Below are 56050 nucleotides of genomic sequence, written 5' to 3' on the forward strand. Positions count from 1 at the left end.
TGTATCGAGTTAAACAGTTGCTAGGAGGGAAACTGAGCTTAAGAAATTACAATGCCCAGGTGGGTGAAACTTACGCGATGATAAAAGCGTTGAACAAGCTTACTGGGTTAGGTATGCCTGAAACTTGTCGTATTGACTAAGAAATACGCGAAATGGGTTGGCTCTATCTCTAAATTCAATTACGCAACAAAGCCCCACCAGTATCCAATTCAACTTTGCGTATTGGAGCGACCAATATCATCAAAATGGCTTTACCGAATCACGAATAGGCATGTTGCTGTTTACACTGATGCAAGTCATCCACACCCGCTTAACTGGCGTTCCGGTGTCTGAGCCTATCGCTGAGACCATTGAATCGACTCGCGCCGGCATCGTGCCTACTTTCGGGTACAACCTTAAGCGCTTAAAGCAACATAGAACCGACCAACAACAGTTTGCTCACTGCGCCAATGAGCTTGCTGCCCTTGCACAAGAGCTCATCAACCAAGAGCAAGAGAGCGATAGCTCGGCTACGCCAACGGTTGAAGAAGACATAAAAATCCTTGCGCAGCTTGCCCTTATCGTTGATGGAGACATTCAAGATCAAGACGTCGATACTGACATCACGGGCAGTAGCAAGGTATTCGAGTTGTCGGGTGCGAATTATCAGGTCTTTAATTCAGAATTTGATCAAATTGTCGCCGCAGATAAACTCGTCAGGCGCGCCCTATTACTCGAACTGAGGCAGAAACTCACCGATGACATCATGGCGAGACAAGTAAACACTCGCCGTTTAGCCGCGATGCTTACTAGCTTTGTTGCCACACCACAGAGGAACCGACGTCAGGACCATTTAGAAGAAGGCATTGTTAACGCCCCCACCATCACCAAGCTCATCACGTCGCCATTGGATCGCACTGTCTTTTATCAACCTGATATCGGTGCATCTCATCAATGTGCTATCACGTTTTTGATGGACTCCTCAGGCTCAATGCAAAAGCACAGTCACAAGCTAAGTCTGCTGATGGACACCATTCTCAAATCCGTAGGATTGGCTGATATCCCATTTGAGATCATTGGCTTCACTACCAACAACTGGAACGGTGGCAAGGTTTATCGGCAGTGGCTTAAACAAGGCCAACCAAAACACCCAGGCCGCTTGAACGAAGTTCGGCACATCGTGTTTAAGGGTTTTGATACGCATTGGAGACGATCTCGCCTTGGCATTGCGAGTCTTCGTAAAGCAGACGTCTTTAAAGAGGGGATTGATGGCGAAGCGGTGCAGTTCGCTAGCCAGCGGTTGCAACAGCACACTGCTCAAAGAAAGGTTTTGATCGTGTTCTCAGACGGCTGCCCAATGGATACCGCCACCAGCACTGCCAACGATCAGTTCTATTTGGATAACCACCTCAAACAAGTCATTGAACGTGAGTCGACCAAAAACGGAATTGAGATTCATGGCGTGGGGATGGGAGTGGATTTGAGCCCGTACTACCGCAACAACATTACCTTGGACGTACAAGAGAGCTGCTTGTTCGGGCTATGTAGGAACATCTTTGAGATGCTAAAGCGCTGACGTGTCAGTGAGGAGGGTGTCGTCAAGCATTAAACGAGAATCAAGCCCTCCTCCTTCAAAGATAATTTTGATAAAGAAAACGTTCTAAGCCAAAAACAACGACCATGCAGAGACCGCCATCAAGTACCCACCAATCAACATCAACACAATAAACACTAACTTTCTGAGTTGATCATTAGACAACGGCGGTGGGAAACGTCGAGCAAACATCGTGACAAGCGCCACCAAGGGAACAGCAATAGCAGATAACCACAGTATGCTCTGTTCCATGTCGCCTGCAGCGTAGACATTGACAGTACGCGACATCGACGTACAAGCGAAAACCATCAGCAGTGTGCTTCGCACCAGATCGAGCGTAAAAGGCTGCCGATAAAGATGATAAACAATCGGTGGACCTGCCATCCCAAACAACCCACCCGCTAAGCCAGAACTAAAACCAGACAACAAAAACGATACAGTTGCCGAACGATCCTTTCTGGTTTTAGGTTTGAACATAAAACTCAAACCTGCGAATAGCACCATGGCACCCAATAGTCCTCGGAGAATATGCGTGGCCGAATCGCTTAACTCGTCCAGCAAGTACACCCCCATCGAAACGCCGGGAATAATACCGATGACCAACACCACCAGAATCTTGAGTTCCCCAAGCAGTGGCTTACCCATCAATGCGACCAAGCAATTGAACAAGGTCACAATACTGACCACAGCGGCTATAACGGGTAAGGAAACCAGATTAAGGCTAACCGTTAAACCAATCACGATGATACCGAGGCCAAATCCGGTGACAGTTTGAAAATAGGTACCCACCGCGATGGTGGCAAGAATAGCGAGTAAAACAGGTAACTCCATCAGCAGTCCTAGTTAGGTTGTTTTTGGGGGTTGATTTGAATGTGAGTATCAGCTTCAGGAGCTAGATTTTAGTATCTAAAATCAAATGTCGATTCATCTCTTTTTTCAGAATCAGCCGCCACGTCAGTCTTTGAATTTGCTGTTTTTCCTTGCTGTGCTTGTACCGCGGTCACCGCGATCACATTAAAGATGTCTTGTGCGTTACACCCTCTTGATAAGTCATTCGCAGGTTGATTCAACCCTTGTAATAGTGGACCAATCGCAACTGCCCCACCTAACCTTTCCGCAAGCTTATAACCAATATTACCGGCTTCTAAATTGGGAAATATCAACACGTTCGATTGACCTTTCACCTCTGAATCTGGCAGCTTTTTCGCGGCAATCTCAGTCACAATCGCGGCATCGAGTTGAACATCCTGATCGACGGCGATTCCGGGACAACGTTGTTTCACTAACTGAGCCGCGTTACGAACCTTATCGACCGATTCATGCTTGGCACTACCGTTGGTCGAAAACGACAGCATTGCGACTTTAGGTTCTTCCATCAGTAGCGTTTGAGCACTGTTTGATGCGGCCACTGCAATCGATGCTAGCTCGGTTTCATTAGGGTTAATCACCAACCCACAGTCACTGAAAATCATGCCGCCTTTAAGATTATGGAAAGGCTCACACAACATCATCAGAAAAAAACTGGACACCAATTCACTGTCTGGCGCGGGGCCGATAATCTGAAGCGCAGCTCGCACCACATCAGACGTGGTATAAACCGCACCATTAACTGTGCCATCCACCAGCCCCTCTCTGACCATCAAATTGGCAAAAACGAGTGGGTCTAGAACCAGCTCTAGCGCATCATCGTAAGTCATACCTTTCGCTTTTCTTAATGTATACAACCGCTCAGCGAGGACTTCTTTGAGTGATGACGCTTGTGGGGAAACAATGTGAATGCCTACAAGATCAATGTGATGTAATTCTGCAGCAGCGATGATCGCTGGTTCATCCCCTACTAGGGTGATGTGAGCGAGCTGTTTGTCTATCGCCATTCTTGCGGCTGCTAGTACTCGCGGGTCCTCAGCTTCACTCAAAACCACTCGCTTACGATCTAAGTGAGCCTTATCAATAATCCGTTCAATCGCCTTCATCTTAAATTCCATTTATTGAGATTAATTGTTCCATAATTTATATTTATATTATTGGAATAATAAAAAAGGTCAAATTTTATTCAGATAATTGAAGAATAATGATTTGGTATGTACACTCTTAGGCATAGACATATCGCAAGGATGGATCATTATATGCAAACAGAAACACCACCAGTTCAAGGGGATACACCGACTCTCCGACTTTTTGCACTATTAGAGGTGATAGCGCAAAAAGACGAGTTTATTTCTCTTCAAGGATTAGTCGAAGAAACTGGACTGCCAAAACCTACGCTGCACCGAATGCTTCAGCAGTTAGAAGCGGCAGGCATCATTCAAAGAGACGGCGATGAGAAGCACTACAGCTCAGGTATTCGACTCAGAAAGCTTGCCGAAAACCTATTGTTGAATAGCACCATGCACAGTGCCCGACGCACTATTCTTGAAAACCTGAGAGCAGAAGTTGGCGAAAGCTGTAACCTAACGGCGCTATCAAGTGGCGAGATCATCTATCTTGATCGTGCAGAAACTGAAGCACCCCTTCGTTTTCATCTACACCCAGGTTCTCGCGTCCCAGTACATTGCTCAGCAAGCGGAAAACTGTTTTTGGCGCACATGTCTAAGTCACAGCGCAGACGATTAATTGAAAATGTGCCACTGACTCAGTACACAGTGAACACTATTACAGACTATTCGATGTTAGAGAAAGACATCGAAGAAGCGAAAATCCAAGGCTTTGCGATTGATGACGAAGAGTTTTTGCCGGGCTTAGTCTGTATCGCGGTACTGATCCCGTCATCTACGGGTCAATCAAACCTCGGCCTAGCGATACAAGCGCCTGTAATTCGAGTCAAACCTGATGAAGCGATCAAGTACCTACCCGCTCTTCAAAAAGCAGCAAAAGCGCTCGCTAAGATAGAGTCTGATAATTGGAGTCAACAATAGGTCATTTTCTTAGACCGCTTCGAGTGGCTATCGCTTCGAAAGCAACAACTTAAGCACGGACGAACTAACGAGCTAACGAGCTAACGAGCTAACGAGCTAACGACCACTATCTTCGACCAATCAACGGTTGGTCGAAGTCATTTGAACACTCGCCAACCCGCATATAAGCAACACGTCTAAAGTAATCACAACAAAGGAATCACGATGCTAAACATTAAGAACCAGCACTTACTCTCTTTTATGGTGACAGAAGCGAACAACGCAGTTGCAGTCACAAATCCAGCGACAGGTGAACTCGTCGGACACGCACCTATTTCATCACAAGCAGAGTTAGCAAACGCGATTGAACGTGCTCATGTTGCACAGAAAGAGTGGGCCAAGGTTCCAGCTAAATCTCGTGCTGCATCACTGCACCGTTGGCACCAACTGATCCTTGAAAACAAAGAAGATCTGGCTCGAATCATGACGATTGAGCAGGGTAAACCGTTAGCAGAAGCGACAGGCGAAGTCGTGTATGGCGCGAGCTTTATTGAGTGGTTTGCAGAAGAAGCCAAACGTACTTATGGTGATTCTATTCCTAGCACAGTCGCTGGCAAACGCTTGGTGACCATCAAGCAGCCTATTGGAGTCGCGTGTGCAATTACGCCATGGAACTTTCCGATTGCGATGATCACTCGTAAGGCCGCTCCTGCCCTTGCTGCTGGCTGTAGTTTTATTGTGAAGCCCTCAGATGAAACGCCGCTTTCTGCATTTGCTGTGGTTGAATTGGCTTACCAAGCGGGCATTCCTAAAGATCTACTCCAAGTCGTACTTGGCGACAGCCCTGAACAGATTGGCGAGCTTTTCACATCACACCCACTGATCAAAAAGATCTCTTTTACTGGTTCGACTCGAGTCGGCAGTATCTTGATGGCTCAAGCGGCAAAAGGCATTAAGCGTACCTCAATGGAACTGGGTGGCAATGCACCGTTTATCGTGTTTGACGATGCGGATATCGACGCTGCAGTTCAAGGCGCAATGGCGTCGAAATTCCGTAATGCGGGACAAACATGTGTCTGTGCAAACCGTTTCTATGTTCACAGTAAAGTATACGATGAGTTCGTGGCTAAATTCGATCAAGCGGTTCAACAGCTTAAGATTGGTAACGGCTTAGATGAAGGTGTCACCATTGGTCCTGTTGTCAGTCAGAATGCGAAGAACAACATCCAAGCATTATTAGACAGAGCGGTAGAACAAGGCGCGACACCTGTGACGCCAACTCAAGAGCTTGATGGGCTTTTCCTTCAGCCTGTCATACTTAAAAATGTGAAACACAGCATGGACATTGTTCAGCAAGAGATCTTTGGTCCTGTCGCTCCTGTGATGCAATTCGAGACAGACGAAGAGCTTATTGAGATGGCCAACGATACCATTTATGGATTAGCGTCGTACTTCTACAGTCAGAACATTCATCGAGTATGGAACATCGCAGAGGCACTTGAGTACGGTATGGTCGGTATTAATGATGGTCTCATCTCAACCGAGGTCGCGCCGTTCGGCGGTGTTAAGCAATCAGGTATTGGCCGTGAAGGCGCAAAAGAAGGCATCGATGAATACATGGACATTAAGTATCTTTGCTTTGGCGGAAAATAAGGTTGGTAGTAACTAGGTTTCGGCAGTGATTAGGGCTCGGAAATAATTAAGTCTTAGTGATCACTAACCTGCCCCATTCTCTCCCCTTCCCACACAAAAAAAGCCGCGCTAATTTAGCGCGGCACCTTGGGCTCGGTTCAAATAGGGGTACTACTTTTTTTATTATTTATTGTGCGGTTCCTTTCAGCTTCAGTCGCATCGCATGCAACACTGGCTCGGTATAACCACTAGGTTGAGCACAGCCTTCGAATACCAGCTGACAAGCCGCTGAGAAAGCGATGCTATTTTCAAAATCTGGCGCCATATTGCGGTAGCTAGAATCACCTGCATTTTGCTCATCAACCACTGCGGCCATGCGCTTCATGGTTTTCATTACTTGGGCTTCATTACAAATCCCATGACGTAACCAGTTCGCAATGTGTTGGCTCGAAATACGCAGCGTAGCGCGGTCTTCCATCAAACCTACATCGTTAATATCTGGCACCTTAGAACACCCGACGCCTTGGTCAATCCAACGCACTACATAACCAAGAATACCTTGCGTATTGTTGTCCAATTCGTTTTGGATATCTTGAGCTGTCAGCTTTTGATCACCTAATAGCGGAATAGTCAGAATATCATCAACGTTCGCTCTCACTCGCTCACGAAGCTCTTTCTGACGACTTGGTACACTCACCTTGTGATAGTGCAAAGCATGCAGAGTCGCCGCAGTTGGAGAAGGAACCCAAGCGGTATTCGCGCCAGCTTGTGGGTGTCCGATTTTCGCATCCATCATCTTGGCCATGTTATCTGGCTCTGGCCACATACCTTTACCAATCTGGGCTTTACCTTGCAGGCCACAAGCTAAGCCAAGATCAACGTTCTGATCTTCGTATGCGCCAATCCAAGTCATGGTTTTCAGCTGTGTTTTAGGCGCGAATGGTCCCGCTTCCATACTGGTGTGAATTTCATCACCGGTTCGATCTAGGAAACCAGTGTTGATGAACACAACACGATCTTTAGCCGCGCGGATACACTCTTTAAGATTGACTGAAGTACGACGTTCTTCGTCCATGATGCCGACTTTGATCGTGAATCGATCTAGGCCTAATGCATCTTCAATACGGCCAAACAGTTCATTGGTAAACGCCACTTCTTCAGGACCATGCATCTTAGGTTTAACAATATTAATGCTGTTCGCGGTCGAGTTTTGGTACGCACTGTTGCCTTTTAAATCATGCATCGCGATTAGTGAAGTGATCATGCCATCCATAATGCCTTCAGGCACTTCATTACCTTGAGCATCAATAATCGCAGGGTTAGTCATTAAGTGGCCGACATTACGGATGAACAACATGCTGCGGCCTTTTAGTGAAATCTCACCACCCGTCACGCTGGTGTATTGGCGATCTGGGTTAAGGTTACGAACAATGGTTTTGCCGTTTTTCTCTAGTGATTCTTGTAGATCACCTTTCATCAAGCCTAACCAGTTACGGTAAGCCAATGCTTTGTCTTCACCATCAACCGCAGCAACCGAGTCTTCGCAATCCATAATGGTTGTTAGGGCGGCTTCGACCAACACATCTTTAATACCTGCCACATCAACGCTACCAATCGGTGCGCTTGGGTCAATTTGAATTTCGATGTGCAGATTATTGTGTTTAAGAAGAATGCACGAAGGGGAACTTGCATCACCTTGATAGCCAATGAACTGGTCGCTATCAATGAGAGTGACTTCTTCGCCATTATCGAGTGTCGCTATGAGTTTATTGCCGATGCTAGCGTTACTGATGCTGTATTTGGTGACGTCTTTATGAGATACACCGTTTAATGGCGCTGCGTCATCAAGGAACTCACGAGCATAAGTCACTACTTTAGCGCCACGAGCAGGGTTAAAGCTTCCGCCCTTTTCCGCGCCATCACTTTCACTGATCACGTCTGTTCCGTAGAGCGCATCATATAGGCTGCCCCAACGCGCGTTGGCTGCGTTAAGTGCAAAGCGTGCGTTCATGATTGGCACCACAAGCTGCGGCCCTGCTTGTGTTGCGATCTCAGGTTCTACGCTAGCTGTCGTCACTTGAAAGTCATCGCCTTCAGGAACCAAATAACCGATCTGCTGTAAGAACTGTTTGTACTCTACAGGATCTAGCGTTTGCCCGGCACGCTCTTGGTGCCAAACGTCAATTTGATGTTGAAGATCTTCACGCTTGATAAGCAATGCGCGATTTTTTGGCGCCAAATCTTCAAGAATGGTTGCAAATGATTGCCAAAAGTCTTCAGCGACAATGCCTGTTCCAGGAATCACCTGCTCATTAATTAATTGGTAGAGGGTGCTATCAATGTTCAAGCTTCCCTGTTGAATACGACTGCTCATAAAATCTCTCTCAAACTAATTGATGGCTACTCAATAAATTTTCGTGACTAGCTCAAATTTACTTTACTGATTTAAACTTACTTAACGGACATGAATTTAGCTAATTTATGCCGGTTATATTGGATATTCATATAAAAAATACCCTACAAACTGTGTTATTCCGTCACTCCACTCTCGATTTCGTTAGCGACACTTTTAATCAAACGACGCATCCACTGATGGTCTGGATTGGTTTGTAACAATGGACTCCACGCCATCTTCACCTCAAAGGGTTCAATAGCAAATGGCGCAGGCTTGATCAACAATCTAGGATTATTGCGCTGCAGTTGAGCGGCTTTGGTAGGAATAGTCAGGATAAGATTCTTCTGCTGAGCGAAGAGAATCGCCGACAAATAGTGTCGAGTAAACACCGTGATGTTACGGGTTTTACCAATGCGCATTAATGCCTCATCTATCCAACCGAGCTTTTGAGCTTCACTTGGGTTGATCCCCACTCCCGTTCCCATACCTGTCTTACTTACCCAAATATGTTGCGCCTTTAGATAAGACAAAATATCGAAATTGTCGGCGATCGGGTTGTCACAACTAAATAGGCAAGAAAACCCGTCGTGCCAAAGGCTCATCTGGTGAAACGACTGAGGAATATCGTCAAATCGGTTGATAATTATATCAACGGTACCTTGCTCTACATCCTGATAACTCACGTCACTTGGCGTCATGATATCCAGTCGTATTTTCGGTGCGATCTCACTTAGCCTTTTCAGAAGAGGTTGAATAATGGTCGACTCTGCATAGTCACTCGCCATGATACGAAACACGCGTTCACTGTCTTCTGCATTAAACTCTGTGGTCGGCTGTAGTGTCTTCTCTACATTCGCCAAGATGTTTCGAATCAGTGGCTGCAACTTATGCGCGCGTTCAGTAGGTATCATCCCTTCACTTGTTCTTACTAATAGCGGGTCTTCAAACAGATCACGCAATCGGCGAAGGCCATTACTCATGGCTGGCTGAGTGATTCCTAACTGATTTGCTGCTCGTGTTACGTTTCTTTCACGTAGCAACATGTCTAAATACACAAGTAAATTAAGGTCTATACGAGCAATATTCATAAGAAAAATACCGAATATAATAACTATAAATTAACAAAATTATCACATACATGGTTATTCTTTGTCCATGGTTAGATTTAATCCAAATCAAATGACCTCGCCAAATTGGCCAACATGTCCACGTGAAACTAAGGAATAGTTATGTCGCAAATTACACAAGATATCGAAAAGATTGAAGTTGCAAAAAGCGCTGCTGGTGCTCCATGGGATGCAATCAACCCTGAATCTGCAGCTCGTATGCGAGCTCAAAACAAATTCAAAACAGGTCTGGATATTGCGCAATACACGGCAGATATTATGCGTGCAGACATGGCGGCTTACGACGAAGACAGCTCTCAATACACTCAGTCTCTGGGTTGCTGGCACGGTTTCATCGGCCAACAAAAGCTGATTTCTATTAAGAAGCACTTTGATGGCAAGACAGACCGTCGTTACCTATACCTTTCAGGTTGGATGGTAGCAGCACTTCGCTCTGACTTTGGTCCACTTCCAGACCAATCTATGCATGAGAAAACATCCGTTGCTGGCCTAGTAGAAGAGCTATACACCTTCCTACGCCAAGCCGATGCTCGTGAGCTAGGTGGTTTATTCCGTGAATTGGATGCAGCTCGTGAAGCAGGCGATGTGAATCTACAAGACCGAATCCAAGACAAAATCGACAACCACGTAACACACGTAGTACCAATCATTGCGGATATCGATGCAGGTTTCGGTAACGCAGAAGCGACTTACCTAATGGCTAAGCAGATGATTGAAGCGGGTGCATGTTGTCTACAAATCGAAAACCAAGTAGCCGATGAGAAGCAATGTGGTCACCAAGACGGCAAAGTAACGGTTCCTCATGCTGATTTCCACGCAAAACTTCGCGCACTTCGTTACGCTTTCCTTGAACTAGGCATCGACAACGGCATCATCGTTGCTCGTACCGATTCACAAGGTGCTGGCCTAACAAAAGAAATCGCGGTAGTGAAAGAGCCAGGCGACCAAGGTGACATCTACAACTCTTACCTAGATGTTGAAGAGATTGATGTTGCAGATATGGCTGAAGGTGATGTTTGCTTCAACCGTGACGGCAAGCTAGTTCGTCCTAAGCGTCTGCCTTCAGGCTTATACCAATTCCGCGAAGGTACAGGTGAAGACCGCTGTGTATTCGACTGTATTGAAGCAATCAACGCGGGTGCTGACCTTCTTTGGATTGAGACTGAGAAACCACACATCGGTCAAATCAAAGAGATGATGGACGGCGTACGTGAAGTACACCCTAATGCGAAACTGGTTTACAACAACTCTCCATCATTCAACTGGACATTAAACTTCCGCCAACAAGCATACGATGCAATGGCAGCAGAAGGTAAAGATGTATCAGCTTACGACCGTGCAAGCCTAATGAGTGCGGAATACGATGAAACTGAACTGTCTGCAAGCGCTGACGAGAAGATTCGTACATTCCAAGCGGACGCATCTCGCGAAGCGGGTATCTTCCACCACTTGATTACTCTGCCGACTTACCACACAGCAGCACTGTCTACCGACAACCTTGCAAAAGAATACTTCGGTGACCAAGGCATGTTGGGCTACGTTGCTAATGTTCAACGTAAAGAGATTCGCCAAGGTATCGCATGTGTTAAACACCAAAATATGTCTGGTTCAGACATGGGTGACGACCACAAAGAATACTTTGCTGGTGAAAATGCACTAAAAGCAGCGGGTGAAGCGAATACGTCTAATCAATTTGATTAGTCGCTAACGCTCTTGATTAATCGTTAACGCTAAAGCCTCCCCCGCCCTTCTCTCTTACTTAGGTAAGATCCGGGGGAAGGCTTTGAGATAAAGCTTGTACTGCCAGCTTTATCTCAAAGCCTCAGATTTGTGTTCCACACCACGGTTAACCGAACAACTTCTGTTTAAGCTAACCACATTGTTATTTTTTGAGATTCTTATTTGTTGAGAGTGCCTATGACTTCAATACCTACACACCTACAAGATGCAAAAACACTGTTATCAGAGAATGGTTTCGCGACGGGTGATACTTGGTATCACGGCACATCTTCAGCTTTATTGGCTTCTATTCAAGGCCAAGGCCTAAAACGCTCTGGTGACAAAGCGCTCAACGAAGCAGCTTCAAAAACCATGGCGACCATCGGCAACAACTATACCGAATCGGTTGAGCCAGTGTTTCTCACTCAGAGTAAAGAACTGGCGTATTACTGGGCTCAACAAACCGTTCGTGAGCGAGGTGTTCGCTTCGAAGGTGAAGAACAGCCTATCGTGTTAGCGGTAAACCTATCGGAAAAGCAACGTGCCAAAGTAAGGCCGGACGTGGGCGCAATGAGCCTATTGATGATGAGTGTGGGTGAGCAATTCATGTCTCACCTCACTGAAATTTATCAAACCAACAACATTGCAGGCCCCGACATCGAGCTTCGCACTGCGGATCGTATGGACTATCTGAATAAACTTGGGATGGCCTACATTGATGAAGACATCAGCCGAGCTTGTGTTCAAGAGTTATCGGAACCCGCATTGGCAAACTAATAACGTTTAAAAACGCCTCTAAGTAGAATAAAAATGGCTCCTAATTAGGAGCCATTTTTTATGTGCGAAGTTATTTACATGCTAGTTAATCAATATACCAGTAAATTTATGGACCAGTTGATCTATGGACACAGACGACCTTGCTGTGCAGGTTGCGTCATTTCAATGTCACCTTGTAGTGAGCGATACACAACGGTATTCCACACTTCACCATTATCCATTTCAAACTCAATAGCGTAATTCAAACCCGCGACAACCTGAGTTCGCACACTCAGAATCTGCTTTAGCTCAGCTGAAGTGTTCATTTGGCCAAGAACTGCATTTAAAGCTTGCTTAGCTTGTGGTGTGATAGCGCTTTGCGACCAACCACCTGTCAGGTTTTTAGTGCTACAGATCGGATTCGTATTCTCTTGTGATTGAACTGGAACCTCAGATTTCTGACTGCATCCTGCTAACACAGCGACACTAAACAAGGTTGCTACTCCAAGTAATGATGTTAATCGTACTTTCTTCATAAATTCTCTCTACCTCTGTCATTCACGAGGCGTTACCCGCAATGATGTTTCATATGCAGACAAGCTTAAACCTCGAATGTCATCACTTCATCAGAAATTATGTTGTAACTAATCTGTAAATACAGAGCACTGTCAGAAAACCAAAGCCGGACAATAAGCAGACAAGTAAGTATTTGAGAATACACTAATTTAGGGGTTCATGAATTGATTGAAAAATGGCGAAACCATGTTGTTTAGGATTAGTACAAGTAGTAAACTCCCACTTTAAATGCAGCTTGTTTTTGAGAAACTAAACGCACAAAAAGCTAGGACAACTTTATAAAGTAACTACTCTCAAACATCAGCCATAGATACATCTCTCATAAACGGGTACAAGTCACATAAAAATAATTAGATAAACTTAGGCGGTTCACTACATGGAATTAATGTCGTCTTTAGGTTCACTGTTGGCTAGCAGCCTGCCTATCGAAAAAAAACAACACGCACTGGTTGAACTCGTACTCCACACTTATCAACCACAACAGCGCACAGCTCTTTTCAAAACCGTGACAGAATATCGTCGAAACCAATTAGAATTGCTTTTCCCTGAACATCAAGCAAAAAGCGACTCAGTAATGTTTGAAGTGATGGACTACCGCGATCTGATTCAGCGCTATCCAAATACCTTATCCACAGAGGTTGCTCTCTTAGAGGAAGCTGTAGGGCAATGCTATATACATTGGTTGGACTTTTGGTGTGAATGTGAAATTTCCGCAATCAAAGCAAAATTACCATTAAGCCCCCATGCCCTTTATCCTATGGATCTACCCATTAAAGATAGTGCTTACTATGGTGTGATCATTGACCAAATAGAAAATAGTCAACTCATAGTACAAACGCCAACTCGCCCTCAAGGACTACCAATCAGCGATGCTATTGCTTTAAGCAACCTTGAGGTTTTTATTAAAGGTGAGAAGTGGTATGAGATGCTACCTTTACTCCACTTATCACAAACAGGTAAGCACTTTATTCTACTCAAACACCCAACAGATGAAGCCTTTCCAACCCTAGTCTCTTCAGCCCTAATTCAAGATTGGTCAAAATATGAAACTTGGCTAAGCTACGCCCCCCCTTTCTGTAACGACAAATGGAAGTACAGTTTATCCAGACGTGGCTATGAAGGACTTGCAGAGCTACATATTTTTACTCCGCCGGCCCTATCAAAGTGTGACTCTATTCCAGAGTTCGATAATAAGTTCCAATTACAATTAGCCGAAATGCAAGCTGTATGTGAAATTCTACGCCTAACCGTGAGTGGAAATATTCAACAAAAAGTCTACTTCCTTTATCTTGCTCAAAAAGAGATGCTCAACTTGTTACATCAAGCGGGCTATAAAATTGGTTTCACCATTATAGATCAACCTTTGATACTCGATTTTTACAAGGCTATCGAACCACAAGCATACTTGCCGCTAGGGTCTTGTGACTTGAACGAAACGAACTTACTGACTTACCGCGGGTTATGGAATATTGAACTGATGTTGAAGGCATTCAATCATGTCAACTTTCGAGACTATAGACGGTGCCTCCGTGAAAATAAAAATACAGCGTGGCAAATAATATGAAGACGTTTGATCTTGGGCTAGAGGCGATATTCTATGCTAAAGCCATCACTCTGCTTGCAACGGTCGCTGTTGTTGTAATGTGGCTGTTCTACTATTGTTATCGCCTTAAACAAAAGAACGAAGCGATAGTGGGGACACACCATGTACCTTACATCGCATATTCCATCTGTATTATTACGTGGATCAGCAGTAATGCCTACTTCCACACTGGCTTGTTGCCAGGACTTGGCACCACAGCAGCCATATTCGCAGCAAAGTTGGCCAACCTCAGCTCTTTCCTTGCTTTTGCCTTTGCGTATTACTTCTCGTGTCAGCTCGCAGCCGAAAACCGCAGTGGTAAAATCCATAGGTGGCAACAAACTATTCTCGCGAGCATGACGGGCTACTCTTTCTATATCAATTTGACCCCAGGGTTAACGGTAGAAGATGTCACCATTACGGCTCCAAGCCAATTCGTGATCGAGTTTGGCCCGCATACACCCTACTTTTTCATTGGGGTTATCAGCTTGATTGCCCTTACACTGACTAATCTAGTGACCATGCGTGCCAATAGCAGCAAACTAACATTAGCCAAAACCAACTACATGATTACAGGTATCTTGGTATTCATGCTATCTACAGCAACGATTCACATTGGCGTTGCCTATTTCCTACGTGATTTCTCGCTCACCTGGCTCCCCCCAGCGTTGTCGCTCAGTGAGATGTTGTTTGTAGGCTATGCTCTGCTGACCTCTCGCTTCTACAGTTTTAAATACCTTACATACATAAGCCTTAATGTGCTGCTGGTGTGTGCAATTTTAGTGATACCTTTTTGTACGGTATTTATTCCCCTAACCGACGGTAACCAATGGCTATTAGCGATACCCATCTGCGCGATTATCGGCATTACATGGAGTCCAATCTACAAACGTGTAAGTCCTTACTCCTCATTGCTTGTCTATAGAAACAAAAAGACACCGGTACAACAGATACTCGCATTAGAAGAAGGCTTTAAGTTGTCGATTGACGATGCCATGCGTCGTTTAGGTCGCCAACTGCAAATCCCAGAAGATAAGCTTCGACTAGTTAACAGTAATTACAACGAAACCTTCTACGAAGATTACCTATCTAGCAAAGAGTCCGTTCTAGTGTTCGATGAGCTTTCTGAAGAGCTAGATGATACTGCGCTCGCTAAACGGTCGCTAAAAGCACTTTATGACAAGATGAGTTCGAACAACACCGCGTTGGTAATGCCACTATTCGGACACAAAAAATCAGTCACACACTTGCTAGTATCATCGCACAAAAGCAACAATCGTATGTTCTCTAATGAAGAAATCTCTGCACTGCAAACCTTGTTAACGCGTGTACAAAGCACCATCGAAGCCGATAGACGAATTCGCCAAAGTCGTGCTCTTGCTAACTCGATCGCTCATGAGATGCGTAACCCACTCGCTCAAGTGCAACTGCATTTTGAGGTGTTAAAGCAGCACATTGATAATCAAGCACCAACTCAACAAATCTTGACTGACATTGAGAATGGCCAAGCAGCGATTCAACGCGGGCGGCAACTGATTGATATCATCTTACGAGAAGTCAGTGACAGCTCGCCTGAGCATGGACCAATCACCATGACATCTATCCACAAGGCCGTGGACCAAGCCGTCAGCCACTATGGCTTTGAGAACGAGAAGATCATTGAGCGAATTCGTTTACCACAACACGCTGATTTTGTGGCAAAACTAAATGAAACTCTATTCAACTTCGTCATTTTCAATCTGATACGCAATGCAATCTATTACTTTGATTCTTACCCAGACAGCCAAATTGAGATCAGCACCAAAACAGGATCTTACGAGAACGTTCTCACATTTCGTGATACCGGCCCCGGCATTGACGAAGCCATTGTTCATAAGGTCTTTGATGACTTTTTCTCTTTCCAAAAAAGCGGTGGTAGCGGCTTAGGACTGGGTTATTGCCAACGAGTGATGCGCTCATTTGGTGGCAGAGTGGAATGCCATTCCAAACTTGGTGAATTTACTGAGTTTCACCTGTACTTCCCTATTGTACCCAATGCTCCAAAAGCGGAGACGCTGCGTACGCCTTATTTCAACGGTTGGAAACACAACCAATCGACGGAAGATAAAGCCGAAGCTGATGTAAAACCAGAGAGCCAAACTCCAAGCGGTGATATAGAACCTGAACCGGCAAGTACGCTAACAGAAAGTAAGCAAACAGAACGCACGCAAGCAGAAAATCAACCAGCATCAAGCCATCTTGCACCGACGGTACTTATTGTTGATGACAAAGAAGTGCAACGCACGCTTGTTCAGATGTACCTGAGCCGACTTGGCGTAAATAGCTTGCAAGCTAAAAACGGGGAAAATGCTGTCGAGCTGTTCAGATCACACAAAGTTGATTTGATCTTAATGGATGTACAAATGCCGATAATGAATGGCTTTGACGCAAGCCAGATCATCAAGGCGCGCTCACCTCAAACACCAATTATTGCTTTGTCTGGTGAATCAGGACAACGAGAGCTAGACATGATCAGAAAACTGATGGACGGTCGCCTAGAGAAGCCAACCTCTTTGAACGCACTGCAACACCTACTGGACAACTGGCTAGAGAAAGGCTGGGCGCCAAACGCTTCTAAAGAAACAGAAAATGAATAGCTGACTACGGTTAAGTGAATCAATTAAAAAAAACGATTAGAACTCACTGATGGTTGGCCTCAATCATCGCCGTTTCGATCAAATCCAGTAACCACTTGTATTTGGCAGAATGTTGGTTTTTCTTATGAAGATAGGCAAATACCTCCATTTTCTCTGCATCTTCTTCTAATCCTTCAATCACAATCGAGCGCAATACTCCCTTGTGCTGTTCGATCACCGGAGGCATGCAGGGTGCGATCATGTTGGAATGCTTAATCGTTTCTATTAACCCAACAACTGACGTCGTTCGAAGCGCCATATTAATCGATTTACCTTGGCTTAAAACTTCTTCTTCCAATCGCGAGTGTTTGTTTTGATCGAAGTAAGCAAGGTCAACATGCGCAAATGGAAAGGACAACAAATCATCAATCTGTGCTACATCCTCTTTAAAAGGATGGTCGACTCTTACTGCCAATACAAATTTTAGGGTCACGAGAGGCACAGCAATGATCTCGGCGGGCAGGTTTTCAGCTTCAAAGTGAATAACAAAATCAATCTCGTCACTCTTAAGTCTTTCCAGTGAATCTTGGGAGCTAGTATGACTAATCAACCTCGAAAGTGGACTTTCATCTGAGAGTTGATGAAACAGAGAGGGTGTTAACCAAGGCAAAAGGTGCGGGTTCGCCTCTATCTTAAAATCTTCGCTTAGTTCGGCAGGAGTAAACTGTTTACCCTCTTCTATCGCCGTGACCAACCCGTCCAATAGTGGAAATACACGTCGATACAGTTCATCAGAATAAGGCGTCGGGAGAAACTGCTTATTGGACAAAACAAATAGCTCTTCACCTAATGATTCCTTAAGCTTTTTGACGCTTTGGCTTACCGCTGGTGTCGAGACAAACAGCTTTTCAGCTGCTTTGCGCAAGCTTTTTTCCTGATACACCACCACAAACACTTTCAATAAGTTCAAATCGACGTTATTCAGTTTCACACCCAAACCATAAACCAATACTTAACGAATGGTTAAGTTTATATGAATTAACTTAACGATGTCCACTTTGTATAGTTACCTCACCTTCACGCAGTACACGGATGTAGTGAGATAAATTTATGAGGCATCTATGTTATTACAACGTTCAATCCTTTCTCTAACTCCTTTGTTTCTGGCAAGTGTCGCGTTCGCGGAAGAAGCCGAAATTCAAGATATGTCAGATCCGTTAGCCGTCTATACACAAGGTGGCTTCGGTTACACAGACAAAGGCTTAAACCTGAAAATCGGGCAAACCTATGACACTGGTAGCGATACGACCATGGGTATGAATGTCTTCGAAGTCAAAGGCATCGCTGGTGAAGCCATTGGTTGGAATAACCGAGGCGCAGATGACACTATCGATTCGATTCGTTTCAGAAACTTCGGCGTAGACTTAACCAATGGTCGAGGCACACAAGTCGATATGTCTTGGGATTTCGATAGTAATCAAGGTAGTGCGTCATACAGCTTTATACAGGCTCTTCCACAAATGGGCATGTTTAATTTCTATCCGCTTGCAGGTGTCGGTGTTGCTGCAGGTGAAGAGTTGGTTGAAGGCTCTGGAGGCAACCTCGACGCGGATCAACTTCGTGATCGCTACAACATGCACGGTACTTTCTACGTGGCGGGTATGTACGCAAAAATGCAACTTACCGACAAGATTTGGTTGAACTATAACCCTATGTATTTAGGCACGATGTCTGGTTCATCAACGTTCAAAGATTATGGATTCGAGGGCAGTGATTCTGTACTCGCACATGAGTTTGCTGCGAGCTACCAGATTAACCCAAGGACGAACGTTCGTTATTTTGCAAATTGGACAGAAAACACCAGTATCGAAGACGGTGATCACCGCATCGAATTTAACTATCAGTTTTAAGCAGTCACTTTCTGCTTGGATGAGCTCTTTCAGTTTGAACCAATGATTTCTGTTCGACGAGCCATTCCCGTTTTGACGAATAATTTTGAGTTTTGAGGACACATTATGAATATGATATCTAAAGCCTTTGTTGGTAGTTTCACTTGCCCATTACGCTCAGCTGCCATGCTAGTTTCTGTAACAGCCTTGTTTTCAGCCACAGCGATAGCAGGCAACGGTGATGCGACAGAAACGATCCAAACGCGTGCAGGTGACTTTACTTTCGAAACCGACTTTCTTCATGGCATTCCAACACAAGAAAGCTCTGCAAAACTGTTTGAACTGATGGACTATCAACGCGCGTCACAAGCTTACATTTGGTCCGTGCCTTTGGTGTCAAACTACGCATGGAAACAAGCCTATGCCGACATGGGGGCAGAGGATGGTCAAATTACTTATGTTGAGTCTCATGAATCTAAGCTAGGAGGTTTAACTTACAATACCTCTACGCCTTACGCGATTACTTGGTTTAACGTAGAGAAAGAGCCCGTTGTTATAGAAATACCCACAAATGAACTGCGTGGCGCGGTACACACCATGTGGCAAATCGGTATTTCTCAAATGACTGAGCCGGGCGTCTACGTGGTAAAAGCGAAAGGTTCTGAAACGCCGAGTAACCTGCCAAAAGGCGCAAAAGTATTTGAGTCTGATACCAATAATGTTTTCTTGGGTGTTCGCTTAATGGCTAAGTCAGATCAGCAACGTATGAAAGACTTAGAAGCATTAAAAATTACTGACCTTAACGGCAAGCCGCTCAGTAGCAAAGGCGTGAACTTCCCTGAACGTGGTGACGATGCTAAGCACCCACGTGGTATGGCATTTTGGGAGGCCTTGAATGAAGCGATCCAAGCCGAACCTGTAGCAGAGCGCGACCGCATGATGCACGACATGTTACGCCCACTAGGTATTGAAAAAGGCAAAGCATTTACTCCATCAGCTCAGCAGCGTGACATCTTAGAACAAGCTGTAATCATGGGTGAAGCTATGGTTAAAAACATCGATTTCAACAAGACTGAACGTCTACCACACGCGGCTTATGGCAAAGAAGGGAATTCGTGGGAAATCGCAACGGCTTCAACACCAAACCAAGACCGTCACTATGGTATGGACCTCGATGGACGTGCAGCTTGGTTTTATGAAGCCGTCACTAACGACATTGCAATGCATGGATTTGAGAACGGCGGTTGGGGACAGATCTACCTAGACAACTACCGTGACGACAATGGCAAAGGGCTAAATGGCAGTAACCACTATACTTTGACGCTAGATGGAGATGTAAATTTCGCCGATTTATTCTGGACCATCACTGTCTACAACGTCGAGAACCGCGCCATCATCGACAACGAAATTGAGCGTGCCGACGTGGGTTCTAACATTGAAGGGACAGTTAAAGATTCGCAAGGCAATTACACCTTCCACTTCTCGCCAACTAAGCCTGCTGGTGTAAATGAAGCGAATTGGGTGCAAACCCGAGAAGATGAAAACTGGTTTGTTTACTTCCGCGCTTACTCACCAAGTAAAGCATTTGTAGCGCAACAGCCAGAAACCTTACTGCCTAACTTTAAGCGTGTGGACTAGCCGCTAAGTCTATGTACTAACGATAAAGTCCACTGCGACCCACGATAAAAGAGGAGCCTCAGCGCTCCTCTTTTTATTCCATCTAGCCTTCAAAGGCGCTGCGAAATAAACTCAACTAGTTGTTTTTCTGATTCTTGAAACAATTCCATGATTTAAAAGAGTAAAAGGGTTATACATAATGATGTGTTATCTAAATTACTGAAATTATCATGACGCCCAAAGAGATCCTTAAAATTCCCAATGTCCGCTACTTCTTGATGTTTAGAAGCAGCTACTTTGCGCGTTTTTACTACCCTATATTCACCCTACTTTATTTAGATTACGGGCTAACCCTATCTCAATTCGCGATGCTCAATGTAGTGTGGGCTGCCACCATTGTGCTTGCTGAAGTACCGTCTGGCGCATTCGCCGATACCTTAGGCCGCAAGAAACTGGTGGTGCTGTCTTCGATTGTGATGTTTGTTGAGATCGCGATGATAGCGCTAGTACCAACCGGAAACCCCGACTTGGTATTCATAGTCTTTCTAATTAACCGGATTCTCAGCGGCTTAGCGATGGCACTGGCCAGCGGTGCTGACGAGGCATTGGCTTACGACACCTTAAAAGAACAAGGCAATGAAGAGTTGTGGCCGCGAGTGCTGCAAATTCAGCTTCGTGTCGCCTCAACGGTCGGTATCTTTGTCACACTAATTGGCGCGGCGATGTACGACGTGAACTTTATGGCGAACATCTTTCATTTCCTTGGACTATCTGAACCAGAAAGCACTAAAGATCTGATGCGTATTCCTGTGTTCGCCACCCTATTTGTAGCGATGATCGCCATCTATGCCGCGATTAATATGCGCGAAGAGAAAAAGGTAATGCCAAGCGACCAAATCAAATTGGCAACCACCATCGCCAGCCTTAAATTAACAGCTGACACAGGTAAGTGGGTACTTGCTACGCCTTACGTGCTGTTCATGTTGTTGTATTACAGCCTGTTCGAACACACCTCAAGAATGTTCCTAACCATGAACAGCCAATATTATCTCGCCATCGATATTCCTATTATCTACTTCGGTTTTATTGGCGCGGGGATCAGTTTGCTTAAAATCATATTGGCGGGGCAAAGCCGTAGGCTAGCAGAAAGCATGGAGCCTAAAACCTTCATTGTGGTTATGGGTTTAGCAAGCATGGCGACTTATTATTGGATCAGTTTAGGTTGGACGATTTACGGGGTTATTCCAGCACTAGTATTGATTTTTATTATCATGACGATGAACATTTTCATTAGCTACCACCTGAATAAAAAAACCGAATCACACAACCGAGCCACTGTCCTCAGCTTTAAAGGCCTGATGTTTAATCTCGGATATGGGCTGATCGGCATTTTGTACGCTTACTACTATAAACTGGTGTCTCAGGGCTACACCGAACAAGAAATAGAACAGAACCTCGCTTTCTTAGCTTCACTGTCTTCGTTTTTCTATTACTTCACCTTATTGTTCGTTTTGATTAGCGCGTTGTTCTATTTCAAAAACAAAAAACAGCCGATCTTTTGAAGAACGTACTGATACTGAATGGAGAGTAAAATGAGCCTCTGGCTATAAATAGACCATGTCGCTTCTTATCATGTGATTTTTTGTTAAGATAATCATCAAATTACATAACACATGGAAGCGTCATGTCTTTTAGTTGGATAGCTTTTACTCTTCTCGCAGCCTTCAGCCAATCTTGGCGCAATGCCTTTCAAAGCAAGTTAAGTGGCACCATGAGTGTTGCTGGTGTAACGCTGGCACGTTTTATCTGGGCTGGCCCAATCGCCTTAATTTATCTGTGCGTCCTCTATCAATGGAAGCCAGTATCCACACCTGATTTTTCGGGTGAGTTTGTTTTCTACATTATTGCAGCAGCCATTATGCAGATCCTCGCGACGGGTTTAATGGTGATGTTATTTAAGCTCGAAAACTATGCGATAGGAGCTGGCTTAGCCAAGTGTGAAGCCCCCGTATCTGCTGTGTTATCCGTATTGTTTTTTGGTACTGCTTTGACACTAACAGGTTGGGTCGGCGTGCTTATTGGCACGTTAGGCGTACTAATCATGAGTAGTTCTTCTGGTTGGCGAAGCTTGTCTCCGAAAGTGTTCTTACTAGGTATGGCGTGTAGTACCGCTTTTGCTTTAACGTCTCTTTGGGTACGTGAAGCAAGCTTGAGCATAGGGCTTCCCTTCCCCCATAGCGCTGCTTGGGTGCTGTTTCTGGTCATTACTCTTCAGACATGCATTATCTGTACGTATCTCTTTTTCAGAGAGCGAGACACGCTGCGCCAGATATTCAAGAAATCTAAACTGGTGGTGATGACAAGCCTAGCGAGTGTTATCGGTTCTCTGGGTTGGTTTAGCGCGATGTCGCTTCAAGCCGTGCCGTACGTAAAGACACTCGGGCAAGTCGAAGTGATCTTCATGGTGTTGATATCCTACTTCTGGTTAGGGCAAAGCATCGCACGCAAAGACATTGTTGCACTCATCTTACTCTCTATCGCAGCGGTCTTGGTAATGTGGCAGTGAGCTAATAATGTGACTGTAAATTGAATCGTTCGACATTGCCTATATATCCAGCAACTCTATGCCTTTTAGCTCTACCGCGCCTCGTTATGGAGCACTCGTTACTTGGTTGAATGACGACTGTCTGGCATTATGCGCCCAAGAAATCTGTGGTTATTACACAGCAAAGAATGAACGAAGGTAGTCAGTGGTAGAAAACAGCCAACAATTAAGTGACCGTTACGACGAACATGGTTACTTTGTTATCAGAAATTATTTCAATGAAGCTCAAATTGCATCGCTTAGAAAAGTCGTGCTGAAATTCCATGAATCATGGAAAGCAGACAACGAAGAGTTCTATAAAGAAGAAGCATTTAACTCGTCTTTAATTACGGGAAGCGAGTATTTGCTCGCCGACGATAGAAGCGTGCTTTTCGACTTCATCAGCTCGAAACAAGTGATGGACGTGGTTGATGCGGTGATTCCGAACAAACCGGCATTCATGAATACACAGCTGTTCTTCAACCCGGTAAATCCGCAACAAAAAGACTTCTGGCATCGTGACTGTCAATACGACTACGACGTTGATGACCAAATGAAAGTCATCATGGAAACCCAGGTATTGCATCTGCGAGTGCCCATTTTTGATGAGCCCGGTATGGAGCTTATCCCCGGCACTCACAAACGCTGGGACAATGAAGAAGAATACAACGTTCGCCAAGAAGAAAATGGTAAAGTGAGCAGCGATGATATCTCTGGTGGCAAGCAGATACCGTTAGAAGCGGGCGACTTATTGGTGTTTTCAGCGGATATGATCCACCGAGGCCGATATGGCTTGGATCGTTTGGCTTTGGATATTTTGATCTTCGATTCGGCGGCAGACTATGTCGACTACGTTGATGACGATTGTTTACCGACTCCAGCCATGCTGAGCAATATTACCGACCCAAGATTGTTTATGAACACGCTACACTTAAAATCGATGCTTTGCTCGTAAGAGATTAAAACAGTTACATCAAAAGTCACATGACTTGAAAATAATAACAAATATGTTCACATTTATTTCATAGCGCTCGCAATAAGATAGCTTCATATTCAATATTCGAGATAAGTAATATGAAAAAATTAATTACTAGCATGTCACTACTTACAGCACTTGTTTCGGGTGCTGTTTTAGCCGAAGTGAATGGTGAAGATTTTAACGAATTCCCTAAACAAGATGCTGCGCACTGCTTTGGTTGGGCGGCAGGCTTAGATAAAGACCAAGATTACGCTAAGTTTATTGTCGAGCTATCGAAAGATCGCACAGTGAGTGTCAAAGAAGATCCTTATATAATGGAAGAGTTCGGCACTGCAATGGGCTATTCAGAAGCGATGTTAGAATTTGCTGGGAAAGAAGCTGCGGATGCTAAATATAAACTAGTCTGCGATCCAATCAAACAAAGCTATGGCTTTTGATCGCGGGGTTTCACCGCAACGTCAAAGACTTGATGCAAAGGCTCCACATGGAGCCTTTAAAGTGTACTGACTCAGTCAGGCATTCCGAATAGTAAAACTTATTTATGAACCTTCGCGATTTTCATTCCATGTATCCAGAACAAATTTTAATTGAACCAGGCAACAACTCGTTCTTTCAAGCTCGCATTCTTTCTCCAAATCCAATACAAGCCTTCCTCTAGCTCTTCAACGCTCATACGACTTGGCTGATAAACCGGATGGCTACCATCGTACTTGGACCAATCTTTAGTAAGAAGTCGCCCTTCTCGCTCTAGCTGACTAAAAGACTCCGAACCGGGAAACGGAATCATGTAGTGTGGGATCACCTTATCAACCTTGATATCTTCGACGAACTTCTGCGTTTGTTTGAAGATAGAAGTGTCATGTTCATCAAAACCGAACAAAAAATCTCCCCATACTTCAATACCATGAGATCTTATCTCAGCGATGTACTCTTTCATTTTAGATGGCTTCACAAAGCCTTTTTTCTGAGCCTTTAAAGCCTCTTCAGATGGCGTTTCTATGCCTAATAATACAGCTTTGAACCCTGACTTCACCGCAGCACTAAGCAATTCGGTGTCACGAGCAATCAAGACTGTCGTTTCCCCATAGAAGCTCATGTTAAGCGGCTCAATGGCTTTAAATAGTGCCAAAGCATATTCACGGTCATGAGTGAGATTGTCGGAGTGTAACTCAACCCACTCAATACCTAATGTCTTGAGATCCGCTAACTCGCTGACGATATTTTCGATTGGCCTTTTCTGGAACTTATCAAAGAACCTTGGCACTAAACAGAAGTTACATTTAAATGGGCAACCTCTTGTCACAACTACTGACCATGTATAATTGTACGCTTCAGGATTGATGATATTTGTTGGGTATGGATTGAGCATACTGAGATCGACAGGCTCGGAGCTTTCATAAATAGGCTGTAGCGAACCAAACTCTGCGTCACGTAGTAACTGAACCCAGTAGTTCTCAACTTCTCCCATCGCCAAACAATCCGCATATACTGCCGCTTCTGAAGGGTTAAACTGAGTATGTAACCCCCCGAGTATGACTGTTTTGCCTTTTTTCTTATATTTAGAAGCTAGCTCATAAGCCCGATAAGCATCTGGAGTCGACATTAATATCACCACCAAATCAGCATCATTATAAAGGTCGGCTTTTGCACCTATCGTCTCATCAACCATATCTAACTTGTACCACTTTGGTGTCGCAGCAGCGGCGGCAAAGATGTTTTGTGGAGGTCCCCCCGTAGAGGCTTTGTATTTTGAGTAATCGCTGCCAGCAGACGCTTTAATTAAATAGATTTTCATAACGTATCCTAATTATTAAATTTTGCTTTGCTACAAAGAGCTAAAAAACTCAAAGACTCTATTGTCCATATAGAAATATACCCCTCCCATCACAAACCAACTGATGATGATTAAGGTAAACAAAACTGGATGTTCTTTTAGCTCAATACGTTCAACAAAGAAGGCTTCTTTTGCGCGAAGATTTTCCCATCCCCAAAACCAACAAAATAGCCCCCAAATCAGAAGTAGATGAAACTTAAGAGCAAACAAGGCCATGGTCAGAGCCAGCAATGTTTTCCACTTAGACATTACTTCAGGCACGTTCATCTTTCTTAACTCCCAGTTATTAAACTAGGAATCATTGTAAATAGGTGTTGGTCAACTTTTGGTTAACTAATTTCAATTTGAACAATCGATTGCCAACAACATCGATGTTAAGCAATATTACCGACCCAAGATTGTTTATGAACACGCTACACTTAAAATCAATGCAGTACTCATAATCCATAAAGGTGCCCGAACTATGACTGACACTAAGCAAAATACCCGAATTAGCCAGTTCCGTTTCGGTCAGCCAAAAGAATCTCTCAAGTTAGAACATGTCGCTTTAGGGGCACTAGACAAAGATAAAGTTCGCGTACAAATTGAAGCGACTAACATCAACCCTAGTGATCTGTTGTCGATTTATGGTGTGGGCCAATACAAACATAGCCATCAGCCGCCGAGAGTACCGGGATTTGAAGCGGTCGGAAGGGTTGTAGAGTCCAGTATTGCTGAGTTTTCAGTAAATCAGCGCGTGCTCGTGGCAACCAGTGGAACATGGCCGAACTATGTAGATGTATCACCAGATGACCTGTTCCAAATTCCTCAGCATCTAGAAAATGGCTACGCCTGCCAGTTGTACATTAATGCGCTAACCGCATGGGTGTTGACGACAGAAGTGGCTAAGCTGACCCAAGAAGATGTGTTGATCATCAACGCGGGCAGTTCAGCCATCGGTAAGATCTTCTCCCAGTTATCAGCATCACTCGGCTTCAAAATCATTGTCGTTACATCACAGCCGACACAATACCCAATCACTTCCAGTTGGGTGTTAGATGCAAACGACGATTTAGCTTCTCAAATCAAGGCATTAAGCTTGCCTATGCCAACCGTTGCTTTTGATGCGATTGGCGGATCACCCGGAACCGATCTTATCTACACCCTTGGCAACAACAGGCGCTTTATCAACTATGGCACGCTGTCGTTGGATTTTTACGAGCCACGCTTCTTTGAGTACGCGAAAAGCCAACACATCGATTTCAGCACCTTCTTCTTACGTTATTGGGAAGAAGCGGAAGGTAAAGATGTTCGCCGTGAAAAGTTCACGACTATGCTAGATCACTTCATCACAAACGATATTCAGCTCGACGTCGACCGCTACCTGCCATTCGATGAAGTGCAAACCGCGATTGATCTTATTGAATCGAAAACCACACGATTAGATGGCAAGATCATATTGCTTCCTTAGTACATCGTTGATCGCGATAACTTGCGCTCGTGTTAGGTAACCCTCCTAACACTGCGTTAAACGGGGGAGTTTAAAAAGACGTAATCACTTCAAATAAATAACGTTTGTATGTTTCGGTTTGCTCAACCCAGTTTCAAGTTTTTTCGACAGCGTTTCCGCACACATAGGTTTGGCTAAGAGATAACCTTGTCCGTAGTCACAGTCCGATTGCGCTAAGAAGCTTGACTGGACAGTTGTTTCAATTCCTTCAGCAACGACCTTAATACCTAGCTGGTGAGCCATTGAAACAACTGCAGCACATAGAGCGCGGTCATTCATATCGCACTCAAGATCATTGACAAAGCTTCGGTCAATTTTCAAACCATCAATGTTGAACTCTCGCAAGAACCCTAGTGAAGAGTATCCGGTGCCAAAATCATCTAACCAGACTTTGATCCCCATACTCCTAAGGTCGTCCAACGTTTTCTTTGCGCTTACCTTATCAAACATTAGGGTCGTTTCGGTTACTTCTATATGTAACCTTGTCACTTCAACTTGATGTTTTTGTGTTTGATATTGGAATGTTCGGAGTGCTTTATCGCCATAGAGCTGCTTTGGAGACAGGTTTATCGCAACATAAAATTCAGGAGGAAGGTGATGTCTAAAATCCCACTCCTGAATATCTTTGCAGGCTTGCATTACTATCCAATCACCAAGTGTATGAATAATATCCGTGGCTTCAGCGATAGGAATGAACTCAATAGGAGAAATATTGCCTTTTGTAGGATGATGCCAACGTATAAGGGCTTCAACTCCAACGACATGCCCTGTTTTCAGGTCAAACTTTGGTTGATATAAAAGCCTAAACTGACAAAATCATCTATCGCAGATCTAAGTTCCTTTTCGATGACTCCTCTTGCGAGTATCTTCTGTTCGATTTCTTGGTTGAAGAAACAGTACCTACCTTTACCATTCTCTTTGGCGCTGTACATTGCCATGTCCGCACTTTTAACCAAGTCTTCAGAGGTGTTTCCCGAGTCCGGATATAAAGCAACGCCAACACTCGCTCCAACCACTACCGATTCACCTACGGACCTGAGGTAAATCGGCTGTTTTAGTGAGTTCACAATATCAGAGGCAAACTTAGATACTGTATCCTGTGTCTTAACTCCTGATAAGCGAAGCAAAAACTCATCCCCCCCAACTCTTGCAATCATGCATTGAGGCTCGTCCTTTGTAGCTATTTGCCCCATTTTTTTTAGCGAGTTAGTTAATGTCTGAGCCACTTCACTTAACAGCTCATCTCCAGCTTGATGTCCAAGGTTGTCATTGACTCGTTTAAACTCGTCCAAATCGATAAAGAAAACCGCAAACACCTCTTTTGACTGTTTGCATCGATGAATACATCGTTCAAGGCATTTAATAAACTGAGAGCGATTCGGTAACTTAGTCAGCGGATCGTTATAAGCTAAAAACTCAACTTCCTCATTCCGTTGCTTGAGGCTTGAATCCATACTATCAAACGCCTGAGCAAGTTCTCCGAGTTCATCACTGCGCTGTATATTGTTTGATACTTGAAAAACCCCTTTACTGATGCGTTTCGAATGTTGTAGGAGTTGATTAATCGGACGAATCATCGTCTTAGCTAATAACATGGAAAAGAGTAAGCTCACCAAACACATGAACATTGTCAAGATTATGCTCAACACCGCGCTATAGCTTCTACTTGACTCAGTAATATCCTTGATAATGGTGTTATTTTTCTCGATATCGTCTTTCACAGCCTTTAAGGAGTAGCTCATCACTATGCCACCTAACCGAGTCTTATTCATCGTGATTGGCCGTGCAACAATCAGTGCTGATGAATTGTTTTCTGTGTAAGCTTCTTGCTTATTCAAGACATTTTCTTGCACCCTTGGCATATCCAAGTTGGAGCCATAACCGAGTACTACATCTTCTCCTGTATGAACTATCAGACCATTAGCATCAAAAACCTTTATGAATATGACATCTTTATTTTCAAAGGCAGGCTCTAAAATGGAGTTAATATTATCGATATCATAAAAATACATCGGATCAAAAAGTGCATCTGAGAGGTACTCAACCGTTTGTTCTGCTTGACTCTGAGCTTGGGAAGTAAAGTTCTCTGCAATATTCGTTGCCGTTTCTTCCAGAATTTCATCACTATAGTATGAAGATATCAGCCACTGAGACAAGGAAAGGCAGCCCATAGTCAAAACGACCATAAGCATGTTTCCGAGAACCAATTTACCTTTTAACTTCATAAGCAATAACTTCTCTAGTTAACGGGAGATGTATTCATCAACCAGTCGTTTTTGCGCTTCCGCCCAAGAAATGCTTTCTACAATCTCTGGTGTGATAGCATCAAACTTTTTCGTCTTCTTATAGGCTTTCAAAGCCTGTTTACCTTCCTCACTTTCATGAGCCGCAAGCAATACTAAGAGCATGTTTTGCTTAAGTTCGGAGGAGAGATCAGGGCGTATTAGAACTAGTGAGCGGGGAATCGCTTGAGAAGTATGGATTACCTGTAACTGTTGTTTTACCTGCTCGGGAATTTCTTTCTCCCAATCGAGATTACTAAATGCAGCTGACGCAACAATATTACGATGAACCCAGCTCATCATGTTGGATTCTCCTCCAGACTTTGAATATTCATCGGAGAAAAAATATCCCACCTTATCTTTCGGTGGATACTCTCTAGGGGGAACTTAGCTCATAGAGCTTATATCCTTGCCCAAGCAGTATCGCCGCAGGGACAAGAAACGCACTAGTAGAACCGACATCCTCAAAGACAACCGTTTTTCCACGCAGGTCACCTAGGGAGTCGACCCCGTTATTGCGTTTGGAAAAGAAGATTGAATGATATTCAGCCACACCGCCTTTCCATCGTCTTGCTAAAAGTTCAGCACCCGAATATTGCATTAATTCCTGTGCTGCAAACACCGTTTCAGAAACCAGATCTACCTGACCACTTTTTATCCAACGAGCCATTTGACGAGAGTCGCGGGCGACAACAACTTGGCCTGTTTTGATACCATCGTTAGATAGATTTTCAGCTAAGTAATCAGCAAAAGGCTGTGCACGTTTGAATGCTTTTTTTGGGTTAGAGCTAATAACCCCTATGATTATTGTTTCTTCACGCAAGGTGCTTTTCGTGTCTGCACTAGCGGATACCGTGAAAAGCGAACAAACAATTACTGCTAGCAGTAAAACGAACTGTTTACGAATGGACTGACAACTAAACATGCACGCACCAAAATGTGATATTTATCCCAATATTAAAACTATAATATTCGAAAATCATAGAATCTGCCATCTTGTATTACCGATTAGTGGTGTAAGTACACAATCGCGAATAAATTAATCTCATTACGTTAACAACAAGTTGTTATTGCGTCTTCTTGCGTGAAAATTTAGAGCAAATAGTCTCTACTCTAAGATCATAAACGTGGTCACGAACCATCTAACAACAAATTCGAAAACATCTTTGATGGCTTAAACATTCCCACCAACATCTGTATTCTCCCTCGCACTGATCTATTTCCCTCTTATCGAAGTACAAGTTATTAATAATTCGATATAAATCGCTCTATTGTTTGAAATTGTTGTCTACAGTTTCATAGAGCTTGTCGCTTCAATAATTGCCACAAGTAACGACACCTTTTGATGGTAAGTTTTGGTTATAAGGAAAGGAAATGGAAAGCCCAATTGTCACACTCAAGCACGCCAGCAAAAGCTTTGTTGATGGCAACGATACCCATCACGTGTTGGAAAATGTCGACTTCGCTTTGGCGACAGGGGCAAGCGTGGCTTTAACAGGGGCGAGTGGCAGTGGAAAGAGTACTTTACTCAACCTAATCGCGGGCTTTGAACCTCTATCTGGTGGCGAGTTGTGGCTAGATGACGAGAACACATCAGATTGGAAAGATCCACGGTGGAGCCGATTCCGCCATCAAAAACTAGGCGTTATCTTTCAACAGTTCAACTTGCTAACCCCACTCAACGTAAAACAAAACATCGCCTTCCCGCTCCATTTAAATCAACAAAAATGGAGCGACTGGTGCGATTATTTAGTTGATACATTGAGTATCAGCGAACTACTCGAAAGACACGTATCTGCACTCTCTGGCGGTCAGCAACAACGGGTGGCAATAGCGCGTGCGCTAGCCCATAAACCCAAACTATTGCTTGCCGACGAACCCACTGGCAACCTCGACCAAAAAGCAGGGTTAGAGGTTATGAAGCTGCTGAGTGAAATCACTACACAAGGCAACACAGCGGTGCTTTTGGTTACGCACAGCCCAGAATGCGCCAGCTTTATGCAGACAAAATTGGTGTTAGACGATGGTTGTTTAAGGAACGCAGATCTAACCCCAAGAGCAGCAACGTTGTGAGTCATTCAATGAAGCAAACTGGCTTCGCTCAGAACCAGCTCACACATACCAAACTGACTCTGAATCTATTCGCGGCACACTATCGTCAATCACCATTGCAAGCCGCAGCGATTCTGATCGGCATTGTGTTAGCGGTCACCTTGTTTGTCGCAGTGCAAGCCATCAACCTCAATGCCAAGCGCAGTTATGCAGAATCTACCGAACAACTTAGCGCCCAAGCGCAGAACCTTATCATTCCACCAGCAGGGCAAAACTATTTGTCGGAATCGCTCTACTTCAGCTTAAGACAAAGCGGATTAAGCGCAGCACTGCCTGTTATAGAAGGGCGAGTAAGAGACGAGCAAGGCCGACGCTGGTCAGTTCAAGGCAGTGAGCTAATCGCCGCCCTCACTTCAAGAGCTCGCCACTCTCGCATCGACGAACAAAGCAACACTCAAACCAAAGAACCAAACATTTCCCTGTTCGACAATGCCTTACCTTTGCCGCAACTCTTAGCGGGTGAACCCATTGTGATGATGAGCCAGTCGCAACACCATAACTTGGGAGGAGTAGACGCACTCACTTTGGATGAAGTGCTCACCAAAGTCGTGGTATTGCCAGATGAATGGCAGCTCGGTAGCCGAATGTTGATGGATATTGGGTTCGCTCAGCAACTGCTTAACAAGCAAGGGCAACTGAGCTACATCGCTATTTTTGACACTAAGAGCGACACGAACAGCAATGCTCAGGATAAATGGCAAAGCCTTATTGGCGAGCAAGGGCAATGGATATCCAACAACCAAAGCACGGATCTCGGTTCAATTACCGATAGCTTTCACCTCAATCTCACCGCCATGAGTTTGTTGGCGTTTTTAGTTGGCCTGTTCATCGCTTACAACGGTGTGAAGTACAGTTTGCTGAAACGTAATCGGCTGTTGGTGCAAATTCAACAAGCCGGCATTGCGCCAAGCATCGTATTTTCAGCTCTGTTAGTCGAGCTGACTCTCTTAGTCACAGTGGGCGCGTCGCTTGGTTTCATTCTCGGCATTCAACTCAGCCATTGGCTACATCCAACCGTCGCGATAACGCTTGAGCAACTTTATGGTGCGACACTGCTTCCCGGCACATGGCAGTGGCAATGGTTAGTGCAGGCACTGCTACTCACGCTGGCCGCAACGCTTGTCGCCTGTTGGCAGCACTTTAAACAGCGGGTGCGACAACCCCTCTCTTCCCATGGCGGTTTCTATCAAGCACCGGAAGTGTCTAACGAAAATCAGCTGTTTGTTATCGGGGCGGTATTAACCATTGTCGCGTTAGCAGGGTTATGGCTGAGCGAACATCATCGCTTCACCATGGCATGGCTCGGTGTGTTAGTGGTGTCGATTCCTTTGTATTTGCCCAAAACACTCAGCGTGCTAGCGAACTGGAGCGAAAAACGCACCCAATCGGGGTTAATACAATATCTGTTCGCTGAGCTGCGTGAACTTATCTCCCCTCTCTCCCTCGCCATGATGGCGTTGCTTCTCGCTGTCACCGCCAATATCGGAATGAATACCTTAGTCGGCAGCTTTGAATCCACGTTAAAGCAATGGCTTGAACAGCGCTTACATGCCGATATTTACGTTAGCCCTGCCCAAGGTGAAATCGCGAATGCGGAACGTGCGTTAGAGCAGTTTGAAAGTGTTGAAACCGTTTATAAGCAATACTATGTCGACGATAACTTACAGGGCTTGCCGACTTTGCTCGGTACCAAAGACAGAGACACACTTGAGCAAACCATGGTATTTCAATCCCACCTTGATGATTTCTGGACGCGCTTTTACCAAGGTGAATTCGTAGCGATCAGCGAACCTACGGCAGTGAAGCTCGGCTTGTCCCTTGGAAGCCGACTCAAGCTCGACTCGATCCAAGACAAAACACTCATCGTCGGGGCGATTTTCCATGATTACGGCTCACCGAATGGCGAAGTGTTGCTTGCACCTAGTTTATGGCTCGAAAGCGGATTTACTGACTTACCCACCAGCTTGGGAATCAAAGTCTCTGGCGACCCACAAGTGGTGTACGAACAGCTACGCCAACAACTCAATTTGCACCCTAGCCAGCTTTACGATCAAGCGCAGATCAAATCGATCGCTTTAGATATCTTCTCACAAACCTTTGCCATCACTCGGGCGCTTAATGGCGTCACTTTAATGGTGGCGGTGATAGGGTTGTTCTGCGCCTGTTTCATGTTGCTCGATGCACGCAAAGCCGCTATTGCAAGGTTGTACGCGCTCGGTGTTAGTCAGCGAAAATTGATGGCGATTGTGGTCGGGCAAATCGTAGTTCTGGTCGCCTTCACTCTGGTTATCGCTTTACCACTCGGCGCTATGGTCGGTTATGTATTGACGGACATCGTCACCCTGCGCGCCTTTGGTTGGAGCTTAAATTACGTATGGAATTGGAGTGATGCACTCAGCATCGCAGCCATCACCATTTTAGTGGCTGTGTTTGCGACCTTGATTCCACTGTGGCGTTTGGTCAGTAAACCCGTGGTATCCAGTTTGCAAAGTAAGGTGTTGTGATGAATCGATCAATGAGAGTTTTCGTTCTCACACTTGGCATCTTGCTCCTTTTAGGGTGTGAGGACTCAACTCAACCATCAGCTCAAAATATGGGTTCGATACTTGGCGCAGAAACACAAACCGAGAATGAAACGGCAATCGATCAAGCGCAATTTTCTCCGGTAGTAAAAGGTATCGAGATCACCTTCCCTGCCGACCATCAAGCACACCCTAATTTTCGTCATGAATGGTGGTACTTAACCGCAAACTTAATTGATGAAGACGGCAATGCGTTAGGCGTGCAGTGGACACAATTCCGCTTCGCGGCTGCACCACTGGAAAATGGCAATAGCACTAAGGAAACTACGTGGCAAAGTCAGCAAATCTACATGGCACACAGCGCAGTCACCACTAAAGATAAGCACTACGCCGATGAAAAGTGGTCACGTGACCAAGCTGAACTGGCGGGTGTCAGCACTTCCCCATTTCGTGTCTATCTTGATGACTGGCAATGGAACTCTTCAAGCGATGATCTATTCCCCGCAACCTTGGAGGCTAATTCAGATCAGTTTGGCTACTCGCTTAAGTTAACCAGCAACGCGCCTTATCAAAAGCAAGGCGTACAAGGCTACAGCACTAAAAGTAGCGATGGCAAAGTGGCTTCCTACTACTACAGCCAACCATTCATTAATGTATCGGGCGAGGTAACTATTGATGGAGTAACCCATCTGGTTTCTGGCAAAGGTTGGATAGACAGAGAATGGAGCTCTCAGTTTTTACTCGACTCGCAACAAGGTTGGGATTGGTTTGCGCTAAGGCTGAGTGATGAAACCAGCTTGGTGGTATTTCAACTTCGAAACTCAACAACAGGCAAAGCCAGTTATTCCCATGCAAGGCTGATGAAAAAAAATGGCTCTGGCATCGTGATTAAGCAGCAAGACATCCGCTTAACAGCCATCAAGCAAACTGAAATCGATGGGCGTGACTACCCAACAGAGTGGCAAATTTCGATTCCAAGCCAGCAAATAGAACTGACCATCTCGGCACTCAATCCAAATGCCAAAATGCCGCTGTCTGTTCCATATTGGGAAGGGCCAATCGTTATTGAAGGAACACACTCTGGTACGGGCTATATGGAGTTGACTGGGTACTAAGCATACCGGCACGAACACCATTACGATCCAAAGCTTTTGCTATACCGAAAATTTTACTATCGTGGATATAACTTTGTAGTTCTCGACTTAATTCATTGTTTTATCGAGGATAAAATGTGAAACCCATCGCAATACAACCCCTATTTCAAATACAACGATGTTTAAAGAGTAATACCCTAAGAACCTTCGCTAAGGCAAAGTCATATATTTCGAGAATATTGTTATTGTGCTAATGGACACTTATTTTTCTTACAAGACAAATAACGATAAAACGGAGCTCACAACAAATGAAAGCATCACTTAAATTTATCACTCTTTTGATCTTGGTTATTTCAATTCTAGGGTGTGAAGATAAGAACGACGTCTATGCTAACCCTCCGAGCCATCTATTAGAGCAACTAGAAGCATACTTCCCACTGTCTATTAAGTACGTAAGAAAAAATGAACAAATAGCACTAACCCAAGGTATCCCTTTACTACCTCAATACGTTGAAATTGCACATAAGATTGGCATCAAATATCCTGAAAAAATCCGCGTACATTATGCCGATTCAATTCCTTTGCCTGAAAATGAATCGTTGCTATTTCAAATGCAACGTTTGGGGCTTGACTCTCCTTACTTTACGGGTTCAACATTTGGTTATGGCATTTGGATCGCTAACAAAGCAAAAGGTGACAAATTACTACTTTCTCATGAATTGATTCATGTAAAACAAGTCGAAGACTTGGGGCTTGAAGCATTTACTAAAAAATATTTATTGCAACTAGCCATCTTTGGTTACGTTGAAGCACCGATAGAAATCGAAGCTTATGAAAATGCAGGTAAATACTTATAACCGTATTCATTATTAAACTACTTATAAATCGATTCAACGGACTCCAATAGCACTTTGTAATGGTTAGCTTTTTTGGTTAGAGTGCTCGCATATTTTTTGCGTATATAACGTTTACGCATATAGCTTCGCCGTATAGTTTCAACAAATTGACAAGGCATTAGGTGATCGAGAGAATTATGAGTGACTACCAACTGACTGTGATTAGCCAAGTTTGGGTTTTATTAGCCTTCTATCCCATGGTTTCTTATCTCTACTACTTAAATTCCAGGTCGATTGCTCAATCTGCTCACGGCCTATTATCCTTAGTTGGATTTTTTTATGCTGTTGTTGCATGCGAATTTACTCAGTTTGACCCTCTGTATTATTGGTATTGGCCTATTGGTCTGTTTTTTGTCCTATCGTTACTTTCAACAATCTACTCATTTAAAGCCTTTAAAGGGAAGAAATTAGTGCATCTCATTCATGTGGTTACTATCCTCTCGAATGTACTGACCAGTTTTGTTTCGTTAATGGCGGTAGCCCATGATTGGATATAAGCGCCAAACAAATATTTAAGATTTCGAAGGTCTTGCCAAGCGACGGCTTGCCAATCCACTCGTGATATGAAAAAGCCATCACGAGGATGGCTATTAACGATTATAGATTGCAGAGGCACACCTTCATAACGCTCGTCTAAACGCTATTTAGTCAAATCGGCTTTGATCTGATCAACTTGATTCGCCAAAGAAGTATCTTGGAAATATTCACTGTGTGTTTTTCCTAAGTACAATTTCTTATTTGCTACTCGTTGATCCAACTTGTCTTTAACAATAGTGCCTTGTGCCAACTTATTGTTTAACTCAAGCGCAATTGCGGAGCTGTCTGAGACTATACTTCCTTTTGTATCGTAGTAACGAACTTGGCTGATATTCGCATCAAATGGGTCACAGTAAGCCGCTCCCAAATCACCATTTTCAATAATGCTGCTGTATTGTGCTTCGCTAATAGGCGTCTCTTTGTTTAGTACGAACTGGCTCCCTCGTACACACCAATTAATTCTTGTTCCAACACCAGGGAAGTATGCCGAAATCAAGTTAACTGCATAGTATGTATCTGGGGCTGACTGGTTTAATTTTGCATATCTATCAATCACCTTACCGCCAACAACTTGGAACTCAACTTCGCCATTGTCATAAGACTCAAAGAAATAGCTATTTCTAAACATCTTGCTGAAATTGACGTTATCAACAAAGCGCCCATTGTCGGATGTGAAGCTTTTCAGTTGCTGCTTGTGTTGAATGCTACCTGTTGTAATGTTGGTCACTAAACCAACCACTGTGTTTTTCGCAGCGTCGCTTTGCCAAGCCGTATAGTTACTTATATCTTGTTGAGGTGTGTTTGTCGTAGCATCGGCATCTACACTGTACTTGTAGCTAAGCTCGGTAATGTCTTGGCCTACTTTATTGACCTTGGCATATGACTTGTAACGACGCGCTTCACAATCTTGAAAATTTGCATCGTAGTAGAAATAACTGATCCAATCTTTAGCTTCGATAGCTTCGGTGGTGTGGGCAGAGTAATCGACAATTCCGTTTGCGCCATAAACACCATAAAAACCTTTGAGATCTTTTTGCTGCTTAGATGAAAGCTCTTCATTAAATTCATCGTCCCAACCAATACTATAAATATTAAATAGGTTTAGAGACTTGATACACTCTTTGATATCAGTATTACCTATAGCATTAGCTGTATACATGACGGGACTACTATAAGAGTTTTTTGCAACGTCATCTTTTGGATCTGCAACACTTCCTGATGCCGGGGTTATGGACATTTGAGGAACTACGGTTTTAGTCTTTTTAGGTGGTGGCGCAGCGCTATCGCTACCACCACCGCATGCAGAAAGTGTTACAGCTAATACTGATATCGTTGGGATAATAAATTTCAAATTTTTCCTCGGCATTTTGAGCAAGTGATTATATAAATGATCACTCAAATACGATCAAAAAACTAAATGCTTATATAACCAAATTCAAACCATTGACGAAACAGACGTGTACGTCCGCTATCAACACCGAATTTAATCTTTTAATAACAAAAACTTAAATATAAAAAGGGAAACATCAATTATTAATACATCGGATGAAAGAAACCAATCACAACAAACGGTTCTTATACTGTTCTGGCGTTTGGTTCGCGTAACGTTTGAACATGGTGATAAATGGACTTGCTTGGTTATAACCCAATGTAAGGGCGACCTCTTTAACCGATTGGCCGTTTCTCAACAAGTCCATAGAGTATAGGTAGCGCACTCGCAGTCGCCACTCGGTAAAGCTCATACCAAGCTCCGTCTGGCAATGACGAGAAAGGGTCCTTTCTGTGGTGTGGACACGTTCAGCCCAATCTTTCAGCGTCACTTCATCGGTTGGGTTCTCTTCAACAGAAGCCAATATAGGCGCTAGGTACTTATTGTCGGTCGAAGGCAAGAAGTGGTGTTCAACCTCACGCTGCGCAAGTTGGTCAAGCAGTACCTGAACGAGCCTTTGATCTTGCTCTGTTTCCGCAACATTTATCCCACGATCGCGAAAATCATCGATGATAGAAGACACAATCGGCGTGATCTTTATAAGGCTGGTTTTATCTGGCAGGTGTTGCGTGAGTTCTGGGGCGATATTTAGCGAGCAGTAGTCCAAAGGCTTACGGTTATAACTGCAGTGCATCACCCCGGCCGGTACCCAAATCGCTAGATGTGGTGGCGCTAGAAATCGAGTGCTTTCCGCTTCCATCTCTAATATACCGCCACTGATCAATTGAACCTGTCCCCATGAGTGGCTATGAACTCGGGTTTCAGTGTTCGAAAGAAACGCTTCAAAATTCATAAATACGTTGGATGGTGCCTTGTCAATTGATAAGGATGGATGAAGGTTTCTGGAGTGTTTTTTCAAACTTGTCTTCCTATCGCGCCTGATGTCTTTATAAAGATACTTGTAAGTATAACGACCTGTCAAACTAGCCGCATCAACTCATTCGCCACGGAATTCACATGCATTATCTCTTACCATTTTTTACAGTCTGTATCTGGGGCGCCAATGCAATCGTCAACAAGCTTGCTGCAAGCACCATAGAACCTAGCGCGATGAGTTTTTACCGTTGGTTTTTTGCGATGTTAATTCTCACGCCTTTCTGTATTCGCCCAGTAATGAAACAGTGGGCGGTCATTAAACCAAACCTATCAAAATTAGCGTTCCTCGGCTTTTTGGGCATGGTGTTGAACCAATCTCTAGGTTATTACGCGGGCTTAACCACAACCGCTTCTAACATGGCACTGATCACTTCTTTGGTTCCATTGATCAGTGTGTTTTTAAGCGTCCCTCTGTTGCACAAGTCGATTTCTAGTTTGAGTATTGTGGGCGGTGTGTTGTCACTGTCAGGCTTAGCTCTGATGTTAGGTAAAGGCGACCCGTTATTCTTCATGCATCAAGAATTGACTCAAGGCGATGGCTATATGTTAATTGCGGCCTTTGTTTATGCGTCTTACTGTGTGTTATTGAAACGCTGGAAAATGCCAATCAGTAGCTGGGTGGTGATTTACATTCAGGGACTGTTTGCTGTCGCGATGCTTACGCCACTTTGGCTTACCAGCGAACAGCTTTTACCACCGCAACAAGCGATCCCATTGATAGCTTACGCCGCGGTGGCCGCTTCAATTTTAGCGCCTTGGATGTGGGTGAAGGCGATTGACACCATTGGTGCTGACTCAAGCGCGATGTTTATGAATTTGATGCCAGTTATCGCGATTGTATTAGCTTCCACCTGGCTGGGCGAAAAGATTAACCAGTTCCACATCATTGGTGGTGTGATGGTGATTTCCGGTGTCATCCTTGCTCAAATCAAAAGAAAACCAAGGCTTGAGGCTCCCTTACCTCAGCAAAACTAACCCCGCTTAACCTGCGACAATGCCCCATTCCATTTTCCACTCAGTACCTGCCTCGTTAGCAGGTACTGTTGTTTATTGTCGATTTCTCGATTCATGCTCTCTGATTTTATTTTTCGTTCATGAAGCTTTTAAGTACGCTTAATAATGGTGTTTACTATTGCAATATCTCAGCAACTTCCGTTTAATGCACTAAGTACGGTTTAATTATTCAAAGCGTTAGAATAACTCTCCAGAAAGCAGGTAACTGTTGCTCTAATCGCTCTCCTATGGTCACACGGCTCATGTAACCCAGGTCACTATGAGCCATTTAGAAAAGTTATAGCAACGAAAGAACCGTCTAGTTACTTTGGTTTATACAAAAGTGAATACTTTAAAATTGATACCAATTTAGTTTTAACACCTTAACTCCCCGACAAATACAGATTATTACTGCAAAATGCATTAAAAGAATTTTCTAGCAATAATAAGAAAGGAAATATCTACGCGAAGGTTCTATACTTTCCGAACAGAAAGTGAGCTGATAAGAAAACAAATCTAACTATCGTTTTGGGATTAATTAAGATACCATCACTTTAACTAAACCAGATAAGCGACGGTTAGTTGGCTAACTCAAAAAGGTACCGACATGAGTACCACACGGCTTAGAAACACCTAGCATTCCGCTAGGTGTTTTTTTTTCAATCGACCCTTCCGCCAACTTGCTCGATAGAGTACTCCTCTGTTGGAGCGTCACGTCCACCTCCTTTAAACATCAATAGTCATCAACTCGCCATCTGTTTTAAAAAATAGTCTTGTTCGTGAGATTATCCGCTTTAATTTATGTCATCTTAAGTATATTGTTATTAGCAAGTAACGAGCATGTTATTCAGAACAATAATAATGAAGGAAGATAGATGAGCAGTCACAATAGCCGACAAGATGGTAAACGAGACGTTACTCTGCGTTTTTTAGCTGAACCCGGGGATGTGAACTTTGGTGGTAAAGTTCATGGTGGTGCCGTAATGAAATGGGTCGATTTAGCGGCTTACGCTTGTTCTGCTGGATGGAGTGGTAAGTACTGTATTACCGCTTACGCTGGTGGTATTCGATTCGTTGCTCCAATCCATGTGGGTAACCTTGTTGAAGTAAGTGCGAAGGTCATTTATACAGGGTCATCTTCTATGCACATCGCTATCGATGTTCAAGCCAGCGACCCAAAAGAACTCAACAACCGCCTAACGACTCACTGTATCGTTATTATGGTCGCTGTTGATGAAAATGGTAACCCGACTAAAGTGCCAGAATGGGTACCAGAAACATCAGAAGACATCGAATTAAGAGATTCGGCTATTCGTCTAATGAACATGCGAAAACAGATCGGTGAAGAGATGGAAGCACACGTAAAGTATCTTAAATAGGCGCCACTAGCAGATCTACCCTACAAAACCTTATTACGATGCCAGGCAGTACTTGCTTGGCATTTTCAATTCCCTCTCTATACCCAAGTAAATCCGTTACACACCTAATGCTGACTATAAAGCGTGATACCCAGTCAAAAGTTAAAATGATCCGATACTTGTTCACGGATTTATTTTGACTGTAATAAAGTCGTCATTTTGCTCTGTTTAAATACCGCCAATCATAATGGATGTATTTAAATTTCTTGGAGCCACTTTTGAGCACAACATTTCCCACCCTTTGCGAATCTACACTGACGAACTTGAAGGCAGTTGAGTATCAATGGGTTAGAAGTTTGTACGTCGAAGGCTACGACACGAATGAAATTAACCACTATATCCAAGCTTGTTTTGGCGGTGATCAGACGTTTGCGGATCTGTTTCGTCGCGTAGCTCTTTATCAAGACAGCATCTATGTTTTACTTCAGCATTTAGGTTGCGCACCTTCTAGCAAAGAGTTCTAGTCTCACATCACCTCTTCCTTTTCTCCTTCCCTTTTTGAAATATTTACCACTAAATCAATAACTACCGAGAATAGCCACCACAAAAAATTAACACGAGCCTGCCTTTATAGGCACTTTCTGTGTAATAGACCGATCCGTTGCATGCAAATTATTGAAGTATCACGCATGGAAATATTACACATATATCAATAGAGCTGTGGCCCCCTATACTGAGTGTCTGATTTGTGAGACTCGTTGATGTCTTCAATTAGAGAGATGAAACCGGAAAAATCCAGGAAAGAGGTACTTCAGTATTTAATGACTGAAAGAAACCAAAAAGACTGAGATAGAGATAGAGATAAAAGTAGCGGGCATAAAAAAACCCAAGTAAGTACCTGGGTTAGAGTTACAAAAACCACTAATCATTAATAGCGTAAGGAACCTGATTAGTAGCCAGCTATGCGTAACCTGAGGGTTATTTTTATTACTGATCGGCGGCCAAACCAAATGATGTAATAAAAATGCCAATATAGAGCGACCTAACGGTCGCTCTTTTGTCTTTCTTATAAGGACAGCTTATCCTTTTACACCACCCGACGTCAAACCGCCAACTAACCAACGCTGAGCCAGTAAGAACACGATAGTAATCGGAAGTGCGGAAAGTACCGCTGCTGCCGCAAAGTCGCCCCATAAGTAGTTCTGAGGATATAGGTACTGCTGCATACCTACCGCTAGCGTGTAAGAGTTCACGTCCGATAATAGGATGGAAGCAACTGGTACCTCACCAACAACACCAATGAAAGATAAAATGAATACAACCGCTAGGATGGGTACTGACAGTGGTAATAGAACCAATCTGAACGCTTGCCAAGGTGTTGCGCCATCTAATGCTGCAGCTTCTTCCAAAGAGTTATCAATCGTCTCAAAGTAGCCCTTAATCGTCCAAACGTGTAATGCAATACCGCCCAAGTACGAGAAGATCAGACCGCCATGCGTATTCAAGCCTAAGAATGGGATGTATTGCCCTAATTTGTCGAACAGTGCGTAGATAGCCACTAGAGCCAATACCGCAGGGAACATTTGAAAAATCATCATCGCTTTCAGGATAGTTTCTTTACCTTTAAAGCGCATACGAGCAAATGCGTAAGCCGATGTTGTCGACAGTGTAACAATAAGAATTGACGTAATACCCGCTACTTTTATTGAGTTCCACAGCCAAGTCAGTACTGGGAATGGAGGCGGAGTAACTGAGCCATCAGCATTCGTCACTGACATACCCAGAGCCAATTTCCAGTGTTCCAAAGATGGGTTGTCTGGAATCAAGCTACCGGTTGCAAAGTTACCTTCGCGGAATGAGATAGCAATAATCATCAGTAGTGGGAAAATAATTAGCGCTAAGAAGCACCACAGCGCAATATGCGTTGCCCATACTCGGTATTTAAGGCTCTTACCTTGTACCATAGCCATTGTCGTGCTCCTTAATCTTGAGTCAATTTAGTGAAACGAAGGTTTAGTAACGCTAGGGCACCAACCAATAGGAAGATAAGCGTTGCGATTGCACTTGCTAGACCAAAGTCTTGACCACCACCGCCTTCGAATGCAATTCGGTACGTGTAGCTTACAAGCAAGTCTGTGTAACCCGCTGGCTCAGAAGTACCAATCATGTTCGGGCCACCGTTCGTCAATAGTTGAATCATGACAAAGTTATTGAAGTTAAAGGCAAACGCTGCAATCAATAGCGGTGTTAACGGTTTTATCATCAATGGAAAAGTGATTCGCTTGAAGTTATCAAGGAAGTTAGCACCATCGATTGCTGACGCTTCGTACAAATCTTCAGGAATCGCTTTTAGTAGACCCATACATAGAATCATCATGTAAGGGAAGCCTAGCCAAGTGTTAACAATCAACACCATGGTTTTCGCTAAGATCGGGTCGGAGAACCAGTTTGGGCTTAAACCAAAGATACTCTCAAGCACCATGTTAATCTCACCAAAGCTCTGGTTGAATAGGCCCTTAAAGATAAGAATCGAGATAAATGCTGGTACGGCGTAAGGCAAAATTAGTAGAACACGATACACAGCACGGCCTTTCAGCTCTTCCCACTGCACAACGTTTGCCAGAACCAAACCAATTGCAAGTGTGAAGGCTACCGTACAAATGGAGAATACAACCGTCCAAATAAAGATACTGATAAACGGTTCTTTGATGCCGTCATCTTTCCAAACACGTTCAAAGTTGGCTGTACCAATGTCTACAACAAATCCTGGAGAAATGGTGTTACCGATAAACTCACCTTTCTCGTCAACCGGTTGGTAGAAACCCACTTCCATGTTTGGTTTCAATATTTCACCAGATTCATTGTTGTATAACGTTTCCCCGTCATCTTGAAGAGTGTAAAGCGGTGCAACGGCAGCAAATTTACGTAAGCCGCTCATGCGGATGTCATCACCATTTGGCAGATGGAAATCGACACCACTGATCACAGAGCGATTTTGGATGATCGCTTTGATCTTCTCTTTTTCACCTTGTACAGAGTCAATTGCAGATAGGTCCATCTCTGTTGATGTCGTGCCTTCCAGAGAAAATACATCAGTTGCTAACAGCTGGTCGCCATCTTTCACAACGATCTGGTGACCGTTATCTGTTTTGTACAAAGTGAATGGGTAGCTTTCACCGCTTTGGAATGAACGGTCTAAAAGAACGGTTTGAGTACGCTCTAGAGAGAGCTGGTTTTTTGCGCTGTAGTTAGTAAACGCAAGCCCTACGGTATATGCCAGTGGGAAAAGAATGAATAAGATCATTCCGGCAATACCGGGGTAAATATAACGGTGGGCGTAAGTTTTCTTACTACCAAAAATGTAAAGAGCCAAAGCCGTTAAAATCACAGTAAGCAGCGCAAATGCGAGCTCACCGCGAGAATACATTAAAATTGTAGCGTAGCCATTAATTAAGCCAACACTACCAAGCAACCCCCATTTGATGAAGACGCTTTTACTGCCTGGAAGGCTTGATGGTGCCGGGATCGCATCTGAACCTTGAACTGACTGCATAGAGGAACCTGCTAACGAGATATAAAAATAGAAAAGTAAGGAGAGGTTGCCCCCTCCTTAAAAGGTAGTGCTTGGTTGTTACTTAGTCATTCGAGCTTCAGCACCTTTTAGTGCTTGCTCTACTGATTGACGGCTATCAACTACGTTGCCAATAGCTTCTTCCATGCTGTACCAGAATGTTGTGAACTGAGGGATGTTAGGCATGATTTCGCCGTTCATCGCGTTATCCATTGTTGCTGCAATACGAGTGTCGCTGTCTAGTTGACGTTGGAAAGAGTTAAGAGCAACAGCGCCTAGTGGCTTGTCGTCGTTCAAGCTCTTCATACCTTCATCAGTTAGTAGGTAGTTTTCCATAAACTCAACGGCTAGATCACGGTTTGGAGAAGCGGTGCTGATACCACCAGCCCATACACCAACGAATGGCTTAGACGCTTTACCGTTGAACTTAGGCAATGTTGCTACGCCGTAATCTACGCCAGCTTTCTCGATGTTTGCCCAGCCCCAAGGACCGTTAATTGTCATTGCAACGTTACCCGCTACGAATTCAGACTCAGCAACTGAGTAATCCATATCCGCAGAAATAACTTTGTCTTTTACCATCTTCTCAATGAAACCTAGAGACTTCTGAACACCGTCAGTCGCTACGCCTGCATCTTTAATGTCGTAACCTTCCGCTGTTTGCTTGAACGCGTAACCGCCGTCAGCTGCAAGTAGAGGCCATGTGAAGTAAGCGCCACCACGTAGAGGCCACATGATTGCTTTCTTGCCATCTTTTTGAAGCTTAGCGTTTAGTGCAGGGATCTCTTCCCAAGACTTAGGTGGATTAGGAACAAGTGCTTTGTTGTAGATAAGAGAAACTGACTCAACTGCAACTGGGTAAGCGATTGTTTTACCGTCGTAAGAAACAGCATCCCATGCGAAGTCTACGATACCTTCTTTAGTTTCCTTAGAAGGTTTGATATCAACAAGAAGACCTGCTTCTGCAAAACCACCAAAACGGTCGTGTGCGTAGAAAATCATGTCTGGGCCATCGCCAGCTGCTGCAACCTGAGAGAATTTCTCTTCTAGTTTGTCAGGGAAAGCGACGGTTACTTTAACACCAGTATCTTCTTCAAAGCGTTTACCTACTTCAGCCATTCCTTCATAAGCTTTGTCGCCACCAACCCAAATAGTTAGTTGACCTTCTTCGATAGCAGCGTTTGCACCAAAAGAACCCAGAGCAACGATTGTGCCTAGAGCTACAGCGCTTAGAGCGTTTTTCATGTCAATATCCTTTTTATATTTATACGTAGGGCGCATTCAATTAAGACGAGCCAGTTTTCGGAGGCTATGATCTGAGAAAATCAATGACAGCTCATCATCCTAGCCACTACGCCCTAGCTATTATGGCCTAATTTCGTGATCGTCATCCGGTAAGATTGGCGAGCGAAGTCACAAAGTAGATACTCATCGTGATCCACATCACCGTTATGCGGTGGATTTATTTGAACTGGATCGCCAGTTATAGATAACCCCCTTTATCTACTCCTCCCCTCCTACTCCCCCTAGTTAATTTTCTATTGGGAGGATGTACCATTACGCGAATTCACCGAAACTGCATTCATCCAGAGTGGATAGTAAGAACCCTTTACCAGCGAATGTTATGCGTTGACGCATTCTTCATTTAGTTGGCTTCACTGCCCGCTGTTGTCTTTATTAAGCATCGAGCTAAATCTGTGATTGAATCACGGGGGAGATTTAGCTGGATGTGGGGGAAATAGGCACCAGTTTGGCTATGACGGGTGGGCTTGGTTAAAGAATCCAAGTCCCACCCACTTTTTTCTTACTCACTCAATACTTACCAATTCCTACAGTTACTGCTGACCCAAAAATTCCTTATAATGATAAGCAGTAAAACTTAAAATTTGATCGATCGAGGACAAGCTAGATGGCGAGTGTCACGTTAAAAAACGTTTATAAATCATATGGTGATGTACAGATTTCTAAGGACGTAACCTTAGACATCAACGAAGGTGAGTTCGTAGTATTCGTTGGACCATCAGGTTGTGGTAAATCGACGCTATTACGCTGTATCGCGGGTCTAGAAGATATTACGTCTGGTGATTTGTACATTGGTGATCAACGCATGAACGATGTTGAGCCATCAAAACGTGGTGTGGGTATGGTATTCCAATCTTACGCGCTCTACCCGCACCTAAATCTCTACGACAACATGTCTTTTGGTCTTAAACTGGCAAACGCCGATAAAGCTGAAATTGACAAGCGTGTAGAACATGCTGCAGAAATCCTTCAGCTTGGTCACCTTCTTGAGCGTCAACCTAAAGCATTGTCTGGTGGTCAACGTCAACGTGTTGCTATCGGTCGTACTCTGGTTTCTCAACCAAACGTATTCCTACTTGATGAACCTCTATCTAACCTGGATGCAGCACTGCGTGTTCAAATGCGTTCACAAATCACGAAGCTACAGCGTCAACTGGGCTGTACCATGATTTATGTAACACACGACCAAGTTGAAGCGATGACAATGGCGGATAAAATCGTTGTGCTTGATGGTGGTTTTGTTTCTCAAGTGGGTAAACCTCTTGATCTTTACCACTATCCTCAAAACCGTTTCGTTGCTGGCTTTATTGGCTCACCAAAAATGAACTTTATGTCGGTTCACATCGAACAAGCTGAAGCAGAACGCGTATTGGTACAACTTTCAAACGGTATGACTTTCTGGATCCCAGTTGATGGCACGACTGTCAACGCTGGTGACCGTATGTCTCTAGGAGTTCGTCCTGAGCACTTGTTGTCTGCTGAAACAGGTGATGCGACGATTGAAGCTGATGTGTTGATGGTCGAGAAGCTCGGTAACGAAACACAAGTTTACCTAAACCTCGACAGTGCCGATGCTGACGTTATCTATCGCCAGCCAGACACGTTGACGATTGAGTCTGGTGACAAGCTAGCGATTGGTATTCCTGCACACCGTTGTCACTTGTTCCATAGCGATGGTCGAGCATGTCGTCGCTTGTACAAAGAGTACGGCACCGACTAATCGGTTCGTCTTTTTAGGATATAACTTGCCCATATCGAATCCCTCTTACCTTATAAGGGGGATTTTCCGTTTAAGACAACCAGTTTTACTTTCACTAAATAGATCGCGCTTTGTCTGTTGTCTGTTGTCTGTTGTCTGTTGTCTGTTCAGTATAAAAACAAAAAAGGCCTAGCGAATGCTAGACCTTTACCTGTTTGAGCTAAAAGCCATCCTATCTAAACGATAAAGATATAGGCTTGCTCAACTTTAATACCAATCGTAGTAAATAACTTAGTGAATTGGCGTATCACTTGTTTTATTGAACTGGCCAAAATGCTGTTCTAACACTTCAGGTGTCAGTTTGCCTTCCGCTTCTAGTCGCTTAAATTCAGCAACGATCGCTTTTTGCTCTTCAAGTGATGGAAGTTTCACTTCAGGCTCATCGCCCATCTCTTGAGTCATCTGCTCTAGTTCTTTTTCAAAATCGCTCATGATACTTACCTAAATATTAAACCTAGCGAGATTTTACTCATTTACGCTCTATGATGCTAGGGCGATTAGGTGCAAAGCCCGAAACCAGATCAAGTGAACATCAGCTTAAATGCAGAACTGCGGTCTGAATGGCGACGTTCAACGTAAAAAGCGATACCAAACGTAACAAGCTATACCAAACGTAAAAAGCAGTATCAGACGTAAAAGCCACACCAAACATAAAAAGCAGTATCAGACGTAAAAGCCATACCAAACGTAAAGTGCCGTATCAAACGAACAAGCATATCAGACGTAAAAAAGCCGGGTTCACGTGAAATGAATCCGGCTCCAATGTAAGTGTTGCAAGTTTATCCGCTATTAAAGCTTAAACGAGCCAACCATCTTATCTAGACGAGAAGAAAGCTGTTGAAGTTCTTGGCTCGCTTCAGCAAGCTGCTCTGCGGTTCCAGTCGTCACTTCGTTAATCGCGTTGATTTCTTCAATATTCTGGTTGATGGTATGAACTACGGTTGATTGCTCTTCCGTTGCCGTTGCCACTTGAGTGTTACGATCAGTGATATCAACGATACGGTCTGAAATACCACCCAGTACGTCCACCGCTTCATCCGACGCCGATACGCCTTCAAGTGTAATCACTTTGCCTGCACTCATCGCCGTTACGGCATCTTTAGCATCACTTTGCAGTTGGTTGATCATCTTCTGAATCTCTTCAGTAGAATCTGCGGTACGGCTTGCTAGGTTACGAACCTCATCGGCTACAACGGCAAAGCCGCGACCTTGTTCACCCGCACGCGCAGCTTCAATAGCAGCGTTCAGAGCTAGTAGGTTGGTTTGTTCAGAGATGTCACGAATTACACCCAAAATAGAGCCAATGTCTTGAGTCGTTGAAGCTAACTGCTCTACCACTTGACCTGTACTTTCGATGTCTTGCGCTAAACGGCTGATCGCGTCTTTTGCTTTGTTTACCACAGATCGGCCTACTTCAGTATTGCCTGAAGCCTGTGTTGCCGTTTCCGCAGCCGTTGCCGCATTCGATGCAATCTCGCTGATTGTCATGCCCATCTGGTTAATGGCTGCAACTACCTGAAGAGTTTGATCTCGTTGTTCTTGGCTATTGTCGTGGGTGATGTGTGCTTTATTAGAAACACTCTCAGCGGCGACTTGAAGTGCTTGGCTTGTAGAAAACACCTCTTTCATCGACTCGTGAATCTTTTCGATGAATCCATTAAAGCCCTTTGAAAGCTGTGCAATTTCATCGTTGCCTTTCACTTCGATACGCTGAGCAAGGTCACCGTCACCTTCGCCAAGGTCACCGAATCGCTTAGCCAAAAGTTTAATCGGTTGAGTAATACTGTTTGCTAGCACTACGCCCATCAGAATAAAGATTAACGCTACAACAGCGGTCATGATCAGCATCTGTTTAGCCGTTGCATCAAGCTCAGCAAAAACTTCGCTCGTCGGAACTTCACCAACAACGAACCAATCCATTGACGGCACATACAAACTCGCGACAAACAACTCTTGTCCTTTATGTTCCGTTGTAATCAGGTTAAATCCTGACTTGCTTAACAACTGACTAGATTGAGGACCGTAAAGTTGTTGAAGTGATGAATCACTAAGCGAACGTTCGCGATGAATTTGAACATCACCTTGGCTATTCGTTAAGAAAACAAAACCGGTATCTTCGATCTTAAAACTATTGAGTAGACTTACCATGTCACCCATCGATTTCGATAAGCCAGACATCGCTAAACCAGAAGGTTGTTGGTAGTTAGCGAACATTTTCACTTCACCTGTCGCTTCTTGGAACATACTGACCATTGTCTGCTGGCCAGATTGCGTAAAGCCAAAGAACCAACCATCTTGCTGTTGATTGAGTTGACGCAAGAAGCCATCTTGGTTCCAGTAGTAGGCCGTTTGACGGTTTGCTACCGAGGCATCATTTAGCTGGTATTGGTTACGAACATTGTTCAATTGCTTTACTAGCTTGTTCTCTAAGACGGCATCACGATCGGTCGATTCGATAGCGTCAGAAATGAATTCATTCGAAGCAATTTGTTCTGCAGCTAACAATAGCTGAGAGACTTCACGGTCAATTTCACCATTAATTCGCTCTAACATTCCCGGAAGCTCAATATCGACTAATCGATGACTCAAAACATCTCTTGCTTGCTTTTGTGCCATCGCACCGACAATCACCGTTGATGCAAGAACTGCGAAGGTAATTCCAAGTACAACTTTTTGTTTAATACTCAGAGAGTTAGTTTTCAACATATTTGGACCTTTAAAAAGAATCGCTCGTTATTTATATATCCTGAACAGGATTTTTTTGGTGCACTTAAACCAGTAGTGCACTCTCTCCACCATATATCGGCTAAACCCCATCAAACTAGAGAGGTATTTCGCAAAAATTTGTAAGCATGGTGAAACAAAGCAATCATTCTTCTATAGAAAAAACTATCAGCAAGACTAATGCAGTGAAACGTAACCATTCATTTTAATTATCTGGATAATAAGGTTCCACGAAGCTCACTTAACGACAGACCTCTGAAGCTTTGATATATAAAAAACAATTGATATGGTACAAACCATGGCTCAGTGGTTTTTTCTCGTTAACCGCTTGTAAATAATTCCAATTTTGAAAAAATAAATTCCGCAAATGTACTGGAACTTTTTCCTATTAATAAGTGACCAATACTCAAAATAAGAATCAAATGGCCCCCAGAGAGTCCAAAAATGCATAAAAATAACTTCGAAATCCTTCAAAACTACTTAGAGTCTCAAATCATTGGTCAGCAAGAGCTCGTTAAGCAACTGATGATCGCCTTATTGGCAGATGGTCATATCCTAGTTGAAGGGCCTCCAGGATTGGCAAAAACCCGCGCCGTAAAGTCGCTGGCTGATTGTGTCGAGGGAGATTTTCACCGTATTCAATTTACCCCCGATCTATTGCCTGCCGACCTAACTGGTACCGATATCTTCCGTCCAGAAACCGGAGAGTTTACCTTCCAATCTGGCCCGATTTTTAACTCGTTAATTCTAGCGGATGAGATCAACCGTGCTCCTGCGAAAGTACAAGCTGCGATGTTAGAAGCGATGGCCGAGAAACAAGTGACCGCAGGTCGAAAAACCTATGCCCTACCTGATCTATTTTTGGTGATGGCAACGCAAAACCCAATTGAGCAAGAAGGCACTTACCCGCTGCCAGAAGCTCAATTAGACCGTTTCTTGCTGCATTTAGAAGTGGCTTATCCAGACATGGAAAGTGAGCTGGAGATCTTGCGCCTAAACAGAGGCGAAGCTCAAGGCAATCAACCTGTTCAACCAGAGCCTATTTCTCAACAAACTATCTTCGAAGCTCGCCAAGAAGTGCTCAACATTCATATGGCAGACACCATTGAGCAGTACATAATCAGGCTGGTAATGGCGACTCGCCAACCTAAGCAATACAGCGACCAACTCGATCAATGGTTAGACATGGGTGTTAGCCCGCGTGCCACCATTGCGTTAGACCGTTGTGCCCGCGCTCACGCTTGGCTTGCTGGTCGCGATTATGTTACTCCACAAGACGTTCAAGCGATGGCATTCCCTGTATTACGCCACCGTCTACTGCGTAGCTACCACGCACAAGCCGAAGGGGTCACTGCAAACCAAGTGATCGCACACCTTATCTCGTTGGTTGGTAGCGCATAGGGATACGCGCATGAATAATCAATTACCTAACCATAGTGACGGTGTCACGTTGAATCTAGACGAACTGCTGCAATACAAAGCGCAGTCTGTTCGCTGGTTGCCTCCAGCCAAGAGCCTGTGGTCGCAACTAAACGGGCAACACGAGAGCAATCGTAAAGGTCGCGGCATGAATTTCTCTGAGGTTCGTCAATATCAGGCGGGTGACGATATCCGCAGCATTGATTGGCGCGTCACGGCGAGAACAGGCAAAGCACACACCAAACTGTTTTCTGAAGAAAGAGAACAGCCTGTGATTTTGTTCTTAGATCTGTCGAGCAGTATGATTTTCGGCTCAACCTTGTTGCTTAAATCGGTTCAACTCGCGCACTTTGCCAGCCAACTTTGCTGGTTAACCGTCGCTCAAAAAGACCGTATTGGTGCAGTGATCGATACTGGCCAAGAGATCATTGAGATTAAACCCAGTGCTAGCAACCACGCTCCGCTGCGTATTTTACAAAAAGTCATAGAAATCAATAACGCAGCGCTGACTAACCCAAACAATCACAGCAACACAACCTTAGAGCATGGGCTGAAGTCTCTTCATCAGCTTTGCCCGAAAGGCAGCGATATCATTATGCTCAGTGATTTTGTTCGTTATAGCGAAAGTAATTACTCACTTATCAATCAAATACGTCGACATAATCGGGTTCGCTTGGTGCATTTTTACGATCCATTAGAGCAAGGTGTCACTGCTTTCAAAGGTTCAAAACAGATCACCGACGGCAATAAAACGCAATGGTTTAACTTTTCATCAAGCAAGGAAAAGGAAAAGCTCAGTCACGCATTTGATCAGAAGCAACAACAGCTTATGCAAATGAGCCTTTCTTTGGCGATCCCATACAGTTCATTGTCTTGTGCGCAATCGTTAATGAGCCAAGTATCAGGAGTTCAGTCATGAATCAACCTCTCGACTTGAGCCCTATTATTGCGCCAAGCGCACCGTCATGGTGGCCTTTGGCATGGGGTTGGTGGTTAATCATTATCACGGCCATTGTTCTGATCGCCTTAGTATTTTTCATTGTAAACAAAAGACAAAAGAACCAATACGCGAAGAACGAAGCACTTGCTTGCTTTCGTGATAGTCAGCCTTCAAATACCTTGTCTCCGAGTGCAGCTCAAGACATCGTTCGTCAGGCAGCACTAAGCTATTTCCCACGCGAAAAAGTGGCAGGCTTATCTGGTGATGATTGGTTGACGTTCTTAGATGCGCAATTGGCAAAACCTTTGTTCGCCGCAAAACAATCGCAATGGCAACAAGCGCTCTACCAAGATGCAACCTTAATGACCGACGAACAGAAAAAGGCTCAACAGCAATTGGTTAACGACTGCGAAATCTGGCTTCGTAAAGCCCTTCCTCCAAAGCGAGGTCGTTATGACTGATCTTTTAAACACGAGCTTACTAAATATCGAGTTTGTTTGGTGGTGGATGTTTTTCCTAGCGCCATTGCCAATCCTTGTTTACTTGTTCTCGCCTAAGGCGGAATCGAACAACGCCCTAAGGCTTCCGTTTTTGCCCGAGGACAGCAATACCAAAACACCGAGCAGTCGCTTACCCAAGGCGTTATCGGTCATCACCTGGCTTTTATTAGTGACTGCGATGGCACGTCCAGTTTGGTACGGCGAACCGGTTGAGTTTCAGCCGAAACACCGTGATTTGATGTTGGTTGTCGACCTCTCCGGCTCGATGAGCCAAGAAGACATGCAGTTCAATGGTGAATACATCGATCGCTTATCTGCGGTGAAACATGTATTGAGTGACTTTATTGAGCGACGAAAAGGCGACCGAGTCGGATTGGTGCTATTTGCTGATCACGCCTACTTACAGACGCCACTGACGTTAGATAGAGACACGCTTTCACAACAGCTGAATCAGGCAGTGCTAAAGCTGATTGGTACTCAAACTGCGATCGGTGATGGTATCGGCCTTGCCACCAAAACCTTTGTCGACAGCGACGCTCCTCAGCGTGTAATGATTCTACTCAGTGACGGCAGTAATACCGCGGGCGTATTAGATCCACTTGAAGCGGCGGATATTGCAAAGAAATACAACGCCACAATTTACACCGTGGGTGTCGGTGCGGGTGAAATGATGGTCAAAGAGTTCTTCATGACTCGTAAGGTCAATACTGCTCAAGACTTGGATGAGCGTACTCTAATGGAAATCGCTAAACGCACTGGCGGTCAATACTTCCGTGCGCGAGACAGCAAAGAGCTTGCAACGATTTACGACACCATCAACCAATTAGAACCCGTGACGAACGCTACTAAGATCTGGCGACCACAACAAGAGTGGTTTGTCTGGCCTCTGTCGGCGGCCATGTTCTTCGCATTTATGCTGTTAGCCATTAGGAGAAACAATGTCTAACTTTACTTTTATCTACCCATATTGGTTCTTGGCTCTTGCCGTGCTGCCCGCTATTTGGTGGCTTAGCAAGAGACAATCCAAGCAAGGGTTATTGGCGTCACACATCGCCCGTTATTTGGCTCCTGAATCGAACAAACCCTCGAAAAACCGCAGCACTTATTTCGGTGTTTGGTGGTTGGTCGGTGTCATCGCATTGGCCGGTCCAAGCTTTGAAAAAAATGAACAACCAAGCTTTGAAAAAACACAAGCTCGAGTTGTGCTCATTGATATGTCGATGTCGATGTATGCCACTGACATTAAACCAAACCGTTTAACACAGGCGCGATACAAGGCTTTGGATCTACTATCACTCTGGAAAGAAGGCCTAACGGGAATGGTGGCATACGCCGGAGATGCTTACACCATTAGTCCTTTGACGTCAGACATCAACACCATCAAGAACCTCGTCCCCAACCTATCACCAGATATCATGCCCTTCCAAGGCGGCAATGCAGCATCGGCAGTTAAGCTTGCGATCGAGATGATGACTCGTGCTCATATCTATAAAGGCGATCTGGTACTGATTGCTGATGATATTGATGGTCAAGAGAAGAAAGATATCGACTCGCTACTCTCTGGTAGTAATTGGACGTTATCAGTCTTGGCTGTAGGTACGGAAAGCGGCGCGCCGATCTCGTTACCTACAGGTTCGATGTTACAGACCAACTCAGGACAAACCGTGGTTGCGAAAACCAACGTAGGCAATATGCGCGGCCTGACTCGTCGCTCTGGTGGCACGTTCACTGAAGTTCAATTTGATAACTCAGACGTTGAACACATCGCAAATTACCTCGACCGAGTTGCGACAACATCAGAAGTGACTAAAACCAATAACTCGCTCAACACCAGAGTGAACAACGGTTTCTGGTTATTGCCGTTTCTGTTACTTCCTGCACTTGGGCTATTTCGAAAAGGGGTCATTTGGTGTGGTCTAGCTGTACTTGTCTCGTTCAGCCAACCGAATACTGCGTTTGCAAACCCTTGGAAAACCGATGACCAAGTGGGTTATCAGTTGTATCAAGATGAGGACTTTCAACAAGCCGCAGAACAGTTCGAACAGCAAGAATGGAAAGGCATCGCGCAATACAAAGCCGGTGATTTCGAAGCGGCCGAACAGACGCTACAAGGTCTTTCTGGCGAAGATGCTCGCTACAACCTCGCCAATGCACAAGCAAAGCAAGGTAAGTACGACCAAGCGATAAAAGAGTATCAACGCATTCTCGAAAGTAACCCTGAACATGCTTACGCGAAGAAGAACCTAGAGATTGTCGAACAGGCTCAGAAGCAACAGCAACAGCAACAGCAACAGCAACAGCAACAGCAACAGCAAGACGATTCTGATTCCAAAGACCAAAATGAACAAGACCAGCAAGGTCAGCAAGGTCAGCAAGGTCAGCAAGGTCAGCAAGGTCAGCAAGGTCAGCAAGGTC

General features: G+C 44.3%; 46 protein-coding genes and 2 pseudogenes. 29 read left to right on the top strand and 19 right to left on the bottom strand.

The window, feature by feature from the left end:
• Window positions 1–140 (top strand): annotated as a pseudogene (locus ACED60_RS17905) (IS5/IS1182 family transposase); the annotation flags it as partial.
• Window positions 141–199: 59 nt separating this feature from the next.
• Window positions 200–1555 (top strand): annotated as a pseudogene (locus tag ACED60_RS17910) (cobalamin biosynthesis protein CobT); the annotation flags it as partial.
• An 84-nt stretch (window positions 1556–1639) separates the two neighbouring features.
• Here the strand turns inward: ACED60_RS17910 and ACED60_RS17915 are convergent.
• Window positions 1640–2404: a TSUP family transporter gene (locus tag ACED60_RS17915; protein ID WP_371728113.1), complete on the bottom strand. Its 765-nt coding sequence runs from the start codon at window positions 2402–2404 to the stop codon at window positions 1640–1642.
• Window positions 2405–2472: 68 nt separating this feature from the next.
• Window positions 2473–3546 (bottom strand): phosphate acetyltransferase, encoded by a 1074-nt coding sequence (gene pta, locus ACED60_RS17920; RefSeq protein ID WP_017081886.1) that lies wholly within the window; start codon window positions 3544–3546, stop codon window positions 2473–2475.
• 153 nt (window positions 3547–3699) lie between these two features.
• On the opposite strand from pta, the gene ACED60_RS17925 reads away from it, so the two are divergent.
• Together ACED60_RS17925 and ACED60_RS17930 are read left to right on the top strand one after the other, a co-directional pair.
• The gene (locus tag ACED60_RS17925) at window positions 3700–4488 is read left to right on the top strand and encodes an IclR family transcriptional regulator (RefSeq protein WP_004731927.1); all 789 of its coding nucleotides are present in this window, start codon (window positions 3700–3702) and stop codon (window positions 4486–4488) included.
• A 204-nt stretch (window positions 4489–4692) separates the two neighbouring features.
• Window positions 4693–6120 carry an NAD-dependent succinate-semialdehyde dehydrogenase gene (locus tag ACED60_RS17930; RefSeq protein WP_371728114.1) on the top strand — a complete coding sequence of 476 codons (1428 nt, stop codon included), beginning with the start codon at window positions 4693–4695 and terminating at the stop codon, window positions 6118–6120.
• Window positions 6121–6286: 166 nt separating this feature from the next.
• On the opposite strand, the gene ACED60_RS17935 is transcribed toward ACED60_RS17930, so the two are convergent.
• Window positions 6287–8473, bottom strand: coding sequence for a malate synthase G (locus tag ACED60_RS17935; RefSeq protein WP_371728115.1), 2187 nt, complete (start codon window positions 8471–8473; stop codon window positions 6287–6289).
• 155 nt (window positions 8474–8628) lie between these two features.
• Window positions 8629–9582 (bottom strand): LysR family transcriptional regulator, encoded by a 954-nt coding sequence (locus tag ACED60_RS17940; protein WP_012600244.1) that lies wholly within the window; start codon window positions 9580–9582, stop codon window positions 8629–8631.
• Between the two features lie 141 nt (window positions 9583–9723).
• On the opposite strand from ACED60_RS17940, the gene ACED60_RS17945 reads away from it, so the two are divergent.
• Together ACED60_RS17945 and ACED60_RS17950 are read left to right on the top strand one after the other, a co-directional pair.
• Window positions 9724–11322: an isocitrate lyase gene (locus ACED60_RS17945; RefSeq protein ID WP_371728116.1), complete on the top strand. Its 1599-nt coding sequence runs from the start codon at window positions 9724–9726 to the stop codon at window positions 11320–11322.
• Between the two features lie 216 nt (window positions 11323–11538).
• Window positions 11539–12117, top strand: a complete 579-nt coding sequence (locus ACED60_RS17950) for a hypothetical protein (RefSeq protein WP_009845783.1) — start codon at window positions 11539–11541, stop codon at window positions 12115–12117.
• Between the two features lie 122 nt (window positions 12118–12239).
• On the opposite strand, the gene ACED60_RS17955 is transcribed toward ACED60_RS17950, so the two are convergent.
• Window positions 12240–12632: a cystatin domain-containing protein gene (locus tag ACED60_RS17955; protein ID WP_009845784.1), complete on the bottom strand. Its 393-nt coding sequence runs from the start codon at window positions 12630–12632 to the stop codon at window positions 12240–12242.
• A 416-nt stretch (window positions 12633–13048) separates the two neighbouring features.
• On the opposite strand from ACED60_RS17955, the gene luxM reads away from it, so the two are divergent.
• Both luxM and ACED60_RS17965 read left to right on the top strand, forming a co-directional pair.
• Complete coding sequence (gene luxM, locus ACED60_RS17960) at window positions 13049–14236, top strand: acyl-homoserine-lactone synthase LuxM (RefSeq protein ID WP_371728117.1); 1188 nt, start codon at window positions 13049–13051, stop codon at window positions 14234–14236.
• Window positions 14233–16890 (top strand): response regulator, encoded by a 2658-nt coding sequence (locus tag ACED60_RS17965; RefSeq protein WP_032499780.1) that lies wholly within the window; start codon window positions 14233–14235, stop codon window positions 16888–16890. Before luxM ends, ACED60_RS17965 begins: the two co-directional genes overlap by 4 nt.
• Window positions 16891–16933: 43 nt before the next feature.
• Here ACED60_RS17965 and ACED60_RS17970 read toward each other — a convergent pair whose 3' ends face one another.
• Entirely contained in the window at window positions 16934–17860 is a 927-nt protein-coding gene (locus ACED60_RS17970; protein WP_009845787.1) for a LysR family transcriptional regulator, read from the bottom strand.
• 130 nt (window positions 17861–17990) lie between these two features.
• Here ACED60_RS17970 and ACED60_RS17975 point away from each other — a divergent pair, with 130 nt between their 5' ends.
• The 6 genes from ACED60_RS17975 to ACED60_RS18000 all read left to right on the top strand — a co-directional run bounded on the left by ACED60_RS17975 (window position 17991) and on the right by ACED60_RS18000 (window position 24375).
• A complete protein-coding gene (locus ACED60_RS17975) occupies window positions 17991–18779 on the top strand; it encodes a hypothetical protein (RefSeq protein WP_371728118.1) in 789 nt (262 codons plus the stop codon).
• Window positions 18780–18884: 105 nt separating this feature from the next.
• The gene (locus ACED60_RS17980; protein ID WP_371728119.1) at window positions 18885–20396 is read left to right on the top strand and encodes a DUF1214 domain-containing protein; all 1512 of its coding nucleotides are present in this window, start codon (window positions 18885–18887) and stop codon (window positions 20394–20396) included.
• Window positions 20397–20605: 209 nt separating this feature from the next.
• Complete coding sequence (locus tag ACED60_RS17985; RefSeq protein ID WP_371728121.1) at window positions 20606–21937, top strand: MFS transporter; 1332 nt, start codon at window positions 20606–20608, stop codon at window positions 21935–21937.
• 122 nt (window positions 21938–22059) lie between these two features.
• The gene (locus tag ACED60_RS17990; protein WP_371728122.1) at window positions 22060–22941 is read left to right on the top strand and encodes a multidrug transporter; all 882 of its coding nucleotides are present in this window, start codon (window positions 22060–22062) and stop codon (window positions 22939–22941) included.
• Between the two features lie 184 nt (window positions 22942–23125).
• Window positions 23126–23914, top strand: coding sequence for a phytanoyl-CoA dioxygenase family protein (locus ACED60_RS17995; RefSeq protein ID WP_371728123.1), 789 nt, complete (start codon window positions 23126–23128; stop codon window positions 23912–23914).
• 119 nt (window positions 23915–24033) lie between these two features.
• Window positions 24034–24375, top strand: coding sequence for a hypothetical protein (locus ACED60_RS18000; RefSeq protein WP_017085371.1), 342 nt, complete (start codon window positions 24034–24036; stop codon window positions 24373–24375).
• A 146-nt stretch (window positions 24376–24521) separates the two neighbouring features.
• Here ACED60_RS18000 and ACED60_RS18005 read toward each other — a convergent pair whose 3' ends face one another.
• A complete protein-coding gene (locus ACED60_RS18005; protein ID WP_371728124.1) occupies window positions 24522–25733 on the bottom strand; it encodes a radical SAM protein in 1212 nt (403 codons plus the stop codon).
• A 30-nt stretch (window positions 25734–25763) separates the two neighbouring features.
• The gene (locus ACED60_RS18010; RefSeq protein ID WP_009845795.1) at window positions 25764–26039 is read right to left on the bottom strand and encodes a hypothetical protein; all 276 of its coding nucleotides are present in this window, start codon (window positions 26037–26039) and stop codon (window positions 25764–25766) included.
• A 196-nt stretch (window positions 26040–26235) separates the two neighbouring features.
• Between ACED60_RS18010 and ACED60_RS18015 the strand changes: the two genes are divergently transcribed.
• Window positions 26236–27222 (top strand): zinc-dependent alcohol dehydrogenase family protein, encoded by a 987-nt coding sequence (locus ACED60_RS18015; protein ID WP_371728125.1) that lies wholly within the window; start codon window positions 26236–26238, stop codon window positions 27220–27222.
• Between the two features lie 84 nt (window positions 27223–27306).
• Here the strand turns inward: ACED60_RS18015 and ACED60_RS18020 are convergent, their stop codons facing one another.
• The 4 genes from ACED60_RS18020 to ACED60_RS18035 form a co-directional block, all read right to left on the bottom strand.
• A complete protein-coding gene (locus ACED60_RS18020; RefSeq protein WP_371728139.1) occupies window positions 27307–28038 on the bottom strand; it encodes a putative bifunctional diguanylate cyclase/phosphodiesterase in 732 nt (243 codons plus the stop codon).
• Window positions 28035–29486: a diguanylate cyclase domain-containing protein gene (locus ACED60_RS18025; protein ID WP_371728126.1), complete on the bottom strand. Its 1452-nt coding sequence runs from the start codon at window positions 29484–29486 to the stop codon at window positions 28035–28037. Before ACED60_RS18025 ends, ACED60_RS18020 begins: the two co-directional genes overlap by 4 nt.
• 18 nt (window positions 29487–29504) lie before the next feature.
• Window positions 29505–29846 carry a PhnD/SsuA/transferrin family substrate-binding protein gene (locus ACED60_RS18030; RefSeq protein ID WP_371728127.1) on the bottom strand — a complete coding sequence of 114 codons (342 nt, stop codon included), beginning with the start codon at window positions 29844–29846 and terminating at the stop codon, window positions 29505–29507.
• Between the two features lie 73 nt (window positions 29847–29919).
• Window positions 29920–30468 (bottom strand): PhnD/SsuA/transferrin family substrate-binding protein, encoded by a 549-nt coding sequence (locus tag ACED60_RS18035; protein WP_371728128.1) that lies wholly within the window; start codon window positions 30466–30468, stop codon window positions 29920–29922.
• A 449-nt stretch (window positions 30469–30917) separates the two neighbouring features.
• Here ACED60_RS18035 and ACED60_RS18040 point away from each other — a divergent pair, with 449 nt between their 5' ends.
• From ACED60_RS18040 to ACED60_RS18060, 5 genes are all read left to right on the top strand, one after another.
• Window positions 30918–31616 (top strand): ABC transporter ATP-binding protein, encoded by a 699-nt coding sequence (locus tag ACED60_RS18040; RefSeq protein WP_371728129.1) that lies wholly within the window; start codon window positions 30918–30920, stop codon window positions 31614–31616.
• A gap of 8 nt (window positions 31617–31624) precedes the next feature.
• Window positions 31625–34159, top strand: coding sequence for an ABC transporter permease (locus ACED60_RS18045; RefSeq protein WP_371728130.1), 2535 nt, complete (start codon window positions 31625–31627; stop codon window positions 34157–34159).
• Entirely contained in the window at window positions 34159–35292 is a 1134-nt protein-coding gene (locus tag ACED60_RS18050; protein WP_371728131.1) for a lipocalin-like domain-containing protein, read from the top strand. The genes ACED60_RS18045 and ACED60_RS18050 overlap by 1 nt, the downstream gene beginning before the upstream one ends.
• A gap of 287 nt (window positions 35293–35579) precedes the next feature.
• The gene (locus ACED60_RS18055) at window positions 35580–36128 is read left to right on the top strand and encodes a hypothetical protein (RefSeq protein WP_017096225.1); all 549 of its coding nucleotides are present in this window, start codon (window positions 35580–35582) and stop codon (window positions 36126–36128) included.
• 176 nt (window positions 36129–36304) lie between these two features.
• On the top strand, window positions 36305–36664 hold the full coding sequence (locus ACED60_RS18060; protein WP_017096226.1) for a hypothetical protein: 360 nt from the start codon (window positions 36305–36307) through the stop codon (window positions 36662–36664).
• Window positions 36665–36807: 143 nt separating this feature from the next.
• On the opposite strand, the gene ACED60_RS18065 is transcribed toward ACED60_RS18060, so the two are convergent.
• Complete coding sequence (locus ACED60_RS18065) at window positions 36808–38055, bottom strand: hypothetical protein (protein ID WP_371728132.1); 1248 nt, start codon at window positions 38053–38055, stop codon at window positions 36808–36810.
• A 208-nt stretch (window positions 38056–38263) separates the two neighbouring features.
• The gene (locus tag ACED60_RS18070) at window positions 38264–39052 is read right to left on the bottom strand and encodes a helix-turn-helix domain-containing protein (RefSeq protein ID WP_012600208.1); all 789 of its coding nucleotides are present in this window, start codon (window positions 39050–39052) and stop codon (window positions 38264–38266) included.
• Window positions 39053–39150: 98 nt separating this feature from the next.
• Here ACED60_RS18070 and ACED60_RS18075 point away from each other — a divergent pair, with 98 nt between their 5' ends.
• The 3 genes from ACED60_RS18075 to ACED60_RS18085 all read left to right on the top strand — a co-directional run bounded on the left by ACED60_RS18075 (window position 39151) and on the right by ACED60_RS18085 (window position 41944).
• Complete coding sequence (locus ACED60_RS18075; RefSeq protein WP_012600207.1) at window positions 39151–40044, top strand: DMT family transporter; 894 nt, start codon at window positions 39151–39153, stop codon at window positions 40042–40044.
• A gap of 893 nt (window positions 40045–40937) precedes the next feature.
• The gene (locus tag ACED60_RS18080; RefSeq protein WP_012600206.1) at window positions 40938–41441 is read left to right on the top strand and encodes an acyl-CoA thioesterase; all 504 of its coding nucleotides are present in this window, start codon (window positions 40938–40940) and stop codon (window positions 41439–41441) included.
• A gap of 230 nt (window positions 41442–41671) precedes the next feature.
• Window positions 41672–41944: a hypothetical protein gene (locus ACED60_RS18085; RefSeq protein WP_012600205.1), complete on the top strand. Its 273-nt coding sequence runs from the start codon at window positions 41672–41674 to the stop codon at window positions 41942–41944.
• A 555-nt stretch (window positions 41945–42499) separates the two neighbouring features.
• Here the strand turns inward: ACED60_RS18085 and malG are convergent.
• From malG to malE, 3 genes are all read right to left on the bottom strand, one after another.
• Complete coding sequence (malG, locus tag ACED60_RS18090; RefSeq protein ID WP_009845806.1) at window positions 42500–43390, bottom strand: maltose ABC transporter permease MalG; 891 nt, start codon at window positions 43388–43390, stop codon at window positions 42500–42502.
• An 11-nt stretch (window positions 43391–43401) separates the two neighbouring features.
• Entirely contained in the window at window positions 43402–44973 is a 1572-nt protein-coding gene (malF, locus tag ACED60_RS18095) for a maltose ABC transporter permease MalF (protein ID WP_371728133.1), read from the bottom strand.
• Between the two features lie 78 nt (window positions 44974–45051).
• Entirely contained in the window at window positions 45052–46236 is a 1185-nt protein-coding gene (gene malE / locus ACED60_RS18100; protein WP_009845808.1) for a maltose/maltodextrin ABC transporter substrate-binding protein MalE, read from the bottom strand.
• Between the two features lie 664 nt (window positions 46237–46900).
• Here malE and malK point away from each other — a divergent pair.
• Complete coding sequence (gene malK / locus ACED60_RS18105; protein ID WP_009845809.1) at window positions 46901–48013, top strand: maltose/maltodextrin ABC transporter ATP-binding protein MalK; 1113 nt, start codon at window positions 46901–46903, stop codon at window positions 48011–48013.
• A gap of 270 nt (window positions 48014–48283) precedes the next feature.
• On the opposite strand, the gene ACED60_RS18110 is transcribed toward malK, so the two are convergent.
• Together ACED60_RS18110 and ACED60_RS18115 are read right to left on the bottom strand one after the other, a co-directional pair.
• Window positions 48284–48484 carry a chromosome segregation ATPase gene (locus ACED60_RS18110; protein WP_009845810.1) on the bottom strand — a complete coding sequence of 67 codons (201 nt, stop codon included), beginning with the start codon at window positions 48482–48484 and terminating at the stop codon, window positions 48284–48286.
• 357 nt (window positions 48485–48841) lie between these two features.
• Window positions 48842–50758: a methyl-accepting chemotaxis protein gene (locus ACED60_RS18115; protein ID WP_009845811.1), complete on the bottom strand. Its 1917-nt coding sequence runs from the start codon at window positions 50756–50758 to the stop codon at window positions 48842–48844.
• A gap of 462 nt (window positions 50759–51220) precedes the next feature.
• On the opposite strand from ACED60_RS18115, the gene ACED60_RS18120 reads away from it, so the two are divergent.
• The 5 genes from ACED60_RS18120 to ACED60_RS18140 form a co-directional block, all read left to right on the top strand.
• Window positions 51221–52177: a MoxR family ATPase gene (locus tag ACED60_RS18120; protein WP_017084836.1), complete on the top strand. Its 957-nt coding sequence runs from the start codon at window positions 51221–51223 to the stop codon at window positions 52175–52177.
• Window positions 52178–52187: 10 nt separating this feature from the next.
• On the top strand, window positions 52188–53114 hold the full coding sequence (locus ACED60_RS18125; protein ID WP_135382358.1) for a DUF58 domain-containing protein: 927 nt from the start codon (window positions 52188–52190) through the stop codon (window positions 53112–53114).
• Window positions 53111–53596 carry a DUF4381 domain-containing protein gene (locus ACED60_RS18130; protein ID WP_371728134.1) on the top strand — a complete coding sequence of 162 codons (486 nt, stop codon included), beginning with the start codon at window positions 53111–53113 and terminating at the stop codon, window positions 53594–53596. The genes ACED60_RS18125 and ACED60_RS18130 overlap by 4 nt, the downstream gene beginning before the upstream one ends.
• Entirely contained in the window at window positions 53589–54581 is a 993-nt protein-coding gene (locus ACED60_RS18135; protein ID WP_371728135.1) for a VWA domain-containing protein, read from the top strand. The genes ACED60_RS18130 and ACED60_RS18135 overlap by 8 nt, the downstream gene beginning before the upstream one ends.
• The coding region (locus ACED60_RS18140) for a VWA domain-containing protein (RefSeq protein ID WP_371728136.1) at window positions 54574–56050 on the top strand (1477 nt) is incomplete at its 3' end. The genes ACED60_RS18135 and ACED60_RS18140, both read left to right, overlap by 8 nt.

It is taken from the genome of Vibrio sp. 1F279 (genome assembly GCF_041439815.1).
GTDB classification, from domain to species: domain Bacteria; phylum Pseudomonadota; class Gammaproteobacteria; order Enterobacterales; family Vibrionaceae; genus Vibrio; species Vibrio tasmaniensis_A.

Bases quoted from the DNA above. Each gene is read 5' to 3' on its own strand.
- ACED60_RS18045 (WP_371728130.1), top strand. From the start codon at position 31,625: ATGAAGCAAACTGGCTTCGCTCAGAACCAGCTCACACATACCAAACTG.
- ACED60_RS17990 (WP_371728122.1), top strand. From the start codon at position 22,060: ATGTCTTTTAGTTGGATAGCTTTTACTCTTCTCGCAGCCTTCAGCCAA.
- ACED60_RS17955 (WP_009845784.1), bottom strand. From the start codon at position 12,632: ATGAAGAAAGTACGATTAACATCATTACTTGGAGTAGCAACCTTGTTT.
- pta (WP_017081886.1), bottom strand. From the start codon at position 3,546: ATGAAGGCGATTGAACGGATTATTGATAAGGCTCACTTAGATCGTAAG.
- ACED60_RS18085 (WP_012600205.1), top strand. From the start codon at position 41,672: ATGTATTTAAATTTCTTGGAGCCACTTTTGAGCACAACATTTCCCACC.
- ACED60_RS17940 (WP_012600244.1), bottom strand. From the start codon at position 9,582: ATGAATATTGCTCGTATAGACCTTAATTTACTTGTGTATTTAGACATG.
- ACED60_RS17945 (WP_371728116.1), top strand. From the start codon at position 9,724: ATGTCGCAAATTACACAAGATATCGAAAAGATTGAAGTTGCAAAAAGC.
- ACED60_RS18035 (WP_371728128.1), bottom strand. From the start codon at position 30,468: ATGTTTAGTTGTCAGTCCATTCGTAAACAGTTCGTTTTACTGCTAGCA.
- ACED60_RS17965 (WP_032499780.1), top strand. From the start codon at position 14,233: ATGAAGACGTTTGATCTTGGGCTAGAGGCGATATTCTATGCTAAAGCC.
- ACED60_RS18125 (WP_135382358.1), top strand. From the start codon at position 52,188: ATGAATAATCAATTACCTAACCATAGTGACGGTGTCACGTTGAATCTA.
- ACED60_RS18110 (WP_009845810.1), bottom strand. From the start codon at position 48,484: ATGAGCGATTTTGAAAAAGAACTAGAGCAGATGACTCAAGAGATGGGC.
- ACED60_RS18135 (WP_371728135.1), top strand. From the start codon at position 53,589: ATGACTGATCTTTTAAACACGAGCTTACTAAATATCGAGTTTGTTTGG.
- ACED60_RS17950 (WP_009845783.1), top strand. From the start codon at position 11,539: ATGACTTCAATACCTACACACCTACAAGATGCAAAAACACTGTTATCA.
- malF (WP_371728133.1), bottom strand. From the start codon at position 44,973: ATGCAGTCAGTTCAAGGTTCAGATGCGATCCCGGCACCATCAAGCCTT.
- ACED60_RS18010 (WP_009845795.1), bottom strand. From the start codon at position 26,039: ATGAACGTGCCTGAAGTAATGTCTAAGTGGAAAACATTGCTGGCTCTG.
- ACED60_RS17980 (WP_371728119.1), top strand. From the start codon at position 18,885: ATGAATATGATATCTAAAGCCTTTGTTGGTAGTTTCACTTGCCCATTA.
- ACED60_RS17925 (WP_004731927.1), top strand. From the start codon at position 3,700: ATGCAAACAGAAACACCACCAGTTCAAGGGGATACACCGACTCTCCGA.
- ACED60_RS17985 (WP_371728121.1), top strand. From the start codon at position 20,606: ATGACGCCCAAAGAGATCCTTAAAATTCCCAATGTCCGCTACTTCTTG.
- ACED60_RS18080 (WP_012600206.1), top strand. From the start codon at position 40,938: ATGAGCAGTCACAATAGCCGACAAGATGGTAAACGAGACGTTACTCTG.
- ACED60_RS18000 (WP_017085371.1), top strand. From the start codon at position 24,034: ATGAAAAAATTAATTACTAGCATGTCACTACTTACAGCACTTGTTTCG.
- ACED60_RS18055 (WP_017096225.1), top strand. From the start codon at position 35,580: ATGAAAGCATCACTTAAATTTATCACTCTTTTGATCTTGGTTATTTCA.
- ACED60_RS17975 (WP_371728118.1), top strand. From the start codon at position 17,991: ATGTTATTACAACGTTCAATCCTTTCTCTAACTCCTTTGTTTCTGGCA.
- ACED60_RS18005 (WP_371728124.1), bottom strand. From the start codon at position 25,733: ATGAAAATCTATTTAATTAAAGCGTCTGCTGGCAGCGATTACTCAAAA.
- ACED60_RS17930 (WP_371728114.1), top strand. From the start codon at position 4,693: ATGCTAAACATTAAGAACCAGCACTTACTCTCTTTTATGGTGACAGAA.
- ACED60_RS18075 (WP_012600207.1), top strand. From the start codon at position 39,151: ATGCATTATCTCTTACCATTTTTTACAGTCTGTATCTGGGGCGCCAAT.
- ACED60_RS18040 (WP_371728129.1), top strand. From the start codon at position 30,918: ATGGAAAGCCCAATTGTCACACTCAAGCACGCCAGCAAAAGCTTTGTT.
- ACED60_RS18115 (WP_009845811.1), bottom strand. From the start codon at position 50,758: ATGTTGAAAACTAACTCTCTGAGTATTAAACAAAAAGTTGTACTTGGA.
- ACED60_RS17935 (WP_371728115.1), bottom strand. From the start codon at position 8,473: ATGAGCAGTCGTATTCAACAGGGAAGCTTGAACATTGATAGCACCCTC.
- ACED60_RS18130 (WP_371728134.1), top strand. From the start codon at position 53,111: ATGAATCAACCTCTCGACTTGAGCCCTATTATTGCGCCAAGCGCACCG.
- luxM (WP_371728117.1), top strand. From the start codon at position 13,049: ATGGAATTAATGTCGTCTTTAGGTTCACTGTTGGCTAGCAGCCTGCCT.
- malG (WP_009845806.1), bottom strand. From the start codon at position 43,390: ATGGCTATGGTACAAGGTAAGAGCCTTAAATACCGAGTATGGGCAACG.
- malE (WP_009845808.1), bottom strand. From the start codon at position 46,236: ATGAAAAACGCTCTAAGCGCTGTAGCTCTAGGCACAATCGTTGCTCTG.
- ACED60_RS18120 (WP_017084836.1), top strand. From the start codon at position 51,221: ATGCATAAAAATAACTTCGAAATCCTTCAAAACTACTTAGAGTCTCAA.
- ACED60_RS18025 (WP_371728126.1), bottom strand. From the start codon at position 29,486: ATGAAGTTAAAAGGTAAATTGGTTCTCGGAAACATGCTTATGGTCGTT.
- ACED60_RS17915 (WP_371728113.1), bottom strand. From the start codon at position 2,404: ATGGAGTTACCTGTTTTACTCGCTATTCTTGCCACCATCGCGGTGGGT.
- ACED60_RS18050 (WP_371728131.1), top strand. From the start codon at position 34,159: ATGAATCGATCAATGAGAGTTTTCGTTCTCACACTTGGCATCTTGCTC.
- malK (WP_009845809.1), top strand. From the start codon at position 46,901: ATGGCGAGTGTCACGTTAAAAAACGTTTATAAATCATATGGTGATGTA.
- ACED60_RS18015 (WP_371728125.1), top strand. From the start codon at position 26,236: ATGACTGACACTAAGCAAAATACCCGAATTAGCCAGTTCCGTTTCGGT.
- ACED60_RS18060 (WP_017096226.1), top strand. From the start codon at position 36,305: ATGAGTGACTACCAACTGACTGTGATTAGCCAAGTTTGGGTTTTATTA.
- ACED60_RS18030 (WP_371728127.1), bottom strand. From the start codon at position 29,846: ATGATGAGCTGGGTTCATCGTAATATTGTTGCGTCAGCTGCATTTAGT.